The sequence below is a fragment of the Pseudomonas sp. 10-1B genome (assembly GCF_000935045.1).
In the GTDB taxonomy this organism is placed as follows: Bacteria; Pseudomonadota; Gammaproteobacteria; order Pseudomonadales; family Pseudomonadaceae; genus Aquipseudomonas.
In genome coordinates this window covers 1-56375 of record NZ_JYKS01000048.1, presented here as the reverse complement: position 1 = coordinate 56375, position 56375 = coordinate 1, and the positions used below count along the sequence as shown (strand labels likewise).

Sequence of the window (56375 nt, the reverse complement as noted above, 5' to 3'; positions counted from 1 at the left end):
TGACTTCGCGTGGGGAATTGACGAAAACCGCCTGATCATCAGCTACACCATCCCTTTGCTGTGACTGCGAGCCTCCGGACAGTCGCATACCACTACCAGTAATCCGCACAGGGCTCACCACACAAAGTGGTGAGGCCCTGCCCCATCATCTCCCCTCGCAGCGCCAGCAACAAGATGCTGGATACAGCTCGCCTCCTGATGCCAACTTCGTTGCTCCGGTCGAGCAGCAGCACGTTGGCGACCTGCCTGGATGATCTCATCACCAACCGAGTTGGCTGACATCGAATCCAGAGACCCAGTTATCCTCCTCATGGAACGTGGCCTCTATGTACAAGCGTATGAGTGGCTTGGATGTAAGGAATGAGGGACAATTGACGCCCTACTCAGGGAGAAAGCGCGTGCATTCACAGCCACTCACACCGAGAGAGGTGTACCAGGTTCTGCGTGATATTGCGCTGGGGCAGCAAGCGATGCGACGCCTGGGTGATCTTGGCTGGACTCAAACGCAGACCGGGCTCATGACGGTCGAGGTCAATGGCTGGGTTCTGACCTTCTCCAACGACAGCAACAAGCTGGACTACTGCAATAGCTGCTACAGCCCCGATGGTCGCGAGTACATCTTCGACTCCTCTCAGCGTTTCGGTACCGATCCTCTGGAGTTGCTCAGTACCTGGGAGCATGGTCAGCTCCAGACGCTGCTGTCGTCACTTTAAGCCTGCAATGATCAACCCTGCTGAGGCTCTGACCCCGCCTGCCCATGAGCGCTGAAATTGTCACAGGGGCGGGTAACTCGATAGCCTGAAGACAACCGACCGCTAGAGCACCGTGTCCATGTCCAACCAGCAGCCTCAGAATATTCAGCTCAGTCTCAGCCAGTACCGTTATCTCTATTGCGTTGACCTGGAAGCGACCTGCGGTGACCTGATGCCGGGTGAGCCCTCGCGAGGGCTTGTTGTTACCCCTGGGGAGATGGAAACCATCGAGCTCGAATGGCGAGTTACCGATAATGACGAATATCAGCCCGGTGAAGTCGTCGCCGCCGGCAGCGGCCTGCTCCGCTGCCATGGCAAGGTCGGCATGCGAAGGGCTTGGACAAGCTCCAGGGTGGGAGTGCCAGAATCCCAGGCAGTGCAGCCCTTCTCGAAACAGGCGATCACGCTCTTTCTGGATGGCCTTGAGATCCAATCGTACGCCGGCATAGCGAGCCCATCGAGATACGGGGTTCGTGACCTTATCAACCCGCACCAAGGGGCCATTGATGTCCCGAGTAAACAGCTGACCTGCTGCCTTGGAGGTTTTAAAACCATGCTGTACATGCTGCTCCAGCGCGCGCAACGACTCCCCGCAGAACTCGATCTGCCACTGGGCATCCGGAATGCGGAACCTAAACCCCTATTCAGGCATGGTGGAGTGTCTCCGAGAAATCACGGGAGACCTGAATCGAATGGAATGGATCATCTGACTGAGGGACAAGATCACCCAGGCTAGCGACGGCGCCCGTACGCTCGAAATAGACAGTTCCTGACCGACAAGCTCGGCCACACCATCGCAGCGTAATCCCTGCGTAGGGCTCATAGGACTGGGTGCTTGCTGTCTGAGCCAGCATCCAGTCTTTGTCGCTCGATATGCTCAGGGGAATCTGTACAGCGATCGCCGCAGTATTCCCGATGCCCCACATTCAGGAGCGTGGGTTAGTGAGTCACTCGCGCACCGAGCTCATTGATCACCCATCCCTGCGCTTCGAGCGCTGCCCTTCGCTCAGCACTCGCCTCCCCTTCACCCAGTGCACTGGTTCGAATAGCCAGGCACAGCAAGTGCGTAGGCCTGGTCATCCCGACGTACATCAGCATCCTGTTTTTCCGGTAAGTCACCTGATGTTCCTTCTTTACAAGCGGCTTACCGTCCAGCCAGGGCAATATCATCTCCAAGACATGCTGTCCTATAAACGTTTCCACAATCAGTGTCGCCGAATGAGTCTTGCCCTTGACGGCGTGCATGGATGACAGTTGGACGTCGACGGGGTCATGTTCAGCTTCGTCGGATCGGTATGTGTTGATGGTTTCACGGGGTGTCTCGGACTCGTCCGTATCACGCGGCTCTGTCCACGCCAGGTAAGCCTCTACCTCGTGTTCGTTTGAGATCGCCTCGCCAGGATGCAGCTCTGCAATTAGGCGCTTAAGCAGCACGGCATGCCTCTGAACCCAACGCTCCTCTCGCAGCGGATGGGCATGGAACAAATAGAGATAGATGCCTCGCTGGTAGGCTTCCAGAAGCGTCGTGTTCAACGCTAAGCCGCGCTCTATGAAGCGGTGAAGCCTTGTCCTGATCTGGACAGGTCTCCTCAAGCCTGCACGCTCAGCCAGATGAAGCAAACACTTGGCAATCATTCAACGCTTTCGTATGTATGACCGCTAACGGCCAGATGCGCTCTCGCCCTGCGAATACCTTCAACGAATGTTTTGGGCGTGTACCTCGAGCTGTCGGCATCTGAGCGATAGGCGCTCCAATAGTGCTCCAGAGCCTTCGGGAATTGCTCCGCCCTGTAGTTCTTCTGCCGGTGAACGGCGCCAATCGCATGTACCCCATCCTTGCGATCCGAAACAGTCAGGCACCGGGAAACCAGCTGCGCAAACGCACCGAGAACACCGCTCGTATCGTCGTCCACGCAGAGCTATCTAATGCTTTTCAGCAAGTGCCGGAAGTTCATGATCGTGGTGTCTTCGGGGATTGGCGCGCTCAATGTCAGCCGTGCGAACTGGCGCATGGGCGTGATTTCGTAGTGCGCAGCATGGTTTCCAGAGGATAGGGTTTTCTACCGCCTCCGGCTTTGGGGTAGACCGGCTCGATCAGCCCCAGCAGGCCGTCCAGGGCACGACCTGATCCATTTCAGCAAGGAAGCGTTCGCGGCGGGTTTGCTTACGCTTGCGTACTCGAAGTCGGAAAAGCTCATCTGGCTCATAGGCGGCTCGGATCAGGTGGCGCGGCGATTTTCGCATAACCGGGAGCTTGTTCGGAGATTCCCTAAACAAAATGGAAGCGCAAGACACTAGCTTCGTGATGTACCTGTGGAAGCCAGTGCGCCAAATCACGACGCACACCAGATCACACCTTCACATATGGCTCTGCCCCGCATCCCGGCTTTTTTTATCCACGCAGAAAACCCCAAAGCATTGACATGCATCAGGGACAAGCTCAATATTATTGCATATGAATACCACGTATTCTAATAGAATACAACAAGGAAAATGAAGAATGGCTGTTCGAACCCTTTCCTCTGTCACCAAGACACTTGCAGTGCTCGACTACGTCGCCTCCTCTCCTCGCCCAGTACGTCTGACCGAAGTGGCCAAGGGGCTGGAGGAGGCCCGTGCGGCCACTCATCAACGACTAATTACCCTGGTCGATGGCGGCTGGATCGAACAAACCGAAGAAGGCAGCTACCGCCTGACCCTGCGCATCGTTCGTTACGCCAGCATGGCCATGGAGCAAGGCAACTTGGGTGAACGTGTTGCCGACGTACTGCAGGACATGGTCACCGAAAGCCTCGAGACCGCATCCCTGGCCATCCTGGAAGGCCACGAGGCAGTCATCCTGCGCCGCGTCGAGTCCAAGGGTATCCTGCGCGCCGATCTGCGCGTCGGTGCCCGCCTGAACCTCGAACGCACTGCCATGGGGCGCATCCTGGTTGCACATGCCCGCCCCGAAGTCATCGCTCAGTTGCGCGCCGAGGGTGTAGCCCTGCCGGACGAGGCACTGCTTGAAACCTATCGCCAGCAAGGTTATGCGGTGTCGGGCATGACCGGCCCACGCGCTGTCTCGGCGGTTGCCGTGCCGATTTTCGACAACCACGACCATTGCATCGCCGCCCTGGCGATTTCCGGCCCCGAAGCCGGCTTCGATCTTGATAAATGCGCCGCTATCGCCTCCGCAGCCGCGGATGTTGTGAACGCGCGCCTGCGTGGAGCCCAAGCATGACTGCCGTACCCAACTACCAAACCGAATCACCAGCCCATCGTCTGGGCAGGCTGATGCGCTCGCCCGCCGAGCTGATGAAGCCTGAGCGCCTGTCGGTGATCCAGCCGTCACGCATCAGCGCCTCCCACGCACTGATGGCGCAAGCCATTGAACAGCGCTGGAAGATCACTTGCACTCGCTTCGACATCGATGCCAAGGGCAAGGGCGTGGCCAACTACCTGATCGAGATCGGCAGCTGGAAGTTCTCCTTCCCGGTATTCGCTTTCGAGCCTTCGGCCCATGGCCGCACTGGACGCATCATCGGCCGTACCTGGGACATGCTCGGGGCACTGGTGGAAGGCGAGATCAGCGAAGCTGACCTGCGCAAGACCGGCGAAGAGCTGCCCAAGCTCTATGAAGGCCGCGCGACGCCGAACACTTTGATCTGGTGCCGCTCCAACCGCAGCGCTCGCTTCTTCGACCAAGCCGTGCAAGCCTTGGCCGCCGGTCGCCAGCCGGATGTGGGATTACTGGCCGAAACCTGCTACTTGATGCGCAACACCGGTCTGGACGGCAACGGCACTTTCGGCACCAAGAGCTTCCTGGCCTACGAGCCTGACCACCCGCTGCGCTGGTCGCTGGCATCGCAGATGCTTTGCGCCTACATGATGCGCGTGTACGCTCAGGATCTAGTGCAGCACCTGGCCCGCCTGGCCTCGCCGAACGCCTGCGCGATGGCACCTGAGCTGCGCCGCTTCCTCGGCGTGGGCAACGGCTCGGCACTGGGCCTGATGCTGTTCGTGAACAACCACCCGCGTCTGATCGAACGCTGGATATGGATCCGCGAAGAGGCCCTGGCCAACGCCAAGGGGCTGGAGCCTGCCGCCGCTCTCAGCCAATGCCCAACTCTGCTGCAACTGCTTGACCGGGCCATCCGTTTCCGCGAGGAAGATCGCGGGGTTTACGAATCGTTCGTCAGTAGCGCGGCGGTTGCGCAAGAGCTGCGCAGCGTCCGCGCCGAGACCGAACGCTTGCAACAGCGCCTGCAGGCCAACCTGGTCTGCAGCGAGCTGCCGTTCGCCGAGCTGTGCCGCTCGCTTGAAGGGCGTGTCCATGACGAAGTGCTGGAGACCCTGCACAGCCTGTTGATCGAGCTGATGCCGGAGATCGCCGACCGCCTCTGCCGAAACCTGATCCTCGACGAGGAGCTGGTGGGCACGCCGCAAATGCCGGTAGGCCGCTTGCGCGACTTGCTGCGCAGCGAGTATTCCTGGGCCTTCGACATCGACCTCGACGACAGCCAGCGCCGCTACGTCTGGTACAAGTCGGCCACCGCCGAAGAACCCCGCCGTGGCCCTAAGGATACCCTGGGCGATGTGGTCAAGCTCGGCTTGGACATGCCCAAGCTGATCATCGACCTGGATACCGACCTGGCAGCCCAACCAGCGAACCTCAGCACCGCGCGCTTCCTGCTGGCGCACCCGCAACACCGTGCCATCGTGACCCGCGTCCAGGCGCTCGCTGGCACCCCATACCACTCGCCGCATGCCGACATCATGAGCGAGGCGTTCATCCCAGCGCACATCACGCGCCTGCTGAATGTCGGCTTACACGGCATTGACAAGACGCGCGACTACCTAAACCGCAACCTGCGCGGCGTGCTGTTCCATGGCGCCCCGCTACCTGAAGACCTCGCCAGCGGCAACGCCAGCCAACACTGGTTCTACCCCTCGGAGCCCGCACTATGAGCTTGTCCCCTACCCCCAGCACCCTGCAGGTCAGCCTTCGCGAATGCCGCTTGGTGTTCGAGCGCCTGATGCAGGTCATCAGCATGGAGCCCGGCATGGTGCCGGCGTTGCGCGATTGCGCCCTGTACTCCGCCGCCCTGGGCCTGGGTGGCTTTGGCGAACTGCAGCGTCACCTGAAACTGCTCGAGTCGTCCGCAGCGCAAGCCCTCGCGCTGACCTATGACGGCGCGGTGAAGCGCCTCGATTGCGCCGGGCAGCATGCCTGGCGGGTCGCCGACACGGCACTCGATGTCCTGGCGGACGACTTCAAGCGCAATGGCCAGGCGCAGCTGGTGGTCGTCAATGTCTTGGAGCCGCGGGAACTGCAGGTGATCGTTGCACTTGCCGAACGCTATGGTCTGAGTATCAACCTGGTGTCCCATGCCGAAGGCTTGTCGCTGACCGCTAGCAACCGGGTATCGCCGGCTCCTGTCTGGCTCGATCGCCTGCGCCTGGAAGGCCTGAGCGTCGACGCAGCGTTGTGGTGGCAACTGTTCCACCACGCCAACGAAGCGCTGGCCCCCGATTCCTTCGAATCGCGTCGGCATGCCGGCTCGATCATGGTCGACGCCGAGGGCCGCCTGGTCGGCCGACCCGACGAAGACGAGACCGATCTGTCCCTGCTGATGGCCGGCATCGAATCCGGCACCACCGCCCCCACCCCATAATTAAAGAGGAAAACCTCATGCTTATCGATGCCTTGCAGTGCGGCCATTTTGATCGTCAAGTTTTCGAAGAGCTCAAAGCCGGCGGCTACACCTGCGTCACCCCGACGCTGGGCTTTTGGGAAGGTGCCATCGAGTCACTGGACGCCATCGGTCATTGGCGCCATATGGCGCGCGAGTGCGCCGATCTGATGTTGATCGCTCATAGCGCCGAGGACATCCGCGAAGCCGAACGTAGCGCCCGGATCGCCGTGGTGCTCGGCTACCAGAACAGCAACCTGTTCGACAACCGCATTGCCTTCGTTGAGCTGTTCGCGGATCTCGGCGTGCGCGTGGTGCAGCTCACGTACAACAACCAGAACGAATTGGGGAGCAGTTGCTACGAGGAAGTCGACAGTGGACTGGCCCGCTTCGGTCGCGAAGTGATTCGCGAGATGAACCGGGTAGGGATGGTCGTCGACCTGTCCCACGTGGGGGATCGCACCACCCTCGAAGCCATCGAGTGGTCACAGAAACCGGTAGCCATCACCCACGCTAACGCCGCCTCGCTATTCGCCCACAAGCGCAACAAGAGTGACCAGGTATTGCATGCCCTGCGCGCCAATGGCGGCGTGATCGGCTGTGTCGCCTATCGAAATATTACGCCCGAAAGCGCCTGCGCCACGGTGGACGGCTGGTGCGAGATGGTCGCCCGCACGGTAGACCTGATTGGTATCGACCATGTCGGCATCGGTACCGACTACAGCCACAACATGCAGCCACGCGACTACGACTGGATGCGCAAAGGCCGCTGGACTCGCACCGTGCAGTACGGCGCAGGATCCGCCGCCAGCCCTGGCCCAGCGCGCAAGCCGGAGTGGTTGCTCAAGGCCGGCCAGCTGAACGTGGTCGCCGATGGCCTACAGCGCGCAGGTTTCAATGCTCAAGAGGCCGAAAAGATCCTCGGTGGCAACTGGCTTCGCCTTTATGAGGAAGTGTTTGGCTGAAAGGGCCGCTTTCCAATCTGCCACGACGCTTCCTCAATAAGGAAAACAACCATGAGTGATCGTGATTCGAGTAAAAGCCCGTTCGAGCTCTCGCGCCGTAGTTTTATCGGCGCGACGCTGGCGGGTACTGCATTGGCAAGCATGCCAGCGCTCATGCGCTCGGCCAAAGCCGCCGACGATGTACTTTACGTGAACACCTGGGGCGGCAACTGGGAAAAGGCGGCGAAAGAATTTCTCTTCGACCCGTTTACCCAGGAAACCGGCATCCAGATCCGCACAGTTTCGCCGATTTCCTTTGCCAAGTTGGCCACCCAGGCCCGCACCGGTGTCTACGAGTTTGACGTAACTACCCTGGGACTGGCGGAAATCGCCAGAGCCAATGCTTCCAACCTGATCGAACCCGCCGCAGGCAACATCGACGAAAGCACGCTGTGGCCCGGCGCTCTGTATGCCAATGGCGTGGCCACGCACGCCTTCGCCAACGTCATCGCCTATCATCAGAACAGCTTCCCTGGCGGCCAGCCAAATAGCTGGAAGGATTTCTGGGATCTGGAACGCTTTCCCGGAAGCCGAAGCCTGCAGCGCTATCCCGTGCGCGTGCTGGCGTTTGCCCTGCTCGCCGACGGCGTACCACCCGAGCAGTTGTTCCCTTACGACCTGGACCGTGCATTCGCCGCGCTGGACCGTATCAAGCCTGCTATCCGCGTGTGGTGGACCCAAGGCCCGCAGTCACAGCAGCTGCTACGTGATGCCGAGGTCGACATGATCGGTATCTGGAATGACTACGCCACCAACGTACAACAGACCTCACCGGACCCGGTGCAAGTAGTCTGGAATCAGGCCTTGATCGACAAGAGCTGTTGGGTGGTGGCCAAGGGCACGCCGCGTGCACGCAATGCCTGGCGCCTGATCGAGTCGATCGCCAACAACGCCGAGGGCATGGCGCGCTTCTGCGCGGTCGACGCCTCCGGCCCGCTGAACCCGAAAGCTTTCGCGCACATCGACGCCAAGACGGCGGCCATCACACCGACCAGCCCCGAGCGCATGGAAAAGGCCGTGGTTCTGGACGGCGTCAAGCTGTTGCCGCAACTCGACGAAATCGCGACGCGCTTCGATCGCTGGATCAGCAGCTGAGTGAACGACCTGGGCAGCGCGGCCGGGTTAGGCCTGGCCGCGCGCTCACCCATTTGCTGTACGGGATACAAACATGAACGACGCTACGAGCTTGCAGCGAGACGCCACGCTCGCGAAACCTGCAGCACCCGGTGGCAATCTTTGCTACCGCGTGGGCAAGGCCTGGGCCAAAAGCCCCGCCCTTCTCTATCTACCCGCCGGCCTGTTTCTGTTGGCGTTCTTCATCGTGCCATTGTGCTATGTGCTGGTGATGAGCGTGACCGAACCCAAGGCTGGCCTGGGCAACTTTACCTACCTGCTGAGTTCCCGACATTTCTTCGGGGTATTGCTGGAAACCTTCAAGACTGCCGCCATCGTCACCGTCTGCAGCGTATTGCTAGGCTACCCGCTTGCCTACCTCGCTGCGGGCCCGGCACGTCGCCTGGGCGGCATGTTACTGGCGGTCATTGCCCTGAGCTTCTGGACCAGCTTCCTGGTCCGCACTTACGCCTGGATGGTGATCTTCGGCCGCCAGGGCCCGCTCAGCCAACTGCTGGCAACACTGGGCTGGACGCCACCACCGAAGATGCTGTTCACCTCGTTCAGCGCCACCGTGGCCATGACCCACGCCATGGTGCCGTTCATGGTGATGGCCATGTATGCCGTGATGAAACGCATCGACTCGCGCTACGTACGTGCCGCACAGAGTCTCGGTGCCCATCCGCTGCGTGCGTTCACCACGATCTACCTGCCACTGAGCCTACCCGGCGTGGTCAACGGCTGCACCTTGGTGTTCATCACCTGCTTGGGCTTTTACGTGATGCCGGTCTTGCTCGGCAGTCCCAACCAGCAAATGATCTCGGGCGTGATCGGCGACCAGATCGAACAGGTGCTCGACTTCGGCGCCGCCTCGGCCATGTCGGTCATCCTACTGGTGGTCACGGTCTCGCTGTTCTGGCTCTACCACCGCTTTATCGGCCTTGATCGCCTGTGGAGGAAATGAAGATGAGAAGCCTAACCTTCCTCGCCGTACTGATCGCCCTGTTCATCGCCGTGCCGCTGCTGATCGTGGTGCCGATGTCGTTCAGCGCCAACGCCTCGCTGCAGTTTCCGCCTAGCGCCTACTGGCTCGGCAACTACCAGCATTTCTTCAGCGACATCAACTGGATGCAACCACTGTTCAACAGCCTCCTCATCGGCGTGGCCACAGTCGTGCTGACGTTGCTGCTGGCGATCCCGGCCTCGTTCGCGCTGGTGCGCCATCACTTCATCGGCCGTAATGCATTCAACCTGCTACTGATGCTGCCGATGATCGTGCCGCAGATCGTCATGGCGCTGGGTTACTACATGTACTTCGGTAGCTTGGGCCTTACCCAGAGCTTCACCGGCATCATCATCGCCCATACCTGCCTGGGTATTCCGGTGGCGACGCTGATAATCACTGCGGCACTGAAGAGCTTCGACAACAACCTCGAACGCGCCGCATCCAGCCTCGGTGCCCGCTCCCTGACCACCTTCAGGCTAGTGACATTCCCAGTGTTGCGTCCAGCGATTCTGGTGGCCGCGCTGTTCTCGTTCATCCAGTCGTTCGATGAGACGGTGATCGCCGTGTTCATCTCTGGCCGCGACACCGCCACCTTGCCGCGGCAGATGTTCAATAGCTTCCGCATGGAGGCGGACCCGGTGATTTCCGCCGCGTCGTCGTTCCTGTTCATCATGGTTCTGGCCTGCATGCTCGTACCACTGGCCACCCGCCTGACCAAGCGCGCTAGCCGCGGCAGCCTGCCTGCCCAGGTTGCCCACTGACCGCCTACGGAGACATTGCCATGCCAGCTCATCCCCTTACGCTGCACAACGTCGTCAAACGCTACGACAACTTGCAACCGGCCGTCGATAACGTGTCGCTGCAGATCGAGCCCGGTGAATTTGTATCGTTCCTAGGCCCTTCGGGCTCAGGCAAGACAACCACGCTGATGATGATCGCCGGCTTCCAGCAACCCACCAGTGGCGACATTCGCCTGAATGGCCGTGCCATCGACCAAGTGCCGCCCCATGCACGCAACATCGGGGTGGTATTCCAGAACTACGCGCTATTCCCGCACATGAGCGTGGCCGACAACGTCGGCTTCGCCCTGCGCATGCGCGGCGTCGGCAAAACGGAAAAAGCCCGCAAGGTCGGTGCAGCCCTGGAGATGGTCGGCCTGGGCCAACTGGCCAGCCGACGCCCCGCCGAGCTGTCCGGTGGCCAGCAGCAGCGGGTCGCGCTGGCCCGTGCGCTGGTGTTCGAGCCCGACCTGATCCTGCTGGACGAGCCCCTGGGCGCATTGGACAAAAACATGCGCGAGCACATGCAGGTGGAGCTCAAGCGCATTCACCTGGAACTGGGCGTGACCATGATCTACGTGACCCACGACCAGACCGAAGCGATGACCATGTCCGACCGCATCGCCGTGTTCAACCATGGCCGCATCGAACAGATCGCCGCACCGCAAGAGATGTACCTAAGGCCCGCGACACGCTTCGTCGCCTCGTTCGTCGGCGACAACAACCTGCTCGCCGCCACCAGTCTGGGCAATGGTCAGTACCGGGTCGAAGGTTGGGGTGACCTCCACGCCGGCGACCTGGCCCTACCGGCTGGCAAGAACGTCGATCTGCTGCTGCGTCCGGAAATGATCCGGGTCGCCGAGCCTGGCGCCGCCCACGGCACGCTTCAGGTAGAGGCCGCGGTCAACTACGGAGACAGCGTCCTCGCCATCGGCAAGCTCGGCGGCAAACCCCTGCGGGTGCGCATTCCGGGCCCGCAAGCACGCGGCCTAGAAGCTGGTCAGCAATTGCCGCTGCATTGGCAAGCTAACGACATCCACGTGATCCCGGCACTGCACGCCTGACGACTTTTCGGCGGCAGCACAGCGGTGCGCCGCCCATCTAGAATGGAGAACAGCATGAGCCTCAACGACCTGCAGCAACGCGACATCGACAACCTGCTGCACCCCTACACCAACCACCATCTGCACCAGAGCCAAGGCCCGCACGTGATCACCGGTGGCGACGGCATCTATGTCACCGATGACCAGGGCAACCGCTACATCGAAGGCCTGGCCGGACTGTTCTGCGCCTCGTTGGGCTTCAGCGAGCCGCGCCTGGCCCAGGCAGCCTTCGAACAGTTACAGCGTATGCCCTTCTACCATGCGTTCGCACACAAATCGACGCAGCCTGGCATAGAGCTGGCCGAACGCCTGTTGGCCATGGCCCCGCCGTCGATGAGCAAGGTATTCTTCGCCAACTCTGGCTCCGAGGCCAACGACACCGCAGTCAAACTGATCTGGTACTACCACAACGCGATCGGCCAGCCGCAAAAGAAAAAGATCATCGCCCGCCAGCGCGGCTATCACGGCGTCACCGTCGCTTCGGCCAGCCTGACCGGCCTACCCAACAATCACCGCGACTTCGACCTGCCGATTGCCAACATCCTGCACACTGATTGCCCGCACTACTACCGCTACGGCCTCCCCGGCGAAAGCGAAGCGGCGTTCGTCGACCGCTGTGTGGCCAACTTGGAGGCGCTGATCCTGCATGAAGGTGCCGACACCATCGCGGCGTTCTTTGCCGAGCCGGTGATGGTCTCGGGTGGCGTAATTCTGCCGCCGCAAGGCTACTTCGCCAAAGTCCAAGCCCTGCTGCGCAAGTACGACATCCTGTTCGTGGTCGACGAAGTAATCTGTGGCTTCGCCCGCACCGGCAACATGTTCGGTTGGCAGACCTACGACCTGCAACCGGACATGATCAGCCTGGCCAAGCAACTGTCGGCGGCCTACATGCCAATCTCGGCGCTGCTGGTCAACGACAAGATCGACCAGGCGCTCAAGGCCCAGAGCGAGAAGATTGGCAGCTTCTCCCATGGCTTCACTTACGGCGGCCATCCGGTGGCCGCCGCCGTCGCCTTAGAGGCACAGAAGATCTATCAGGAGCGCGACATCGTCGGTCACGTCCGCCGTGTGGCCCCACGCTTCCAGGCCGGCATCCGCCGCCTGGGCGAACACCCGCTGATCGGCGAGGCGCGTGGCGTGGGTCTGGTAGCCGGGCTGGAATTCGTGCGCAACAAGCAGACTCGCGAAACATTCGCCCCCGAACAGTCCGCCGCCGCCTACGCCGGCCGCCGCGCCCAGGCCCACGGCGTGATCACCCGTGGACTGGGCGACACACTGAGCCTGTGCCCAGCACTGATCATCGACGAAGAACAGATCGACGACCTGATCGTGCGCATCGAGCGCGCCCTCGACGACACCTTGGCTTGGGCCCGCGAGCAAGGTTTGGTGGACGCCTGATGAACAGCCAAGCCTATACCTCCCTGGCGCTGTTCATCGATGGCCAATGGCGCAGTGAACCGCGCATCACCGAGGCGGTGTTTAACCCTGCCACCGGTGCCGAGCTGGGCCGCTTGCCACATGCCACCGAGCAGGACCTGGAAGATGCCATCGCCAGTGCCGAGCGGGCCTTCCGGCACTGGCGCAACAGTTCGCCGATGGTCCGCTCGGAAGTGCTGCGCGCATTCGCTGCGTTGATTCGCCAGCACGCGCCGGCCATCGCCCTGGACCTCACCCGGGACCAGGGCAAACCGCTGGCCGAGGCCCTGGGCGAAGTGCGCTTCGCCGCCGAGCACGCCGAATGGCACGCCGAGGAATGCCGGCGCCTCTACGGGCGCATCATTCCTGCCCGCGACAACCGCGTGCAGCAAAGCGTGCTGCTCGAACCGGTGGGCGTGTGCGCGGCTTTCACCCCTTGGAACTTCCCGTTCAGCCAAGCCCTGCGTAAGGTCTGCGCGGCGCTGGGCGCCGGTTGTACAGTGATTCTCAAGGGCCCTGAAGACACCCCCTCTGCGGTCATGGCCATTGGTCGCCTGCTGCAGCAGGCCGGCTTGCCGGACGGTTGCCTGAACCTGGTGTGGGGCGAGCCTGCACGGATCTCCCAGACCCTGATCAGCGATTCTCGGGTGAGCAAGGTATCGTTCACCGGTTCCGTCCCGGTCGGTAAGCAAATCGCCGCCCTCGCCGGCCAGCACATGAAGCGCTGCACCATGGAACTGGGTGGCCATGCCCCGGTACTGGTGTTCGCCGATGCCGATGTCGAGGCCGCCGCCGATGCCTTGGCCATGAACAAGCTGCGCAATGCCGGCCAGGTTTGCGTATCGCCCAGCCGCTTCTATGTGCAGCGCGAAGCCCACGATCGCTTCCTGCAACACTTCGTCTCGCGCATCGAAGCCGCCCGCCTCGGTAACGGCGAGCACGACAACGTCGACATGGGGCCGCTCTGCCATGGCCGCCGGGTGCAAGCGATGCAGGCATTGGTCGCCGATGCCCGCGAACAAGGCGCGCAGATAGCCTGCGGCGGCGAGCGGATCGGGGAAACGGGCAACTTCTACGCGCCCACCGTAGTCTTCGATGCCCCCGCGCACATCCGCCTGCTGCACGAAGAGCCGTTCGGTCCGCTGGCCGTAGTCGCTCCTTTCGACGATTTCAGCCAGGCCATTGAGCTCGCCAACGCCCTTCCCTACGGCTTGGCGTCCTACGTCTTCACCGGGTCCTCGGCGCATGCCCAGCATGCTTCCCAGGCCCTGGCAGCCGGGATGGTGAGCATCAACCACTTTGGCCTGGCCCTGCCGGAAACGCCATTTGGGGGCGTCAAGGACAGCGGCTACGGCAGCGAAGGTGGCAGCGAGACCTTCGCCGGCTACGTCAATACCAAGTTCGTCACCCATTACGAAAACACACCACGCTGACCCCAGCGTCCAGTCATTCAGGAGTGATCCATGCTGCAAGTCATCGACACCGGCATCGCCCGTTCCAAGGCGCCGCTCAATGGCACCGTGCGTGCCGGTCGAATCGTGTATTCGGCGCATATTTCCAAGGACCCGCAGAGCGGCGCGATCATCGACGGCGACATTGAGCGCCAAACCCACCAAGCCCTGAGCAACCTGCGCCAGGCGATGCAGGCCGCAGGCGGCAGCCTGGCCAATGTCGCCCACATGCAGATTTTTCTCACCGAGCGAAGCGACTCGCCTGGCATGAACAAGGTCTACGCCGAGTTCTTCTGCGAACCCTACCCCTGCCGGGCCACCGTCGTGGTGAAGGAACTGCTGTCCCCTGGCGTGCGTATAGAACTGGTTGCCCAAGCAGTCTTCCCCGACTGATCCACCGCACCACCTGATTTCCCTTATCCCACTCGGCCCGCTGTTCGCAGCGGCCGTCGAGCGGGTTCGCTCACCCGCAAATCGCCCCTGAGACAAGAGCGATCACCGAAGGAAGGAGGCTCCACCCGGGTTGCCAACGGCAACCGAAGCCATGACTGCCGACCTGTGTCGGTGCTGATTTTAGCGCCAACAACAAAAACAACAGCCGCAGCACATGCCGCGGCAACACCGCTGAAATTCCAGGAGCAGCAACATGCCACATGCCCCGAAACTGCTGATCGCCATGATCGGCCTGCATTGTGTGAACCACGCTATTGCCAGCGAACAACCTGCAGGCTTCCTGCAGGACAGCCACGCCAGCGTGCTCGCCCGTACCCTGTACTTCAACCAGGATTACCGTAACCACGGTGCTCCCGCCAGCTATACCGAAGACACCAGCCAGGGGTTCATCTTCAAGTACGCCTCGGGCTTTACCGAGGGTCCGGTCGGCCTGGGCGTCGATGCCTTTGCGCTGCTCGGGGTCAGGCTCGATGGCGGCGACGGCCGTGCCCGCTGGCCCACCGTGCCGGCCAGCGGCAGCACCTCCGAAGCCGGTGCGGCGGTGAAGGTTAAGCTGGGCCAGACCACACTCAAATATGGCGACCAGTTCGTCACCCTGCCAGTGCTGGCGACCATGATGGGCCGGCTGCTGCCGGAAACCGCCCAAGGCACACTGATCCACAGCGAGGATATCCCTGGTCTGAGCCTGGACGTCGGTCGCTTCACGGCCATGGGCTCGCAGTTCAACGCGCGCCACGACGGCCGCGACCTGACCCGCGCCAACCTAGTTGGTGGCCGCTACCATTTCAATGACGACCTCGATGCCGGCCTGTACTACTCGCACGTCACCGACAATTTCGAGAAGCGTTACGCCGACCTGAATTGGACGGCCCCCTTGAGCGAAGCCGACAGCCTGAAATTTGCCTTCAACCTGTACCGCACCACGGGCCTGGGTGGCGAACTCAGTGGCCCGGTCGACAACACCATCTGGAGCGCTTCGGCCGCCTGGAAACACGGCCCGCACACCCTGACCACCGCCTACCAGAAAAGCAGCGGGGAAACTGGTTATGTCTACGGCGTCGACGGCGGCAGCGCAGTCTGGCTGGCCAACTCGGTGCAGTACTCTGACTTCATGGATAAGGACGAAACGTCGTGGCAGGCGCGCTATGACTACAACTTCGCCGCACTCGGCCTACCTGGGCTGAACGCCATGGTGCTGTACATCCGCGGCCAACACATCGACACCGGCAGCGTCGACGATGGCAAGGAATGGGAGCGCAATGTGAACCTGCGTTATGTGGTGCAATCGGGCCCGGCCAAGGACCTTGCCGTACAGGTCCGTCACGCTTCGCACCGCTCAAGCGCGCTGGGCAACAGCGTGGATGAAATGCGCTTGATCCTCGACTATCCGCTCAATCTATTCTGAGACGCTTGACGGTACGGCGATGGGTGCCTAGGGTCGAGAGCTAGTGTCTTGTCTCGGAAATAAGCTGTTCACTTTTGGCGGCATCTTGGGCGCCCGGCCGGCGTTGCCACTCCTCGCCATAGCCCTGCCATGACTCGTCGCGGCGCCTTGGCCGAATGCCCAAGCCACTCGCCAAAAGAGAACGTATTTCCGAGACAGGACACTAGGAAATACGGGGTTTTGGGGGCTTTCCACTTAAATCGCGATTGGTGCACTAAAACCGGAATCTGCTTGACCGTTCGACACTGGCACCGCCATCTGAACTATCTTTACGACGTCTTGCATGCGCTCATCAAATGACGAGTCTCCATCAGTATCAACGACTGCAACAACCACCTCTAATGTGCCTTGCTCGCACGTTGGCTGCTTAACTTTTTTCGGCAGAGCCCCCCACATCCTGGCCCCCAACAACCCGTGCCTAGGCGTCCTTGCTCGCTACACCATCAATCAGACGAATGATGCCCAGCGGGTTAGCATCCTTCAGCGCCTCCGGCAGCAACGCATCGGGATAATTCTGGTAGCACACCGGCCGCAGAAAGCGATCGATGGCCAGCGTGCCCACAGAGGTCCCCCGCGCATCGGACGTGGCGGGATACGGCCCGCCATGCACCATCGCATCACTCACCTCGACCCCGGTCGGATAACCGTTGACCAACAATCGGCCAGCCTTGCGTTCGAGCAGCGGTACCAGCGTGGCAAAGCGTTCCAGATCCACAGGTTCAGCAATCAGCGTCGCTGTCAGCTGACCATGCAAGCCTCCCAACGCACGGCGTAGTTCAGCTTCATCAGCCACCTCGACAACCACCGTGGTCGGGCCGAAGACTTCTTCCTGCAACAGCTCATCCCCCTCCAGCAGCAAGCTGACATCGGCCTGGAATAGCTGTGCATGGGCCTGGTCACCACCCTGCTCTGCCCCCGCCAGGTGACGTACGTCCGGATGCTGATGCAGGCGCTCCACACCACTCACGTAGCTGCGCAAGGTGCCGGCGTTGAGCATGGTCTGGCCCGGCTGGTCTGCCATGCGTGCGCCGAGCGCGTTAACGAACGCCGTGAAGGCTGGCCCGGCAATCCCGATGACCAGGCCCGGGTTGGTACAAAACTGCCCACACCCCAGTACCACCGAAGCCGCCAGCTCCGCGGCCACCTGCTCGCCCCTTGCCTGCAGCGCAGCCGGCAGCACCAGTACCGGGTTGATGCTGCTCATCTCGGCGAACACCGGGATCGGCTGCGCACGCGCGGCAGCCAGGTCGCATAGGGCACGACCACCTTTGAGCGAGCCGGTGAAGCCGACCGCCTGGATCGCTGGGTGGCGAATCAGCGCTTCACCCACGCCAGCGCCGTAGATCATGTTGAACACGCCGGCCGGCATGCCGCTGGCCTCGGCGGCGCGCTGGATCGCCTCGCCCACGTACTCGGCAGTGGCCATGTGGCCACTGTGGGCCTTGACCACCACCGGGCAACCGGCGGCCAGTGCGGCGGCGGTGTCGCCACCGGCCGTGGAGAAGGCCAGCGGGAAGTTGCTGGCGCCAAACACCGCCACCGGACCGACGCCCGTGCGGTACTGGCGCAGGTCCGGGCGCGGCAGTGGCTGGCGCTGTGGCTGCGCACGGTCGATGCGCGCACCCAGGTAGTCGCCGCGGCGCAGCACCTGGGCGAACAGGCGCAGCTGGTTGCTGGTGCGGCTGCGTTCGCCTTGGATGCGTACGGCCGGCAGTGCGGTCTCCCGACAAACCGTCTCGATGAACGCCTCGCCCAGCGCATCCAGTTCCTCGGCAATGGCCTCCAGAAACTGCGCCCGGCGCTCCGGCACCAGGCCGTTGTACCTGGCAAAGGCCTGCTCGGCGGCGCGAGCGGCGGCATCCACCTCGTCAGGCGTGGCCTGGCTGAAGACCACCGGCAGGGCCTCGCCGCTGCGCGCGTCGAAGCTCTGCAGGCGCACGCTGCCAGCGGCGCTGCGGGCGCCGCCGATGAAGTTGCTTCCCGACATGATTGACTCCTGTGACAACGATTGAAGGCTCAGAGGCTTTTCACCAGGCCCGGGCGCAGCGCCTGTTCGGCAGCGGCGATGCCGTTACGCAGCGGCCGGCCGAAGGCGTCGAGGCTTACCTCGAAGGTGTCGCCAGGGCGCGCCTGAATGCCGTCGGCGAACGACAGCGTAGCGGTGCCGAAGTAATGCACGTGGACATCACCCGGGCGCAGGAACTGGGCGTACTTGAAGTGGTGGAACTCGAGGTTCTCGAAGCTGTGGCACATGTTCTGCTCACCGGACAGGAACGGCTTGCTCCACAGTTCCTGGCCATCACGCAAGATGCGGCTGCGGCCTTCCAGGTGTGCTGGCAGCGCGCCCAGGCGCAGTTCCGGGCCAAAGCTGCAGGCGCGCAGCTTGGAGTGCGCCAGGTACAGGTAGTTGCGGCGCTCCATCACATGGTCGGAGAACTCGTTGCCCAGGGCATAGCCGAGACGGAACGGCGTGCCGCATTCACCGATCACATACAGCCCGACCAGCTCTGGCTCCTCGCCAGCATCTTCGGCAAAGGCTGGCAGCGGCAGGTCGGCCCCAGGGCGTACGACGATGGCGCCATCGCCCTTGTAGAACCACTCCGGTTGCGCGCCCTCCTCGCCCGCTGGCGGTCGCCCGCCCTCTAGGCCCCACTGGAACATGCGCATGCTGTCGGTGACTGCACCCTCGGCCTGCTGCTGGTGCATCTTGTCACGGGTGGCGGCGCTGCCCAGGTGGGTCAGCCCGGTACCGGTGACCAGGCAATGCGCCGGGTCTTCATGGTCAAGCGGCGGTAGCACCCGGCCCTCGGCCAACAGTGCCAGATAGTCATGCCCTTCCCCCAAGCCCGCCACCTGTACCTGGCTTGCCAGGTCGCGGCCAGCGGCGATGGCCTGCAGGGCCAGTTCGCGGGTGCTGCTGCCGCCGCGGATTTCCAGGGCCTGCTCGCCCTCCACCACGCCGACCCGACGTTGGCCAGCCTGATCTTCGAATTGAATCAGACGCATCGTTACTTCTCCTTGCAAGGCCGGGCGCCCGCCCAGGGCGGCGCCCTGCTCGGTCATTCGATGATGTTGAAGTCCTTGAGGTATTCCTCGGAGATTTCCAGGCCCAGCCCCGGCTTGTCGTCATCCAGCTGGATGTAGCCATTGACCGGTTGCGGCTCGCCCTTGAACACGTAGTAGAACAGCTCGTTGCCGACCTCGACGTCGAACACCGGGAAGAACTCGGCCATCGGCGAGGCGGTACTGGCCATGGTCAGGTGATAGTTGTGCATCTGCCCGGCGTGCGGAATGACCGGCACCGACCAGGCCTCGGCCATGGCATTGATCTTGCGCGCCGCGGTGATGCCGCCGACCCGGTTGGTGTCATACTGGATCACGTCCACTGCGCGGCGCTCGAGCAGGTCCTTGAAACCATGCCCGGTGAACTCGTGCTCACCGCCGGAGATCGGCATGATGCCCATCTTCTTCAGCTCGATATAACCTTCGATGTCATCGGCGATCACCGGCTCTTCCAGCCAGCGCGGCTCGAACTCGGCCAGCTTCGGCAGCATCCGCCGGGCGTATTCCAGCGTCCAGCCCATGTAGCACTCGAGCATGATGTCGACATCGGGGCCGGCCAGCTCGCGCAGCGCACGCACCTGCTCGATGTTGCGCCGCATGCCGGCTGGGCCATCCTTGGGGCCGTAGCCGAAGCGCATCTTCAAAGCGGTGAAGCCTTGGTTGAGGTAACCCTGGGCCTCCTCGAGGAACAGGTCGAGGTTATCGTTGGCGTACAGCTTGGAGGCGTAGGTCCAGATCTTCTCCTTGGTACGCCCACCCAGTAACTTGAACACCGGCTTGTTCACCGCCTTGCCCATGATGTCCCAGATCGCCAGGTCGATTGCCGAGATCGCCGCCATACCGATACCTTTGCGCCCCCAGGCATGGGTGCGGCGGTACATCTTCTGCCAGATGTACTCGCTGTCGAACGGGTCTTCGCCAATGCAGATCGGTGCCAGGTACAGGTCGATGATTTCCTTGGCCACACGCGGTGCCAGGGCGCAGTTGCCGATACCGACGATGCCGGTGTCGGTTTCGATTTCCACTACCAGCCAGCCGTGGAAACGGAACGAGCCCATGGCGTCGCCACGCTCGAAGAGGATGTCGCTGGCGTTGGTGCAGAAGTGCGCCTGGGGCGGTACCACCTTGCCTTTCCACTCGAACACGCGGGTACGTACAGCTTTGATTTTCATGCTTGAAGTTCCTTTCACTAGAGTGTGTTGATCAGCCGGCCTGCGCAGGTTCCAGCGGGGCTGGCGTGGGTCGGGAAGCTTTCAGTCGGGACAGCAGCCAGGCACCTAGCACGCCGACCACTGCCAGGGCGAACATGCCGGCACGTGGGGCGGCGAACAGCCGCGCGCGGCTGGTGGAAATGGCCGAAACCAGGGAGCTGGTGTGATCGCTCATGGAGGGATTCCCCGTTTTTGCCTTGATCGCCCCGCGTAGCGCCTGGGCGGGCTTCTTGTTGTTGGTGTTGGGCTGACTGTAGAGGGGCCCAGGCCAGGCGGATAATCACTTATGCGTATCCATCGATAGCCTGGGGTAATACCTTTTCCCTGGTTGGTAGCGACGGGGTTATAGGGGGCCGTCATCCAGCCCCCTGCTCGCTCAGAGCAGCTTCAGCGTGTAGCTAAGGATCAGTCGGTTCTCGTCCACATCCGCCACATGATTGGAACGCACCGCGGCGTTGCGCCAGCGCACGCCAAGGTTCTTCAATGGCCCGTCCTGAATCACATAGGTGATATCCAGGTCGCGCTCCCAGGCCTGGCCGTCACCGCCGCCCGCCACCTGGGCATGATCACCGCTGACATAACGGGCCATCAGCGCCAATCCGGGGATGCCAAGAGCGACGAAATCGTAGTCGTAGCGCGCCTGCCACGAGCGTTCCCCCGCTGTGGTGAAGTTGCGCACCTGTATGTCGTTGACCAGCGGGGTGCTGGTACCGGCGATGTAGATCATCCCGTTATCGCCATACATGCGCTGGTAGCCAGCGCCGACGGTGTGCCCGCCGCGTCTGGCGCTGAGGAAGCTGGTCAACGCCTGGTTGTCGAGGTCACCGAGCTTGGCGCTGCCGTCCTCTCGAGTGGTGAACAACCCGGCATTGGCGCTCAGGGTCCACTCTCCTACCTTCTGCTTGTGGCTGACGCTGTAGTAACGCTGCTGGTAGACATCCTCCAGCCGTGCCTGCCACAGCCCGACCTGGGTGCGCTCGGCATTGAAGCGATATTCGCCACCGAGGTAGTCGAAGCGATCGGCGAACACCCCGCCCCGGCCATCCACCGAAAGGTCTTCATGGTTGGTGGAGTTGCGCTGGCTCAGCGAGCGCATCTGCCCGGCCTGCAGGTTCAGGCCGTCGACTTCCCTGGAACTGAGCATGCCGCCCTGGAAGGTCTGCGGCAGTAGGCGCCCATCATTGCGCAGCAGGATCGGCAGCTCAGGCATCAGCTCGCCGACCTTGAGCTCGGTTTTCGACCACTTCAGCTTGGGCGCGAGACCAAGGCGCGAGAACTCATCTGCCGCGCGGCCATCGCTGTGCCGAGGCAACAGCCCGGAGCCGCTGCGCGCCGGGCTGCTGTCGAGCTTCACCCCCAGCTGGCCGATCAGGTCGATGCCCACGCCCAGCACCCCAGCGGTGTAGCCCGAGTTGGCCTGCAGCACAAAGCCCTGGGCCCATTCTTCCTGCCTGGACTGCGCCGCACCTGGTTGGCGAAAGTCGCGGTTGAAGTACAGGTTGCGCAGGCCCAGGGTGACGCTGGCGTCATCGACGAAACCCTCGGCATGGGCGTTCTGGGCCAGGCTTGCCAACAAACACGGGGCGAGTGCACCGGCACTACGCAGGTGAGGAAAGGCTTTTGTCATTGTTGTTTTTCCTTTTTCCAAGGTGAAGCCAGCCGTGGAGCCAACAGGCTCCAGGCACGGGATGAGGTCAGAACGAGGCAACCCCGAACGGGGCTGCCGAGCACTCAGCGGGCGTTGCGCCCCATGCGGCAGGCAATCTCGAACGCCTGTCGGGTGGCACCGACATTGGCCTTGCCGAGGCCTGCGATGTCGAAGGCAGTACCGTGGGCCGGGGTGGTGATGGGGATAGGCAGGCCACCCTGTACGGTCACGCCACGGGAGAAGCCCATCAGCTTGATGGCGATCTGGCCTTGGTCGTGATACATGGTCACCACCGCGTCGAAGGCCTGGGCATCGCCCTGTACCTTGAGGAAGATGGTGTCGCCCGGATACGGGCCATCGGCATCGATGCCTTGCTCCCGTGCCCGCTGTACGGCCGGGCCGATGATGTCCAGCTCTTCGCGGCCGAAGCTGCCGTTGTCGCCGTTGTGGGGGTTCAGGCCGCAGACACCGATGCGTGGTCGCTCAAGGCCGCTGCGTTTGAGCGCGGTATCGATCAGGCCGATGGCCTCGAGCACTCGCTGCTGGCTGAGCAGGCCCGGCACCTCGGCCAGGGCCACGTGCGAGGTCACCCGTGAGGTCCACAATGCATCGAGCACGTTGAACTCACAGAACGGCCCGGCGAAATTCAGGCGCTCGGCAAACCAGTGCAGTTCATCGCTGTGACCCATCCCGGCCATGTGCAGCGAGGTTTTGTTCAAGGGGCCGAACAGGATGGCGTCGGTCTTGCCCGCCTGGGTCAGCTCCAGCGCCACCGCCAGCGTGTCCAGACTGTAGCGCCCGCCGACCACGCTGGCCTCGCTGCGTGGGAAGGAACCCTGGGCGTCACCATGATAGCCGAACAGCACCGGCGTATCGTCGCTGAAGTCCAATGACGCCAGCGCGTCGATACGCCGATAGGGAAATTCGCACCCGGCAATCTGCATGCCACGGCGCAGCTCCTGCTCGTCGGCGATCAGTACCACATGCGCCTTGCTGCGTACCTCGGGCTCGGCCAGCAGGCGGGCGATCAGCTCAGGACCGATACCGGCCGGGTCACCCAGCACCATGGCCAGGCGCGGGAGGGGTTGTTTGCTCATGCGGGTGTCCTCATGTCAGCCGACGCCTGGGCGTGGCGCAAGGTGTCGGGCACGGTGCGGTAGATGCGCCGTGCATTGCGGTAGAAAAGCTGTTCCTGGGCCGCGCGCGGCAGGTCGGCGACGATGCGCTTGAAACCGCCATAAATGTCATCGAAGCTGCCGCACAGGCCATCGACCGGAAAGTTGCTGGCGAACATCGCCCGTTCGCTGCCGAACAGTTCGATCACCTGGCGTACGATCCAGGCGTTGTCCTCCGCGCGCCATGGCGTGCCAGCTACGCCGATGCCAGATATCTTCACCACGACGTTGGCGCACTCGGCGAAGCGCGCCATGGCCTCCTGCCAGTTGGCCAGGCCCTGCCAGCTGCGGTCCGAAGGCAGCCCGGCGTGGTTGAGAATCAGCAGGGTGTCGGGAAAGTCGCGGGCCAGCTGTGCGGCTTCAGCGAGGTTCCACCACGGCGTCTGCAAGTCGAAGTGCAGGTCGTGGCGCCCCAGTTCGGCATAGCCCCGGCGCCATTGCTCATCGCTCATCAAGGTACGCGAGCGCCCCACTTCGCCGGGGTGCGCCGGCCCACCAGGCTTGTGGCGAACACTACGCACCCGCTCGAAGCTTGCCTGGGCAGCGATAACGTCGGCGGCATCGGTGGCGTGCAGCCAGGCCTGGGCGACCACCGCGTTGGGCGCGCCATAGCGCGCGGCCAGGGTGTGGATGAAGCGGGTTTCGCCAATCGGGTCGCGTGGGTCCCATTCGGTTTCCACATACACCGTCTCGACCACCTTATGCGTGCCGGCATCGGCAAAATAGTCCTGGGGGAAATAACGGCGCTTGATGGCGCTGTAGTCACCGTAACGGAACGGGATGTTCTCATTGCCCGACAGCCACGGATGGGGGTTGTTGGCAGGGTCCCAGAAATGATGATGGGCATCGACGATCGGCCCGTCGTACAGCTCAGCCATGGTTCACCTCGGTCTTGTCCAGCGAAATCAACAGGGTGCCGACGATGAACAGCGCCGAGCACAGGGCAAAGAAGCCGAGCACTGCCGGGTAACCCCCCAGGTGCTGCAGCAGCACGCCCACCAGGATCGGCACGACAATGCCGCCCAGGCTGCCGGCCAAGTTCATCACGCCGCCGATCAGACCGACCCGCGACGGTGCGGCGAGCAGCGCCGGGAAGCTCCAGTACAGGCTGCCCCACATCAGGAAGAAGGCGGTCAGCGACAGGAGCGCGACGGCAGCGTAGGCGTCGCTCAGGCCTGGCAGCAACAGGAAGGCGCACAGTGCCACCAGGCCGGACAAGGTCAGCAGGCCCTTGGCAGCAAGGCCACGGCGCACGCCCTTGCGAATCAGCAGGTCGCACAGGAAACCACCGACCAGCGAACCCAGCGCACCACACAGGAAGATGATGAACGTGGCAGCGCCGATGCCCTTGATATCGAAGCCGCGAGCGTGGGCCAGGTAGCTCGGCCCCCAGGTCAGCAGGCCGAAGAACACCATGGCCCAACTGGCGCGGCCGAGCAGGATGCCCGCCAGCGACCGCGCGGCAATGCCCAGCCCCTTGGTGCCTTGCCGTGCGATGTCGGCCAGCGGCACGGCACACCCCTGGTTGATCTTGTCCAGCTCGGCCTGGTTGACCGCGGGGTGTTCGGCGGGGTTGTCGCGCAGGTAGTGCCAGGCCAGCCAGGCCATGGCCAAGGTCGCGATGCCTGCGACGAAGAAGGCGATGCGCCAGGAGCCGAGCACGGCGATCAGGTAAGCGATGATCAGCCCGCCCAAGGCAGCGCCCAACGGGCCACCGCAGTCCATCAGCACCGCCCCGCGGCTGCGCTCGTTGGCACCGAGCCACAGCGAATTGAGCTTGCCGCCCGACGGGAACAGTGGCGCCTCGGCAGCGCCTAGCGCGACCCGGGCGAACATCAATGACAGGCCACCAGTGGCGAAGGCCGCCAGGGTCTGGAAGGTGCCCCATAGTCCAGTCGACCAGCCGATCACCCTACGCGGTCCGTAGCGGTCAATTAGCCAGCCGCCGGGGATCTGCAGCAAGGCATAGGCCCAGAAGAAGCTACTCAGGATCAGCCCCTGCATGCTTGGCGTCAGCTCGAACTCGGCTGCGATGGTGGGCATGGCGATGGAAAGGGAGACACGGTCGATCAGGTTGATCACCGTGAGCGCAAAGATGATGGCGAAGATGCGCCAGCGAACGTTGCTGGCTTTCAGGGCGGTGGCCTTTTCGGCCGAATGCCCGGCGTTAAGCACGGCAGATTGTGCCTGAGCCATGGGAGGTACCTCTGTTTGTTATTGTTGTGATTCGGTGATTCCAGCTCGGCAACTATGGATACGGCAACGATAACCGTCTAATCAAAACTACTCATAGAGCCATTTCCTGTGGTTATCGCTCAGGTATAACCCTGGGCTATCGATGTATAGGGAATTTTGAGTAGACGCTTATCGCCACCCTTCGCACACTCCGTTGACCCATAACAAAGACAACAAAGAGGTCACCCCCATGCGATATGCCTACGCGCGTCACCTGTCGTCGTTCCTGGCCGGCTGCAGTCTGTTCTGCGCCAGTGCCCTGCCCGCCCTCGCCGAGGCCTGGAAACCCGAGAAGAACGTGGAGATCGTTGTCGCCGGTGGCCCCGGCGGTGGTACCGACCAGTTGGCCAGGCTGATTCAATCGGCGATCAGCCAGCACCACCTGCTAGACGTCAACACTGTGGTCCTGAACAAGGGTGGCGGCAACGGTGCCGAAGCCTTCCTTGACATGAAGCTGGCCCAGGGCGACGCGCACAAGCTGGTGATCGGCACCAACAACGTCTACCTGTTGCCACTGGTGGCCAAGCTCGGTTACCAGTGGACCGACCTGACCCCGGTGGCAGCGGTCGCCGAAGACGACTTCATCCTCTGGACTTACCAGGACGCCCCTTGGGCCGACGCGACCGCGTTCAAGGGCACACTGGCCGACGGCAGCAACAAGCTGCGTTTCGGCGGCAGCCAGTCCAAGGATGTCGACCAGACCCTGGCCTTGATGATCGGCCAACAGGTCGGCAGCAAGCTCACCTACATCCCGTTCAAGAGCGGTAGCGAAGCCTCGATCCAGCTGGCCGGCAAGCACATCGCCGCCAACCTCAACAACCCCGCCGAAAGCCTCAGCCAATGGCGCGCAGGCCAGGTCCGGCCGCTGTGTGTGTTCAGCCGTGAGCGCATGATCTACCAAGAGAAAGTCACCGCCGAACAGGCCTGGGCCGATATCCCCACCTGCCATGAGCAGGGCCTGGGCATAGACCAGTACCGCTTCCCGCGCACGGTGTTCCTGCCTGGCGGCGTCAACGACGAGCAACGTGGCTTCTACGTCGAACTGCTGCGCAAGGTCAGCCAGACCCCCGAGTTCAAGGCCTATGTCGAGCGTTCGGCGCTGGCCCCGACCTTCCTCGAAGGCCCGGCGCTGGTGAGCTACATCGAGCAGGACCGTGCGCGGGTCATCCCGCTGTTCAAGGATGCCGGCTGGCTGCGCCAGTGAACGGCGCGAGGGAGAGCATCATGAACACGACTGCGGATAAGCCGCTGGTCACCACCCGATGGGTGGAGATTGGTCTGGCGCTGTTCACCGCCGCGCTAGGTGGCATCGTCATGCACGGCAGCCTGGCCATCGGCATCGGCTGGGGCGATACCGGCCCTGAAGCTGGCTACTTCCCCTTCTACATCGGCCTGCTGCTGAGCTGCGCCAGCCTGGGCAACCTGTTGCTGGCGCTGCTGCGCCGGCAAGCCATGGCTGAGATATTCGTCGGCCGTCAGGCGTTCCGCCAGGTACTGGCGGTGTTCCTGCCGATCGCCGCCTATGTCGCCGCCATGCCGTTCGCCGGCATCTACCTGGCCTCAGTGCTGTTCATCGCCTGGTTCATGTGGCGCGCGCGCAAGGCTGGCCAGGGCCATGGCCGCCTGACCATCGCCCTGGTCGCCTGCGGCGCGGCATTGGCCAGCTACCTCATCTTTGCCGTGTGGTTCAAGGTGCCGCTGGAGACCGGTGTGCTGGGTGAGCTGGCAACCTACCTGGGAGGGCTGCGGCCATGAGCGAAATTGATTCGTTGATGCAGGGCATGAGCCTGATTCTCACCGCCCATCACCTCGGGCTGATGGTGGTCGGCGTGCTGCTGGGCATCTTGGTCGGCGTGCTGCCGGGGTTGGGTGCACCGAACGGCGTGGCCCTGCTGCTGCCGCTGACCTTCACCATGGAGCCGGTGTCGGCGATCATCCTGCTGTCGTGCATGTACTGGGGGGCGTTGTTCGGCGGTTCGATCACTTCGATCCTGTTCAACATCCCGGGTGAGCCATCCTCGGTGGCGACCACCTTCGACGGCTACCCGATGGCGCGCAACGGCCAGGCCGGCGAAGCGCTAACGGCCGCGTTCACCTCGGCGCTGCTCGGTGCTCTGGTCGGCGTACTATTGCTGACCTTCCTGTCCACGCATATCGCCAGCTTCGCCATGGCGTTCAGCTCGCCGGAGTTCTTCGCAGTCTACCTGCTGGCGTTCTGCACCTTCATCGGCCTGAGCAAGAACCCTCCATTGAAGACCGTGGTAGCGATGATGATCGGCTTTGGCATGGCCGCGGTCGGCATGGACACGGTGTCCGGTGAGCTGCGCCTGACCTTCGACCAGCCCTGGCTGCTGTCCGGCTTGAGCTTCGAGGTTGCTGTCATCGGCCTGTTCGGCATCGGCGAAATTCTCTGCACGGTGGAGGAAGGCCTGGTGTTCCGTGGAGAGCGGGCGCGCATCACGCCGATGGTGATCCTACGCACCTGGGCCAAGCTGCCGCGCTACTGGCTGACCTGGCTGCGCAGTGCCCTGGTCGGCTGCTGGATGGGCGTCACCCCCGGCGGCCCGACCGCGGCGTCGTTCATGAGCTACAGCCTGGCGCGGCGGTTCTCGAAGAACCGCGAGCGCTTCGGCAATGGCGAAGTGGAAGGTGTGATCGCTCCGGAAACCGCCGACCACAGCGCCGGCACCAGTGCCTTGCTGCCGATGCTGACGCTGGGCATCCCGGGTTCGGCGACCGCGGCGGTGATGCTCGGCGGCTTGATGATCTGGGGCCTGCACCCAGGGCCGACGCTGTTCGTCGAGCAGCACGATTTCGTCTGGGGGCTGATCGCTAGCATGTACCTGGGCAACGTCGTCAGCCTGATCGTGGTGCTGGCGACAGTGCCGCTGTTCGCCTCGATCCTGCGTATCCCGTTCTCGATCATCGCGCCGATCATCATCATGGTCTGCGCCATCGGCGCCTACTCGGTGCACAACTCGATGACCGACGTGGGCCTGATGCTGGTGTTCGGCGCCTTGGGCTACCTGTTCAAGAAGCTCGGTTACCCGATCGCACCGCTGGTACTGGCCGCCGTATTGGGTGACAAGGCCGAAGACGCCTTCCGCCAGTCGATGCTGTTTTCCGACGGGCAACTGTCGATCTTCTGGTCCAACCCGCTGGTCGGCAGCCTGACCGGCGCGGCACTGGTGATGCTGTGCTGGCCGTTGCTGGCCAGGGCCATCGCCGGGCTGCGTGCCAGCGTCGGCCGCCACCTGGCACGCCGTACCGCCTGAAATGGGCCAGCAGCGGGGGCGCTACCTGCCCCGCTGCTGGCGTCCTCGTCCATTTCTTGTCAATCTTGGCCACCTCTATGACCACGAGCCAGACCATGTCCCGCATCCCCGACGCCAACATCATCCACAGCCGCCTGCGCTTGCGGCAACTGCGCCTGATGCTGGCTCTGGACGAACTGGGCTCGCTGCGCCGGGCAGCCGAGGAGATCGGCATGACCCAGCCTGCCGCGACCAAGATGCTGCACGAGGCCGAGGACCTGCTCGGCGTCGAGCTGTTCGAGCGCCTGGCCCGCGGCATGCGTGCCACGCCGTTCGGCGAGACGCTGATCTACTACGCACGAATGATCTTCGCCGAGTTGTCCGGCATGCGCGAAGAGATGGTCGCCCTCGAGTCCGGCAACCTCGGCCGGGTTACCATCGGCGCCATTCCGGCCCTGGCCTCAGGGCTGCTAACGCGCACCATCGCCACCCTCAAGCAAAGCCATCCGCGCCTGTCGATGAGTCTGCAGGTCGATACCAGCGACGTGCTGGTGCAGGCGCTGCAGCAGGACCAGCTTGACGTGGTGCTCGGCCGCATCCCCAGCAATGCGCGCACCGACGACCTGCAGTTCGACAGCCTGGGAGAAGAGGAGCTATGCGTGATCACCGGCGCCCAGCACCCTCTGGCCCAAGCGAAAAAAATTGCCTGGACTGAGCTGCAGGAGATGACCTGGATATTGCAACAGCAGCCCAGCCCTATGCGTAACATCATCAATCAAGCGTTTCACAATGCCCGCATTGACCTGCCTAACAGCATTGTAGAGACCACTTCAATCATGACCCTGTTGTCACTGCTGCAGCAGACCGACATGATCGGTATCACGCCGCGTTCAGTGATCGAAGACTATCCCGGACGCCACCTACTCGCGGTCCTGCCAATCCTGTTGGAACCTCGACTACCGCCCTATGGGCTGATCACCCGACGCAACAGGGTCCACTCCTCAGCGATGCAAACCTTTATGGCAGCAGTGCGCGAACAACAAAAGCATGCCCATTGATCAGCAGGTCGAACAGCCTGTCGCGTCAGATGGAGATTCAGTCCGAAGCGCGGAGGCCTCAGGGCCCAGGCGAAAAAAGGCCGGCAATAATACTTTGCCGGCCATACCGCCAATCACTGGCAGTCATTCCTCGTACGTGACCTCGGTAAACTCAGAACAATGGCAGGGTGTAACTCACGATCAGCCGGTTCTCATCGATATCGCGTTGGTAGTTGGAACGCAGGGCCGCATTGCGCCACAACACGTTGAGGTTCTTCAGTGGCCCGGACTGGAAGGTGTAGCCAAGGTCCGTGTCGCGCTCCCACTCGCGCCCCTCCCCGCCGAACGTCGCCGGGTTGGCATGATCGGCATGGTTATAGCGGTTCGAGAACGTCAGCCCAGGAATACCCAAGGCGACAAAGTCGTAGGCATAGCGCAGCTGCCAGGTGCGCTCTCCGGTTTCCATGAAGTCGGCGGCCATCATGTAGTTGGTCAGATAGGCATCGGTGCCGATCAGGCTTGGAGATGCCGGCGTCTTCGCGGAAGTCGCGGTTGAGGTAGAAGTTCTGAGCCTTCAGGGAGGCCTGGCCGTCCTCCAGGAAACCTTCGGCGTGGGCCGGGAGGGTGAAGCACAGCAGTGAGGCGACAGGCAGGATATTGTTGTTTTTGTGCATGACTGGTCCATTCGGCCGGACTGTAGGCTGGCCGTTATCGTTGTGTTGTCTGGAAGGGCCTCTTCGCGGGCACGCCCGCTCCCACAGGGGGAGTTGTGCAGCCCCTGAGAATCAGGTGGACGCTGTGGGAGCGGCTTTAGCCGCGAAGGGGCCGGGTCAGGAGAGCACGCCTATCTGCCACGGGCAGAATTCATCCTCGCCCAGGCCGTTGAGCTCGCTCTTGGTCGCCTCCCCCGAGGCATGGGCGAGCAGGCGCTCGAAGATTTCCTGGCCCATCTGGCCAATTGTCTTGTCGCCGTCGATGATCTGCCCGCAGTTGATGTCCATGTCGTCGCTCATGCGCTGGTACATGGGCGAGTTGCTGGCCAGCTTGAAGGTCGGTGCCGGCACCGAGCCGAAGCACGAGCCGCGGCCGGTGGTGAAGGCAATCAGGTTGGCGCCACCAGCAATCTGGCCGGTGGCCGAGACCGGGTCGTAGCCGGGAGTATCCATGAACACCAGACCGTGGGTCTTTACAGGGTGGGCATATTCGTACACATCCATCAGCAGCGCATTGCCGCCCTTCTTCGCGCCGCCCAAGGACTTTTCCAACACGTTGGCCAAGCCACCGGCGTTGTTGCCAGGGCTGACCCGTCCGTTGATCTGGGTGTCGCGCCCGCGGTTGTATTCCAGCCACCACTCGATGCGCTCGATCAGCTTTCGACCCACCGCCGGAGTGGCCGCACGGGCAGTCAGGGTGTGCTCGACGCCGAAAATTTCCGACGTTTCAGAAAGAATCGCAGTGCCGCCATGGCGCACCAGGATATCCACCGCCGCGCCCAACGCCGGGTTGGCTGAGAGTCCGGAGAAACCATCAGAACCGCCGCACTGCATTCCGATCATCAAGTGCTCGGCGGACACCGGCTGACGACGCGCCTGATCGGCCTGGGGCAGCATGCCTTCGATCAGCGCGATGCCTTGGTCGGTGGCGCTCTTCACCCCGCCAACGTCCTGATGGTCCGCAACGCCTACCTGAAGCCGGACCTAGTAGCCGCCGCCAGTGCCGAGCTGCGTGCCCTTCGCGACCTCACCGGAGAAACCTCGTACCTCGCGGTACTCGACGGTAACCTGGTGCTGTCGCTGGAACGCTGCGAAGGCGCCCACACGCAACGCTCGGCCGCCAGCCTTGGGCAGGGCAAGCCGGTGTACTGCACCGGCCAGGGCAAGGCGGTTCTCTCGGCGCTCACCCCTTCGGCCCGCGACGAGATTCTCAAGGGCCTGGTACTGACACCACTCACGCCGCTGACCATCACCGACCGCCGACGCCTGCTGGCTGAACTGCAGATCACCCAAGCGCGTGGCTACGCCTTGGACGACGAGGAAATCCGCCTGGGCATCCGCTGCGTCGCGGCACCGATCGTCGATAAGCAGGGCCAGGTTCGCGGCGCCCTCAGCGTGGCCGGGCCAGCCTACCGCCTGACTCTGGAGCGCTTGACCCTGCTGGGCCCGGAGCTGGCAGACGCAGCACGCCGGGTGGGTGAGCAACTGCGCTCGGACAACGCCCCGCGCACCGCCGCCGAGCTCAGCGTGGTGCCCGGCCCTTGGGCGTTTCACGGCGCGTTCCCGCGCTGGCACGCGGGCCAGCGCGTGTTGTACTGGGCCGACACCCTGGCACCGGCCATCCATTGCTGGGACGGCCACAGCAGCCGCCTGCTGATCCGCCTCGATCTGCCGGTGCGTGGCATGGAGCTGCACCCCGATGGCCTGCTGGTAGCCCAGACCGGGGGCTGGTCGCTGATCGACTGGGAAGGCAACGAACACCCGCGCCAAGACTTGCTCGGCAGTCGCCTGCTGGCTCTGGCCCCGCACCCGTCCGGCGCCCTGTGGGCCTGCGCGAAAAGTGGCAACGGCTGCCTGATCGGCGAACTCAGCGCCGAGGGCGAGCTGCGCCATGGCTGGTCATTGCCGGAGCCGGTCAGCGCGTTTCGCTGGGATGCCAAGGGCCGCGCGGTCTATGCCCTGGCGCCGGAAGCGGGAGATATCCTGCTGCTGCAGCCGGGCAGCAGCAGCGTGCGCCGGCTGGCTTCGCTGCCACGGGGCGGCGGCAGGCTGGGCGGGTTGGCGCTGGATGCTGCAGGCGGCGTGTGGACCACGCAACTGGATGGCTGGAGCCTGGCGCGCTTCGATGCCGAAGGCAATCTGGACCGGATGATCGGGTTACCGGTGCCGAGCCCGACCGACCTGTGCTTTGGAGGGGAGGATGGCACCACCCTGTTCATTACCAGCGCCCGCCATACACTACAGCTGGAAACGTTGGCCAGCGCACCGAACTCGGGATGCCTGATGCAACTGCAGACTTGAGTTTCAAAGCAAGAGGGCGCCGCGAAGACTTGCGCGATGATGTGAATGTTGCGCTGGCACTCGGCTTCCAAGCGCCGCAATGCCACCCGGTCCAGCCAAATGAACGGGGTGGCACGGCAGGCGACAGCCGCCTGTAGGTCAGACTAGCGCTTCAGTGACGAAGGGCTTGAGCTTGCCAATGAACGTTTTGCCATGTTCGAACCAGGCTTTGCGTACGGAGGATTCCATATAGAGCTGGTAGTCCTCGGGGCTTTGGAACCAGCATTCGCCAATAGCGTGCACCGCCCCTACTTCCAGGTAGGGCACATGAGTATCGGCAGGGTTTTCAGCCACCAGCCTGACCTCATATTTGTGCAATCCAGGGATACCCTCACTCATTTGAAAGTGACGCACGCATTCTTGACGGAACGTTTCGTCAGTCATTGTTTCAGGTTTTACCAGTAGGTAGACAATTCGAATCATCGCGGACATTCCTTACGCATGGGTCTGAGAAGAAGAAGGTTGATGTGCGGACGCAGCGTCGGCTTCGCTAGCATCCAGATCGTCAAGGTGGATGCCTTTGTTATCAGGCAACAACATCAACGCGATCACGGCAATGGCATAGGCGACCAGGCAAAAGCCCCCCACGGTCTGCGCCAACCCCAGCTTTGTCGCCAGCAGCCCTACACCAGTGACGGCCATCGCCCCAATGGATTTGCCAACGTTATAGGAAAAGCCCATGCACGTTGCCCGAACCTGTGTGGGGAACTGTTCGCTAAGGAAAGGACCAAGCGCTGCGAACATGCCAATGGCCATTGCTCCGACCAGAAAACCTAAGACATGGGCAATAAACGGATTGAACGGAACGAACATATACGACACGGTCACGATCCATGAGCCCATCGACATGAAAATCAAGGTCGGCCGTCGACCGATGCGGTCCGACAGGTAGGCGGTGACGCAAAACCCGCAGAAGCTACCGACAGCCATGATCAGAATGGTCACGATCAACGACCCTGCTACCACGCCACGTTCTGCCATCAAGGCCGGTGTCCAGACCAGGATCACATAGCAACCAGCCTGTAGCCCAAGCACCAGCATGCTCGAAAGCATGCTCACGCGTAGATACTTCGCGGTAAATACTGTCAGGATCGATGCTTTATCCGAGGTTTGATGCTGAGCTCGCTGGAAAGCATCCGAATCCTTGACGTTACGGCGGATGAAAATGACCACGAACGCGGGAATTACACCGACCCAGAAAGCCGTGCGCCACGCATATTCAGCCGGCAGCCAGGCCAGTATGGCCGTGACCACCAACACAGCCATGGCCCAACCAAGGGAGAACCCAGACTGTACAAAGCCCAATGCCCTACCACGGTTCTTGGGGTTGATAACCTCTGCCATCAGCGAAACGCCTACTGCCCACTCGCCGCCAAAGCCCAGGCCCTGCAAAGTGCGAGCAATCAGCAACTGCTCGAAGTTCTGTGCGAACCCTGCGATGACGCCGAAAAAGGTGAACCAGCAAACCGTGAAAACCAGAATACGCACGCGACCATAACGGTCGCTGAGGATGCCAGCCAGCCAGCCGCCAAGCGCAGCCGATAGCAGCGCTGAAGTGCCGATAATACCGGCTTCGCCCTTGGTCAGCCCCCAAATGCCGATCAACGTCGGTAGCAGGAAGCTGAACATCTGCATGTCGTAGGAGTCCAGTGCCCAGCCAGCGTAGCAGGCCCAGAACGTCTTTTTTTCACGAGGGGAACCGTTTTTGTACCAAGCGAGCATGGGATGCTCCTCTATCGTTGTGCGTTATTGTTATGGGTACTGTGGCGGCATGAGCATGTCGCAGTTCGCGGGGCTGGCCCATTCAAGTTTACGAAAGGCCCCCTTTCATTCTGCCTAAGCCCTCGCACGGGTACTGCTTGCTCTGGCCTCAACGCTGTCCAGCCGACATCGTGGCATTGCCCAACATCAAGCGGATCGTGCCATGGAGGATTTCAACGCGCTCATCGAACGTACGCGTGCAGCCCGCCAACCAGTTGTGCGCCTGGTTGAGCAACGTCACGATACTTTTTGCACACCCATGATCTGTGGCAGCCAGGCCCAGCGTGCGAGCGATCAACTGTTCGTAGCGCAGGCGTTGAGCGTCCGCTTGCCCAAGCCAGGGATCACTAAGCTGGTAGCGCTCGCGCTCTACCAGCAGGAAGTGTTCGGGCATACGCGCTTGCAGGCGCACATGCATTTCGATCAAAGCGCGTAACCGCTCATACACTGGCACCCGCCGCTGGATCCGGGCCGCATGCTGGTGCAGTACTTCGAAAAGTTCCTCGAAAAACTCGCACAGCAAGGCTTCCTTGCTTTCTATGTGGTTGTAGATAGAACTGCAATTGATACCCAGGGCGCTGGCCAGTTGGCGGATACCGACATTGCTGTAGCCCTTGCTGGCAAACAGCGCCAGCGCTTGGTGGCGCGTTTCGATCGACCGTTTTATAGCTGCATCCTCCTTCACGTCCGGCGACGCAGCATGCTGTGCGGTCCCATCGAGGGCAATTTTGCAATTTGGAAGGCCGTGTTTTATGCCCGCGGGGCTGGCACGGCCTTAGGCAAATCTTTAGGCCGCCTTGCGAAATGGAAAATTCCCCACCACCTGCCCTCCCCTCATCATGCTGGACACTACCGTGAAGAGAAGGCACACCATGGAAGCATTCAACCCCGACGATTGGGTGGGGCGCACGCAGTCGCGCTCTGATCAGTTCCATAGCGCGCATGTACGTAAAATAGCTGCGACCTTTGACCTCTCCGCCCCCGAGGAAGGCCAGGAACTACCCTGGCTGTGGCACTGGTGCTTCTTCGATGATTGTGCCCCTCAGCAGTCGTTGGGGCCCGATGGGCACCCACGGCTGGGCGATTTCATGCCGCCGGCGCACGGTCGCAACCGTATGTGGGCCGGTAGCCGTGTGAGCTTCATCCAGCCACTGCTGGTGGGAGCCCAGGCACAACGACGTACCACCCTCAAGCACATCGAGGAAAAACACGGCCGCACGGGCTCACTGCTGTTCGTCACCCTAAGCCACGAAGTCTGGCAAGGCCAACATCTGTGCGTGCACGAAGAGCAAGACATCGTCTACCGCGAACCCACTCCACCCAAGGCAAGTGCAGGGCAAGTAGCACCCGAGGGCGACTGGCACGAAACCGTAACGCCAGACCCGTTGTTGCTGTTTCGCTACTCAGCCCTGACCTTCAATGCCCACCGCATTCACTATGACTGGCCCTACGTAACCGAGGCCGAGGGCTACCCCGGACTGGTGGTGCATGGCCCACTAACAGCAACGTTGAACTTGGCCGCTTTTACCCGGGCCAACCCTTTGGTGCGTGTGCGCACCTTCTCATTCCGCGCCGCACGGCCATTGATTGCCCCAGCAGTCTTCCATCTGAGTGGACGTCATGAGCGCCATGGCTACGCCGAGCTATGGGCCAGCGACCACAACGGTATCAACCAATACGCCAACGTCGAATTCGACTAAACCAAATCCGCCGAAGAGCAGAATCATGCACATGACCCCTAGCAAACATGAAGAATTCAATGCTATCCGTGAAGGCGTGCGCGCCTTGTGCAGCGAATTTCCCGCCGAATACTGGCGAAAAATCGATGAGGAGAAAGGCTTCCCCGAAGCCTTCGTCAAAGCCATGACCGATGCTGGCTGGCTGTCGGCGATGATCCCCGAAGAATATGGCGGTTCGGGCCTGGGCCTGGCCGAAGCGTCACTGATACTCGAAGAGGTGAACGCCTGTGGCGGTAATTCCGGCACCGTACACGGGCAGATGTACAACATGTTCACCCTGCTGCGTAATGGTAGCGAGGAACAGAAGCGCTATTACCTGCCCAAGCTGGCCAGCGGCGAGCTGCGCCTGCAGTCGATGGGGGTGACCGAGCCCACCACCGGCACCGACACCACCAAGATCAAGACCACCGCCGTGCGCCAGGGCGACAAGTACGTGATCAATGGCCAGAAAGTGTGGATCTCGCGCGTCCAGCACTCTGACCTGATGATCTTGCTGGCGCGCACTACACCGCTGGCCGAGGTGAAGAAAAAGTCCGAGGGTATGTCGATCTTCCTGGTCGACCTGCGCGAGGCCATCGGCAACGGTCTGACCGTGCAGCCAATCGCCAACCTGGTCAACCACGAGACCAACGAGCTGTTCTTCGACAACCTGGAAATCCCCGCCAATAGCCTGATCGGTGAAGAAGGCAAGGGCTTCCGCTACATCCTCGATGGCCTCAACGCCGAGCGCACGCTGATCGCCGCCGAGTGCATCGGCGATGGCCGTTGGTTCGTCGAAAAGGCCAGCCAGTATGCCCGCGACCGTGTGGTGTTCGGCCGCCCGATCGGGCAGAACCAAGGCGTGCAGTTCCCCATCGCCGAAGCGCACATCGAGATCGAGGCCGCTGACCTGATGCGCTGGCGCGCTTGCGAAGAATACGACAGTGGCCGCAACGCCGGCGCCGCCGCCAACATGGCCAAGTACTTGGCGGCCAAGGCCAGCTGGGAGGCGGCCAACGCCTGCCTACAGACTCACGGTGGTTTCGGTTTCGCCAACGAGTACGACGTGGAGCGCAAATTCCGCGAGACCCGCCTGTACCAAGTAGCGCCAATCTCCACCAACCTGATCCTCTCCTACGTGGCCGAGCATCTGCTCGAGCTGCCGCGCAGCTTCTGAGGGGCTGACCATGGAGGATTCACTACTGCGTTCTGCCTTGTTCGTACCCGGTAACCGCCCCGAACGCTTCGCCAAAGCGCTGGGGGCTGGGGCCGATGTGGTGATCGTCGATTTCGAAGACGCCGTTCAGGAGGCCGATAAGGCCACTGCCAGGGAGAACCTGGCGTATTTCCTGGCTGCGCACCCGCACGCGCGCGTGTGGGTGCGGGTCAATATCGCAGACCATCCATTGCATGCCTGTGAACTGGCGTTGTGCGCCGCATTGCCGGGTATCGTCGGCATTCTGCTGCCCAAGGCAGAATCCGCCGAGCAGGTCAGCCGTGCAGCCGAAACAGGCAAGGCGGTGATGCCGATCATCGAAAGCGCCCACGGCCTGGCAGCACTGCCTGCCATTGCCAAAGCACCAGGGGTAGCGCGCCTGACCTATGGCGGGCTGGACCTGAGCTTGGATTTGGGCCTGCTCAGCGGCAGCGCAGCTGCCGAGCGCATGCTCGACCAGGCACGCTTCGCATTACTGCTGCACAGCCGCCTGGCCGGCCTGCCCGCCCCGCTGGAAACGGTGTTCACCAAACTCGATGCCGATGAAGCGCTCACCACCTTCATCAGCGATGCCAAGGCCATGGGTTTTGCCGGTATGTTGTGCATCCACCCAGCGCAGCTCGCGGTGGTACACCGCGCCTTGCAGCCCACCGCACAGCAACTCGACTGGGCTAGGCGCGTGCTGCACGAGGTCGAAGGTGCAGGTGCGTTCCAGATGGATGGACAGATGATCGATGCCCCGGTGCTACAACGCGCGCGCAACCTGCTGGCAGCCAGCGCACGCTGAAATAAGCTTGGGGCCGCACTGCGGCCCCAAAGCTATCACTTGAGCGCAATGCTGTAGGACAAAATCAGGCGGTTTTCATCGATCTCCCCCAGCGCGTCGGAACGTACCATTGCATTTCGCCAGCGGATGGCAAAGTTCTTCAACGCGCCGCTCTGGATGACATAGCTGACGTCCAGGTCTCGCTCCCATTCCTTGCTTTCACGTCCTGCCATTTTGAACTCATCACCACGCAAGTAGCGGGTGAAGAAGCTCAGCCCAGGAATCCCCAGCGCGGCAAAGTTGTAGTCGTATCGTGCCTGCCAGGAGCGCTCACCCGCTCGTGTGAAATCGAGAATCTGTACCACGTTGGCGACATTGGGATCAGCGTCCTGCAGGAACGGCAGCGCTGATTTGCCATGGTTGTCCTGGTAGCCCAGACGCCAGGTGTGCCCGCCTCGATTGGCCGAAACCAGCAGCGACGTCAGCCGGCTGTCGATGGTGCCCGCACGACGCTCACCCGCGTCGTTACTGTCGAAATAGCCAAGGTTGCCCTCCAAGGTCCACTTGCCCAGCGGCTGCGAGAGCTGTATTCCGTAGAAGTTTTGCTGGTAGACATCCTCTAGCTCGCCGCGCCAGAAGGACGCCGTCAACCGCGGGGTGAAACTGTAGGACGCGCCTGCATAGTTGAAGCGATCACTGCTCGCTGCAAAGTTCGCCGTGCGCAAGTCGGCATCGTTGCTGCTGGCATTGCGGAAGTTGACGCTCCTGAACTGGCCGATATCCAACATCAGCTTGTCGATATCCTGGGACACCAGCGCTGCGCCATTGAACAAAGGGGGCATCAGGCGCGCATCACTCGACAGTAGTACCGGTGACTTGGGCATCAGCCCCCCGAGCTTGAGCACGGTTTTCGACACCTTGGCCTTGAACACGCCTGAAACATCCGTGTACTCGCCGGGCCCGGCATCACCGAATGCGTTGGGCAACAACCCGGTGCCAGCACGTGCGCCGGATGAATCCAGCTTTACCCCCAACGCGCCGTAGACATCCAGCCCCAGGCCAACCAAGCCCTCGGTATAACCTGACTTCACATCGAGCATGAACGCCTGCGCCCACTCTTCGCGCTGGGACTGCGAGGCATTAGCTTGGCGGAAGTCGCGGTTGAAATAAAAGTTGCGCAGGTTCAGGGACGCGGTGCTGTCAGCCAGAAAGTCCGCTTTGGCCAAGCCAGGCAGGGCCAGAGCCGGTGTGATGCAGTACAGCGCGCAAGACCGCGCCAGACAACGCTTGTGCATGTCGAGGTTCCCAAGTGTTTATTGTTGTTGGTAGCACCAGGGCCAGCAGCCCCGCTGCGCCACCAGCATGGGCAGCGCACCACCGCTTGGGTATTGCGATTTGCTTAAGCTGCCCTTGCGTTAGGTAAAACAGGCGTCACCAGACGCTGTTAACCCCATCGAAAGGCTGCCTTTCGGGAAATCGAATTGTTCACTGGGCGACCCACGGCCATTCTGACCAGCATGCATTTCCGTCCATGACAACAAGAGGCCCAGACATGAAGGACGCTTTGATCGTTTCCCCCATTCGCACCCCAATCGGTAAATTCGGCGGCGCTCTGGCCTCGCTGACGGCTGACCACCTGGCGGCAACGATCATGCGTTCAGTGCTGGAGCGAACCGACATCGACCCGGCTTCGCTGGACGAAGTTGTCGTCGCCCAGTCCTACGCCTCCAGCGAAGCGCCGTGCATGGGGCGGTATGCCGCGCTGTTGGCCGACTTACCACTACAGGTGCCCGGCTACAGCCTCGATCGCCGCTGCGGTTCGGGCCTGCAGGCAGTGATCAACGCCGCCATGCAGGTGCAGACCGGCCATGCCGATGCAGTGATGGTGGTGGGTGTCGAAAGCATGAGCAACATCGAGTACTACAGCACCGACATGCGCTGGGGCTCACGCGCTGGCAGTGTCAAACTCCACGATCGACTGGAGCGCGGCCGCGAGCGTTCTCAGCCCGAGTCGCGCTGCGGGCGAATTTCCGGTATGCCTGAAACCGCGGAGAACCTGGCCCGCGACTATGCCATTACCCGAGAGGACGCCGACCAGTTCGCCGTTCGCAGCCACCTCAATGCTGCTCGTGCCTGGCAAGAGGGCCGCTTTGCCAATGAGGTCGTGCCGCTGGATGTGCCACGCAAGCACGGCGCCATTGCACAGGTTGCCATGGACGAAGGCATCCGGGCCGATGCCAGTGTCGAAACCCTGGCCGGCCTGCGCCCCCTGCTGCCCAACGGCGTATGCACTGCGGGCAATTCCAGTCAGCAGAATGACGCCGCTGCAGGCTGCCTGGTCGTTTCTGCCGACTACGCCGCCCGGCATGGACTACAGCCCTTGGCCAGGCTGGCCAACTGGGCCGCCGCCGGTTGCGACCCCTCTCGCATGGGTATCGGCCCGGTGCCGGCCGTAGCCCGCCTGCTGCAACGGACCGGTTTGAGTCTGGCTGACATGGACCTGATCGAGGTCAATGAAGCCTTCGCAGCCCAGGCACTGGCTGTGTTGCGCGCTTGGCAGCTGGAGGATTTCGAACGGGTGAACGTCAATGGTTCGGGCATTTCACTGGGACATCCAATCGGCGCGACCGGCATCCGGATCATGACTACCCTGCTCCACGAAATGCAGCGCCGCAATGCCCGCTACGGGCTGGAAACCATGTGCATCGGCGGTGGCCAAGGCCTGGCCGCCATCTTCGAACGCCTGTGAAACGGAGCTGCCGCATGCATTGGATCGAAGTCAACCAAGTGGCATTGCGCTTCCAACACCTACCGGCACAAGCACCGACCTTGATTTTGTTGCACGAAATGGGAGGCTCGCTGGAAAGCTGGGACCTGGTGGTAGCGCGCCTGGCTGGGCAGTTCAACATCCTGCGCTACGACACGCGCGGTGCCGGGCTTTCAGAAAAAGTCAGCGACAGCATCACCCTCGATGAGCACGTGGCCGATCTTGAGCAGTTGTTGACTGCTCTTGAGCTGGATGGCCCCGTGGCCATCGCCGGGGTAGCCGTTGGCGCAGCGATTGCCATACGCTTCGCCGCCCGCCACCAGCAACGGGTCAGCCACCTGATCGCGCTGTCACCCGCCTGTGGGGTGGCCGAGCAGGCGCGCGAGGCCACCCTAAATTGCGCAGCTAACGTACGCCAATTGGGCGTGCGCGCCGTCATTCCCGGTTTTCTGGAACGAACATGGCCACCGGCCCTGCGTACCGACAGCCTGTTGTTCGATGCCTTCAGCCGACGCTGGCTAAGCGCTGACCCGGCCTGCTTCGCCGCTACCCTGACGATGCTTGCGCACATGGATTTGCACACAGAACTCAAGCAGCTACCACCTCGCTCCCTACTAGTAGCGGGCGAGCACGATGCCCTGCGCCCACCGGCCGAAATCGACCGGCTGGCCAGATTTGCTGGCCACCTTGAGGCGCTGCACGTAGCCTCTGGACATTTCATGCCGATGCAAAGCCCCTTATGGGTAAGCACGCTGCTGCGACATTACATTCTCGGGTGCCACTCTGGCGCTCAAATTTACCGTGAGTTCATGGACTGCCCTGAGCACCAGATCTCTTCCAGCCGCCACGCGGCCTGATAACAACTAGAAGGACAATCACCATGATGCAGTCACGTATGATCGGAGACGTCAAGGTCACGCGGATTCTCGAATATGCAGGCCCCACCCATGACCCGGCTTTCCTGTTCCCCGAAGTGGACCGCCAAGTGCTTGAGGCGCACCAAGCGTTGATGGCGCCGCATCACTGGGTACCGCACATGAACAAGCTGATTGTCACCATCCAGTTCTGGGTCGTGCACGCGGGTGACAACATCATCGTGGTCGACACAGGTGTTGGCAATTTCAAACCACGCGCAGGAATCCCGCGCATGAATATGCTCAATACCCTGGTGCGTGAATGGATGATCGCCGCCGGCGCGCCGCCAGAGAAAGTCACTCATGTGGTGCTGACACACTTGCATGCCGATCATGTGGGCTGGAATACCACTTGGCAGGACGGACGCTGGGTACCTACCTTTCCAAATGCCAAGTACCACATTCCCAAGGAAGACTTCGTGTTCTGCCGCGAGGGCAAGAACAAGGAGCCTGGCGTGATCGATGTGTTCGGCGATGCGTTCTTCGACAGTGTTATGCCAATCGTCGACGAAGGCCTCGGGGTGATGATCGAGCCATCCCGAGAAATTGCCGATTGTCTAATCGTCGAGCCCGCACCGGGGCACAGCCCTGGGCAAGTGGCGTTTCGCATTCGCTCCCAAGGTGAGGAAGGACTGTTCTGCGGCGATATTTTCCACAGTCCGTTGCAAATCGTGCGCCCCGATATCAACTCCGGCTACTGCATCTGGGCCGACACCGCCCGGCACACCCGGCTGGACTTCCTTAACCGCGCCGCTGATCGGGAAGCCCTGCTGATGCCGGTGCATTTTGGCGAGCCGCATTGCGGATACATCCGCCGGCAAGGCGATGGTTTCTGCTTCGAGCCGGCCACCTGGTAAAGGCAGACAACGCGCTGCGGGGCGTGCGCGTGTGTGGACACCCCGCAGGTTTGAGCGGTACCGTGAAATACCCTGAGCTAGAAGCATTTGATCATGGCGATGCACTTCGATATCACTGACTTTCGGCTATTCATCAACATAGCCGAAACCAGCAGTCTTACCCGAGGGGCGGAGCGCTCGTTCCTTTCAGTACCAGCAACGAGCAACCGCATCAAGAACCTCGAAGATAACTTGGGCATGAAACTGCTGGAACGCTCCGCCCAGGGTGTAACCCTGACCAACGCCGGCAAGACCTACCTGCAGCATGCGCGAATCATTCTGGCGCAGTTGGAAATGCTCACCGGCGACCTGCAGGAGTTTGCCGTTGGCCTGAAGGGCCAGTTCCGCCTGCTAGCCAATACCACGGCGATCACCGAGTACCTGCCTCCCGTGGTTGGTGAATACCTCAAGACCCACCCGGATGTGCACATCGATCTACGCGAACGGCTCAGCGACGACATCGTGCGCAGCGTGCGCGATGGTAGCGCGGAACTGGGAGTGGTCTCGGGCAGCGTGGTCACCGACGGCCTGCAGAGCGTGCTGCTGGTATCCAGCCGGCTGATGGTGATCGCACCGCTTGGGCACCCGGTACTCGAGCGCCGCGAGGTGTTCTTCAAGGAGGCGCTGCAGTATGCGTTCGTGTCCCTGCTCGAAGGCAGCGCGATCAACGTATTCCTCAGCCGGGCCGCCTCGGCGCTGCACATCCCGATGACGATCCGCGTGCAGGTGGCGAGCCAGGATGCGATCTTTCGTATGGTCGAAGCTGGCGCCGGTATCGCCGTGGTACCGCATGCCTGCTATACCCGCCTGAAGGGCCAGCAGCAAATCGGCGCCTGCACCCTGCTCGACCCATGGGCGCTACGTACCTTCCAGTTGTGCGCGCAGGACTTCGATGGCCTGCCTACCTTCGCCCGCGAGTTCGCCAACAGCCTGGTCGAGTACCACCGCCCAGCCTTGACCGACGCCCCGCCGGCCTGAACCCCGCAGCACTGCCACCCGCCCTGCGAACATGCAGGGCGGGCTGCCTTGCGCCGCTCGGGCGGCGGCCATTAAGCAAAGGTTAACCTCGTATTCCGAAGACCGAAATTGTGACTGCCAGCCACCTTGGGCAAGCTGAGTCCATCAGGAGGGCTTGAGGTACGAGGCCACGCACCCGCCCTCGCCTTCCTGGTACCCCGTTGCCGGCCTTTGCCAAGGTCACAGCGCAAGATGCCAACAAGGAAAACAGTCATGATCGATAAGCTCTGCGCCAGCGCCCAGATTGCCGTGGCATCCATCCCCGATGGTGCAACGGTCGCCGTCGGCGGGTTCGGTGGGGCCGGTATGCCCAACGACCTGATCGATGCGCTGATCGAGCACGGTGCACGTGATCTCACCCTGGTCAGCAACAACGCCGGTCAAGGCGACAGTGGTCTGGCCGCATTGCTCAAGGCCGGGCAGGTCCGCCGGATTCTCTGCTCCTACCCGCGCATGACCGGTTCGTATGTGTTTGAAGCCCTCTACCGAGCCGGCAAGATCGAGCTGGAAATCGTCCCGCAGGGCAACCTGGCCGAACGCCTGCGGGCAGCCGGGTGTGGCATCGAGGGATTCTATACCCCCACCGGCTACGGCACCCTGCTGGCCAAGGACAAGGAAACACGCTTGATCGGCGGCCGCCAGTGCGTGCTCGAAACCCCTATCCACGTCGACTATGCCCTGATCAAGGCCGATGTTGGTGATCGCTGGGGCAACCTGACTTTCCGTAAAACCGCACGCAACTTCGGGCCGGTGATGGCCATGGCTTCCAAGCACACCATCGCCTCCATCGGCACCTATTGCCAGCTAGGAGAAATAGACCCAGAGCACGTGATCACCCCTGGCATCTTCGTCAAACAACTGGTGTTGCGCGACGCTGCCCCCCTTCTGAACATAGCAGGATGAGCCACATGGACATCAACACGCGTAACGCCATGGCCCTGCGGGTGGCCCGGGATATTCCCGAAGGTTCCTACGTCAATCTCGGTATCGGCCTACCTACCCTGGTCGCTAACCATTTGCCCTTGGACAAGGACTACTTCCTGCACAGCGAAAACGGCGTGCTGGGCCGCTGGCAGGCGTCGGACCCAGGTAGCGAGGACTGGGACATGATCAACGCTGGCAAGGAGCCCATCACGCTGAGCCCTGGCGCTGCGTTCTTTCACCACGCCGACTCATTCGGCATGATGCGCGGTGGTCACCTGGACATCTGCGTGCTCGGCGCCTTCCAGGTATCTGCCGAAGGCGACCTGGCCAACTGGCACACTGGTGCCGCAGATGCGATCCCGGCCGTTGGCGGCGCCATGGACCTGGCCATTGGTGCCAAACGGGTGTTCGTGATGATGGAACACCTGGCCAAGGATGGACGGAGCAAGCTGCTGCCCGCTTGCACCTACCCGGTGACCGGCCTGCGCTGCGTCAGCCGCATCTACACCGAGCTGGCCACCATGGACGTCACCGAAGCGGGTGTGAAGGTGATCGAACTGGTTGGCGACACTACAGCTGAGCAATTGCAGGCGGTGACCGGCGTAGCGCTGGATTTTTCCGCCATTGCCCCTACAGGCCAGGGCAGCCTACCTGCGCTGCGCGAGGTCGGTGAGGTGGTGCTGGAAATGCAGCGATGAACGGCTACCCGCAGTGGGACCAGCGTGACCTGACCGAACTGCTGTCACTGGAGCCGGTTACCGAGAACAGCTGGCGCAGCTATGTGTGCGATGCCAACATTCATGGCCAGGTCTTCGTTGGCCAACTGCTGGGGCAGGCCCTCTGGGCTCCCGCCCAGACCTGCCATGGGCGCTGCCCTGCCAGTCTACAGGTGACCTTCCTGAACCGTGCCGCGCCGCAGCAGTCCGTGGAGTTCAGCGTCGATACGCTACGCGACGGTCATCGCCTGTCCCGCCGGCTGATACATGGCGTACAGGGCGACGGCCTGATACTCAGCGCCAACGCCAGCTTCCAGGTGGCCCAGGCTGAGGCGCCGCCTAGGCCGGCGCGGCCCCGGCAGATACCGCCACCAGAGAGCCTGCCAACACTACCGCAGGCTTGCGCGCAAGACCTGCGGCAGTCCCGCCACTTGCAACTGCGTTGCAGCAAGGCTCCTTTGCTGGATATCCGCCCCGTTCCCTGTAGTGAGGGCCAAGCAAGCGTCGACTACTGGATGCGTCTGGTGCCACCGCTGGCTGGCGAGGGGGTTTTGCATCACGCCGCGCTGGCCTACATGTCATGTAGCTGGTTGCCTGCCGAGCTGTTGTCACAACCGGGCACCGACGTCCCAGAACTGCATTGGCAGATCAGCACCCTGAACCATAGCCTGTGGTTCCACAGTCAGACGCTGAACACCAACGACTGGCTGTTGTTCGCCAGCGAAGCCGTGGTTAGCCACGGTGGTCGTAGCCTGATCAGGACGCACATCTATCAAAGCAATGGTCGCCTGCTCGCCAGCATGGCGCAGGACCTGCTGGCCGTGGCGCGCACGTCTTGAGGTAGCGCTGCACAGATACTGCCAACCCAGTATTAATAACAATAAGGAACGCCACATGTTCGAATGGTACAAGACTGGCTCCCCGCGAGAGCGCAAGACATTCTGGGCCTGCTTTTCCGGTTGGGCTCTGGATACCTACGACGCACAGATGTTCAGTTTCCTGCTGCCGACCCTGATGGTGGTGTGGCAGATATCTAAGGGCGAGGCCGGGATGCTGGGCACCGCCGCACTACTGTCGGCCTCGCTGGGTGGCTGGATAGCCGGCATTCTCAGTGACCGTTATGGCCGGGTGCGTATCCTGGTGTTTACCATCTGCTGGTTCACCGCCTTCGGCGCGTTAGCCGGTTTTGCCCAAAGCTACGAGCAAATGCTGGTGCTGCGCACCCTCCAAGGCCTGGGCTTTGGCGGCGAGTGGGCGGTGGGCGCGGCCCTGATGGCCGAAGTGATCCGTCCCGAGCACCGGGGCAAGGCGTTGGGCTTCGTGCAAAGTGGTTTTGCCATCGGTTGGGCCCTGGCGGCTGTGGTGATGACCGCATTACTGGCTAACCTGCCGGCAGAAACCGCCTGGCGCGTCGCGTTCTGGGTCGGGGTGATACCGGCAATGTTCGTGCTGTTTATCCGCCGCCATGTCAAAGACCCAGAGATCTACCGGCAGGCTGCCAGCCAGGTGACGAAAAAAGCCTCCCTGGCTTCGGCCTTCGGCCCCGACGTGGTTCGCCTTACGCTGCTCGGGGCGATGCTGGTGACCGGCCTCCAGGCTGCTGCCTACACGATCATGGTCTGGCTGCCGACATTGATGGTGCAGGTACGCGGCCTGAAGCCAGGCCCAGTGGTGCTGACCATGCTGATCATGTGCGCCGGGGCTTTCGCCGGCTTCATCCTGACCGCCTACCTGGCTGACCGTTTCGGCCGCAGGCCCGCTTTGCTGGCGTTTTGCCTTGGCGCCTGGCTGTTCACCATGCTGTACATGCTAGTACCCATGAGCCCGACCGCACTTATGCTGATGAGCTTTCCGGTCGGGCTGTTCGCCACGGGCATCTTCGCAGTGATCGGGCCGTTCTTGAGCGAGCTGTTCCCAACCCACATTCGCACTACCTGCATGGGGTTTTCATACAACCTGGGTAAGTCGCTCGGCGCCCTCTCCGTGGCTGCCGTTGGCGTACTCTCGGAAAGCTTCGGACTGGCCCAGACCATCGGCGGTTTCTGCCTGGTCGCTTACGCCCTGGCCGTCACAGCCGTGCTGCTGCTCCCCGAGACGCGGGGCCTGCGCCTTGACGCCATCGACCATACGTTGCAGCCGACCGCGGCCGATGCGCCCTGCACCGTGCAACAGCCAGCCCGCCCCGAATAAACACCAAACCACGTTGAAACCTGGAGTAAGACAATGCTTTATCATGTAAAAATGGACGTGAACATTCCGCGCGACATCCCGCTCGAAACCGTCGAAGCCATTAAGGCCGCCGAAAAAAAACGCGCCACCGAGTTGCAGGAGGCAGGTAAATGGCCGCACCTGTGGCGCATCGTGGGGCAGTACTCGAACATCAGCATCATCAACGTCGAAAGCAACGATGAACTGCATGCACTGCTGTCGAGTCTGCCGCTGTTCCCCTTCATGACCATCCAGGTCACGCCGCTGGCCAAACATCCCTCTTCCATCGTGTGACCGCAGTGGCGGCCCCGCGCCGCCGCTTTCTCCCGTTCAATCACCCTCTTTGCAATGCTGAGACGTGGAGCCCTGCATGGCTGAAACCCTATCGCTGGAAAACCTCGAGTTCGCACACCTAATCCGCCCGGGTGAAACGGTCTTGTGGGGGCAGGCCACTGCCGAGCCGCTGCCGCTCACTCAGGTCCTGATGCAACAGCGGCATCGCGTCGGGCACTTTAGGGTGGTGCTGGGCATCGACCGCAGCGCCACCTGCCAAGCTGAACATGCAGACTGCGTAGAGTTCATCGCCTATTGCGGCGCCGGTGCCAACCGTGCGCTGGCCGACGCCGGGGCCCTGCGGATACTGCCCAGCCATTATTCGGACTTCGCCCGGATGCTGGCCAGCGGCGCGCTGGGCATCGATGTACTGATCGTGCAAGTGGCGCCCGCCGATAGCCAAGGCCGTTACAGCCTGAGCCTGGCCTGCGAATACCTGCTGGGCTGCGTGGACAGTGCGCGAATGGTGATTGCCGAAGTGAATCACCAAGCACCCTGGACCTGCTGCGAGCGCATGCTGACGGATCAGGACCTGGACATCATCGTTCACACAAATCGCCCGGTGCTGGAGAGCCCGCCCAGCCGTATTCGCGAAGCGGACCGGTTGATCGCCAGCCATATCGCCCACCTAGTGGACGACGGTGCGACATTGCAGACCGGTATCGGCGCCCTGCCCGACGCCGTACTCGGCGCGCTGGCCGAACACAGGGACTTGGGGGTACATTCGGGGAGCCTGGGCGATGGCGTTGCCGCGCTGATGCAATGCGGCGTAGTCACCAACCGGCGCAAGACAATTGACCGCGGAGTGACAGTGGGTGGCGTGCTGATGGGGTCCAAAGCGCTGTACGGGTTCGCCCACAACAACCCCGCACTGCAATTGCGCAGTACCCAGTACACCCATGATGCGCAGGTCATGGCCAACATCGAGCAGTTCGTGGCAATCAACTCTGCCATCGAAGTGGACTTGACCGGCCAGATCAACTCGGAAATGGCTGCGGGCAGCTATGTAGGAGCGGTAGGTGGCGCGCTGGATTTCACTCGTGCGGCACAGCGCTCGCGCGGCGGTTTACCAATCATTGCCCTGCCTTCGACGGCGGGCAGTCACAGTCGCATCGTTTGCCGGCTCAATGGACCAGTCACCATCGGCCGAAGCGATGCGGGCCTGATCGTGACCGAGTTTGGCGTTGCCGACTTGCGCGGCCTGACGCTGGACCAACGCATGCAGAAGATGCTGGCCATCGCCCACCCCGACCACCGAGCCGCACTCGAACAGGCCATCGAGTCGGGTAAGTGAACACCTGGCATGCATGCGAAATATTTGCTCGCAGTTCCACCACCAGCACTAGAACTCCACCTTACCCCGCCCCGCCTTGACAGTGCTCCGCCTGGCTTTTCCTTCCAGGCGGCGGGTCTTCGATCCAAGGGTCGGCTTGGTGGGGCGGCGTTTCTTCTCGGTCTTGCCGGCAGCGATGATCAACTCGGCAAGGCGAGCCAGTGCGTCAGCACGGTTCTGTTCCTGGGTGCGGTACTGCTGGGCCTTGATGATCAACACGCCGTCGCCGGTGATGCGACTGTCACGCAGCGCCAGCAGCCGCTCCTTGTAAAACTCGGGCAGCGATGAACCCGGGATGTCGAAGCGCAGGTGCACGGCGCTGGACACCTTGTTGACATTCTGCCCACCCGCGCCTTGCGCTCGGATGTATGTCAGTTCGATGTCGGCATCCGGCAGATGCACGTTATTGGAGATGGTCAGCATGACATGGCCCTTGTAATTGCCCTCTATTATTACAGCCGCCGCCGTTCTCCCATAGAACAATACACATCCCAGCCTGCTTAATCTGGAAGCATCATCTCAATTTTCCCTGCCAGTTCACGAAGTCCTGCCAGTCGAGACATGATCCGCTCGACAATTTCCAAACGGGCTGCCGCAGCATCACGCAAACCTTGCATCGACAGCAGAGCATCATCGGACTGAGCCAAGCCACTGCGCGCAGAGACGCCAAGCTGATCTATCCCTCCGCGAGCCTCACCCGCTGTACGTTCCAGACTTTGCGCGATTTGACGAATTTGCGCGCTGGAGTCCGCTACACGCCTAGAGAGGTTCCGCACCTCATCTGCCACCACGGCAAAACCGCGCCCATGATCCCCAGCCCTTGCCGCCTCTATAGCCGCGTTTAGAGCCAGAAGATTGGTTTGCCGGGCGATGTCCTGAATGCTCCCTACTAGCGCCGTGATCTCTACCGACTGACCACCCAGTTCGTTGAAGGCTTGGGCCAAATGAACCATTGACTGGTCAAGCGCCTTGAAGATTCCCGCCGAACCCTGGATGCTGCTTGAGCTTGTACTTACCTTGCCGCCGGCATCGCGAGCCAGCTGGTTAGCGAAGTCCATATCCTGCTCGGTATCTTCAATAGCACGGTTCAACCGCTGCAAGTCATCTCTGAGTCGAGAGTCAATCGCTACTGTCTCGGTTTTCTTTGCAATGTTTTCTGGGGGTACGCTTGGCACTCTCACCTCGTAAGGTACTTCAATACGTACCTCTACCCTCTCGACTCTCTCGAAATGGTACAGCCACCCTGCAACGAGCAACGACAGCCCGGTGATTGACAGGCCTGTAACGAGATGCTCAGGATAAAACAGTGTTGCCAAGCAAGCGATTACCCCACAGCTCTGGACTATTGCGGCAAGGCAAAGACGCTTCGTGACTTTTGACATAGTGGTCCCCAACCCGCATGCCCAGTGGCCTGTCGAGTTCAATTCATTATTCTTATCCCGTGGTTAGGCTATCGACTGACTAACGTAAACACTATCCGCTTTGTGCAGAGTTGTATCCCCCGCCCTCGCCCCCTCCGCTTACGCAGAACCGGCTAACGCCGTGCTATAAAGACTTGATTACGTCATACCGCAACTGTCTGACATCCAACATTACAGAGGTGAGAATGGCTGAGAATAATTGGGATCGGGTACCTATTGACTCGCAAAGCATCGATGCGCCGCTATCGCGCGCAGCGGTGTTTCTCACATTGACGGTCGCGGAGGGCCGGGACGCCCTACAGTCGATCGCTGGCGTCCTGGAGGGGTTGGACGACCTGATCAAGACCGTCGGTTTCCGCGATCTGAACGGTCGGCTGTCATGCATCACTGCGCTGGGCTCAGCACTGTGGGACCGTTTCCAGACTGGCAAACGCCCAAAGGAATTGCGCCCCTTTGCGCCGATCAAGGGCCCGACACATTCGGCGCCAGCCACACCCGGCGACCTGTTCTTCCATATCCGGGCCGAGCGGGAAGATCTCTGCTTTGAATTCGAGCGCCTGCTGCTGGATCAATTGGGCAGCAGCGTGACACTAGCTGATGAAGTGTCGGGATTTCGCTACTTCGACTCCCGAGACTTGCTTGGCTTCGTTGATGGTACGGCCAATCCGACAGGCCATGACATAGGCGCGTCAACACTGGTCGGTAATGAGGATCAGGAGTTCGCGGGCGGTAGTTACGTGGTGGTGCAGAAGTATCTGCATCAAATGCAGCCGTGGGCTCGACTTTCCAAGGACGAACAGCAGCAGATCATCGGTCGGGAGATCGTCAGTAATGTCGAATTGCCTGACGCAACTAGCGGCCAGAAGTCGCACAAGACCCTCGCCACGATCGTAGACGACGACGGCACCGAGCACGATATCTTGCGCGACAACATGCCCTTTGGTCGCCCTGGCCATGGCGAATACGGCACATACTTCATCGGCTACTCCCGGCATCTGTGGGTGACTCAAAAGATGCTGGAGCGCATGTTCCTCGGCGATCCACCGGGCATGCATGACCGACTGCTCGATTTCTCGACCGCGCACACCGGCGCCATATTCTTCGCGCCCGCCCCCCGCACGCTGAGCGAACTTATTCAGGCGCTGCAGACTTAGTGTGGGCAGTTCAGTGGTCAATGGGTACTTTGCGGCTCATTGACTATTGAACACTGCTCATTGATAACTGTTTCAGCCTTCAATAGTGCAAAACACTTTATCGATCTCGGAAACCACCTGCTTCGTTGCCTCTTCGATGGTTCCTTCGTTACGGCACAGAACCCAACCATGATCTGTAACCGCTCGCTCGAACGCCTCGGTACATGCCACCTGCTCATCCAGGCGATGGATCACCGTGCTGCCCAGCCCACGCGCTCGTGCCGCGGCCCTTGCCCATGACGTATCAGCAGCCGTGACGACCCCCACATGCAAATCTGGCACTCGCACCTCTCGATCGATGTTCAACCGCAAGATCTCGGCGAACGGGACCGTGCGGCGAAATGCAGCATCGGACGGATACCAGCGATCGATCAAGATAATGCTGCCCGCTGGCTGCCTGGGTAGCACGTGCCGGGAAATCCAGGCACGGCTTTCAGCAAAGCGCTCACAAACCCTCAACTCCAGCTCCCGGGACGGGCTTCTGGCGAGTTCGTTGACGAGGGCCATGGTTTCCCCCCTGCAAGGGTCGCTTTTTTTCTCGCAAAGCCGGATCACCTTCTTGTTGTCGGCCCTCAGGGCTTTGGTCACGGCCTCCAGAAGTGTGGTTTTGCCGGTGCCCTTGGGCCCATCCAGAGAAACAAATAGCGGGCGCTTCATCATTCGATACCAATTGGACTATGGGCAGGATAGGACCATCGATCGCAGCCTCCTTCAAGGGCCACCCGGCAGGGGTACATTTGTACCCCGCAGGATTCTCCGATGAGCGCGGGGACAACCCGATAACCTAGGTCAACCCAGCTGCGCCTGCAGAAACAGCGAAAACAGCTCCGACTGCGACTTGATTCCCAACTTGCTGTACATATGCTTGCGGTGCACTTTCACTGTTTCAACCGAGATTTCAAGCTTGCGAGCGATCTCCTTGCTGGAACAGCCACTGAGCATCAGTCGACCGACTTCCAGCTCACGCCCGGTCAGTGGCGCCTCCATCTGCTCGACCCTTGCCTCCATGCGGCTCTGCCAATGCGGCGCCGGGTTGCTGGCAGCCTCCAGCAACTCACGCTCAAAGGTCATCCGCTGGCGCATAAGGGCGGTGACCCACGGGCGCAACAGTTCAAGAAGAGTCACCTGCTCGATACTGAATCGGCGCTTGCTGCCGAGCGACAGGCATAGCGTGCGCTGCGCATCCAGCTGAACGTTGAACTGCAGTTCATCCGCTACCACATTGAGGCGAAAATATCGCTGATAGTAGTCCGTCTGCTCGAAACACTCTGGGGCGACATCCGCCAGTCGAACCAGGCCAGATACCGCTGACTCACGGCTGGCCACGTAGAACGGGTCCAACAGATAAATGCCCTTCAGGTAATCCTGAAACAATGGATCAGGGCTACCGTCCTCACTGGGGCATTCGGCGAATACTTGCGGGCGCCCGGCAGAGAACAGCAATGCAACCCAGCTGTCGCAGGCAACATACTCATTCAACAGCCGCACCAGGGCTGTCCAGAAGTGGTCCTTGTCGAGCGTGTCGATCAGTTGGCCCACCGATCGGTGCCAGGCAATGTCGTGCAGCGTAAAATTCATCCTCTACCCCTGTTGGGTTACCACGTGGGCGTAATACCCCCGCCGTGACGACCACCCCCATAATCCGGGCTAGCTTACGCTGACCGAACCTGTACCGGGATCGTTTTTTACGCCCCTATGCCGCTAGAGCATGGCGGCCGAAGCTGTTAGTCGAGGATTAGAAATGAAGGTCGAGCTTGTCCAATTGGCCGGTCGCGATGGCGATACCGCGTACAACCTGCAGCGCACCGTCGACGCGATCGGCAACTGCGGCGCCGATACCGATCTGCTGGTGTTCCCTGAAACCCAGCTGATGGGTTTTCCTACCGAGGAAAACATCGATCGCATAGCCGAGCCACTGGATGGCCCAAGCATCATGGCGATCCATCAGGCCGCGCAAGCGCGGGATGTTGCCGTAGTGGTAGGTATGGCCGAGGCTGGCGACGACGGTCACTTCTACAACACTACCGTGCTTATCACGCCTGAAGGCGTGGCACTCACCTACAGAAAGACGCATCTGTGGGCATCGGATTGCGGTGTTTTCACCCCTGGCGACCGCTTTGCAACGGCCATGTTCAAAGGCTTTCGCGTTGGTCTGTTGATCTGCTTCGACATCGAGTTCCCTGAGACCGCCCGGGCCCTGGGGCAACTGGGTGCCGAACTGATCATCGTCACCAATGGCAACATGGACCCTTACGGGCCAACCCACAAAAGCGCCATCACGGCACGCGCCATGGAGAACCAGGCCTTCGCAGTCATGGTCAATCGCGTGGGTGACGGTGATGGCGGGCTGGTCTTCGCTGGCGGCAGTGCCGTTGTCGACCCCTATGGCCAGCTGCTGTGCGAAGCGGGCCGGGGCGAGTGTCGCATGACCGTCGCGCTGGACAAGGATCAACTGCAGCAATCCAGGCGCGATTACACCTACATCGCGCAGCGCCGCATGCAACTGCCAGGCGAACAGGTCGAGCGCGAAGACGGCGTTCGAGAACTGATCATCCCCTCCTGAGCATTGCGCCATTCCAGGCCCACCCGGAATGGCAACCAAGGCCGCCAAGAACGGCAGCGCGTCCGACTCTGAATAACAATCACAAGCTGGAGCAAGCAGTAATGGCCAAACTCAAGCGAACACTTTCGCTGGGATCGGTGGTGCTTTTCGGCATCGCCTACATGACCCCAATCATCGTCCTGGGCACCTTCGGTATTCTGGCTGAGACGACGGGAGGGATGGTACCCGCGGCCTACCTTGCGGCCGCCATCGCCATGCTGTTTACCGCCTTGAGCTACGGGAACATGGCCCGTGCCTTCCCGGTTGCCGGCTCCGCCTATAGCTACGTTCGTAAATCGATCAGCCCACAGCTGGGCTTCATCACGGGTTGGGCGGTGTTGCTCGACTACCTGTTCCTGCCCATGGCGATCTGGCTGATTGGCGCGGCTTATCTGCACTCTGCATTTCCAGGCGTCCCACAGGCCATCTGGATATTGGCGTTCATCGCTGTAACCACAACGATCAACGTGATTGGCTTGCGCCTGGCCAAAACTGTCAATGGCTTGCTGATGTTCATTCAGTTGCTGGTGCTGGCGGCGTTCGTTGCCCTCGCCGTGCATTACGTGTGGGGCGATCCGACAGTGCCACTGTGGACACTCGAACCGTTCTATCAGGAGGGTGCCCAGTTGCCGCTGATCATGAGCGGTGCCGCGATCGCCTGTTATTCCTTCCTGGGCTTCGACGCGGTCAGCACCCTTACCGAGGAAACCAAGGAGCCACGCAAGAACATCCCGAGAGCCATCCTGTTGATCACCTTGCTGGGTGGAGGGTTGTTCATCGCCTGTAGCTACTTCGTTCAGCTCGCCCACCCATCGACAACCTTCACCAACGCGGATGCAGCCGCTTACGAGATTGCCCAGAACATCGGTGGCGATATCTTCGTCAGCATTTTCCTGCTGGGGCTGATCGTCGGCCAGTTCACCTCAGGCCTTTCGGCTCAAGCCAGCGCCTCCAGGTTGTTGTATGCGATGGGGCGTGACGGTGTGCTGCCAAAATCGTTTTTCGGGAAGCTGAGCGAGCGTTTCAGCACGCCTGTGCCCAGTATCATCCTGTGCGGGGTAGTCGCCCTGCTCGCCTTGCGCATGGACGTGACGACTTCCACCTCGTTCATCAATTTTGGCGCCTTCCTTGCCTTTAGCCTGGTGAACCTGGCGGTGATCTTTCACTACTGGCTTGCCATGAGCAATCGTGGCGCCAAGGCGGTGTTGATGTATCTGGCGTTTCCCCTGGTGGGGCTGGTATCCAACGTGTGGCTGATGGCAAGCCTGGACCACCTGGCAATTTACCTCGGGGTTGGCTGGCTTTGCCTTGGAATGCTCTATCTGACCGTGATTACCCGTGGTTTCAGGCGGCCTCCCCCGGAGATGCACTTCGAGGAAGCCTGAAACCTGATACCAGTCAGTCAAGCGATTTTGGGGCCGCTTTGCGTCCATCGCAGGCAAGCCAGCCCCACAGGTACCGCATCAGGGCTGACAAGTGTTTGCCACAAGATATGCAGCGCGTGTGAGATCGAGCGCCGCCCGCGCGGCGCATCGCGAGCTGGCGCTCGCTCCTACGTTTGTTTCGGGCCAATTATTCCTGGGGGATTTGCGCGCGAACGCCTTGGCGCATGGCTCAATATCGCGTCGTACGAACAAGGCGGTCGCGCGCGCCTGTCACAGGCCTCACTGGCCCGAAACAAACGTAGGAGCGAGCGCCAGCTCGCGATGCGCCGCGCG

General features: G+C 61.7%; 53 protein-coding genes and 4 pseudogenes (1 of these 57 running past the window's edge). 36 read left to right on the top strand and 21 right to left on the bottom strand.

Features of this window, described 5'->3' with window-relative positions; translation table 11 throughout:
- Window positions 1-64, top strand: partial view of an OprD family porin gene (locus TZ03_RS22855; RefSeq protein ID WP_051100611.1) — the 3' portion only. Its footprint begins 1184 nt before the window's first position; only the last 64 of its 1248 coding nucleotides appear in the window; its start codon lies beyond the left edge, outside the window; its stop codon occupies window positions 62-64.
- A gap of 334 nt (window positions 65-398) precedes the next feature.
- The gene (locus TZ03_RS22850) at window positions 399-713 is read left to right on the top strand and encodes a hypothetical protein (protein WP_051100640.1); all 315 of its coding nucleotides are present in this window, start codon (window positions 399-401) and stop codon (window positions 711-713) included.
- Here the strand turns inward: TZ03_RS22850 and TZ03_RS32065 are convergent.
- The 3 genes and pseudogenes from TZ03_RS32065 to TZ03_RS29160 form a co-directional block, all read right to left on the bottom strand.
- Window positions 664-1245 (bottom strand): Mov34/MPN/PAD-1 family protein, encoded by a 582-nt coding sequence (locus tag TZ03_RS32065; protein ID WP_414860319.1) that lies wholly within the window; start codon window positions 1243-1245, stop codon window positions 664-666. The genes TZ03_RS22850 and TZ03_RS32065 overlap by 50 nt on opposite strands.
- A 446-nt stretch (window positions 1246-1691) precedes the next feature.
- Window positions 1692-2387: a hypothetical protein gene (locus TZ03_RS22840; protein WP_053388455.1), complete on the bottom strand. Its 696-nt coding sequence runs from the start codon at window positions 2385-2387 to the stop codon at window positions 1692-1694.
- A gap of 296 nt (window positions 2388-2683) precedes the next feature.
- A pseudogene (locus TZ03_RS29160) lies at window positions 2684-2959 on the bottom strand (IS5/IS1182 family transposase); the annotation flags it as partial.
- 293 nt (window positions 2960-3252) lie between these two features.
- Between TZ03_RS29160 and TZ03_RS22835 the strand changes: the two are divergent.
- The 12 genes from TZ03_RS22835 to TZ03_RS22780 all read left to right on the top strand — a co-directional run bounded on the left by TZ03_RS22835 (window position 3253) and on the right by TZ03_RS22780 (window position 16157).
- Entirely contained in the window at window positions 3253-3975 is a 723-nt protein-coding gene (locus tag TZ03_RS22835; protein ID WP_051100607.1) for an IclR family transcriptional regulator, read from the top strand.
- The gene (locus TZ03_RS22830) at window positions 3972-5702 is read left to right on the top strand and encodes a hypothetical protein (protein ID WP_051100605.1); all 1731 of its coding nucleotides are present in this window, start codon (window positions 3972-3974) and stop codon (window positions 5700-5702) included. The genes TZ03_RS22835 and TZ03_RS22830 overlap by 4 nt, the downstream gene beginning before the upstream one ends.
- Window positions 5699-6409, top strand: a complete 711-nt coding sequence (locus TZ03_RS22825; RefSeq protein ID WP_051100603.1) for a hypothetical protein — start codon at window positions 5699-5701, stop codon at window positions 6407-6409. The genes TZ03_RS22830 and TZ03_RS22825 overlap by 4 nt, the downstream gene beginning before the upstream one ends.
- A 17-nt stretch (window positions 6410-6426) precedes the next feature.
- Window positions 6427-7392 carry a membrane dipeptidase gene (locus tag TZ03_RS22820; protein WP_051100600.1) on the top strand — a complete coding sequence of 322 codons (966 nt, stop codon included), beginning with the start codon at window positions 6427-6429 and terminating at the stop codon, window positions 7390-7392.
- Between the two features lie 51 nt (window positions 7393-7443).
- Window positions 7444-8526 carry an extracellular solute-binding protein gene (locus TZ03_RS22815; protein ID WP_051100598.1) on the top strand — a complete coding sequence of 361 codons (1083 nt, stop codon included), beginning with the start codon at window positions 7444-7446 and terminating at the stop codon, window positions 8524-8526.
- Window positions 8527-8599: 73 nt separating this feature from the next.
- The gene (locus TZ03_RS22810; RefSeq protein ID WP_082056691.1) at window positions 8600-9508 is read left to right on the top strand and encodes an ABC transporter permease; all 909 of its coding nucleotides are present in this window, start codon (window positions 8600-8602) and stop codon (window positions 9506-9508) included.
- A gap of 2 nt (window positions 9509-9510) precedes the next feature.
- Complete coding sequence (locus TZ03_RS22805) at window positions 9511-10311, top strand: ABC transporter permease (protein ID WP_082056690.1); 801 nt, start codon at window positions 9511-9513, stop codon at window positions 10309-10311.
- A gap of 20 nt (window positions 10312-10331) precedes the next feature.
- Window positions 10332-11393, top strand: a complete 1062-nt coding sequence (locus TZ03_RS22800; RefSeq protein WP_051100592.1) for an ABC transporter ATP-binding protein — start codon at window positions 10332-10334, stop codon at window positions 11391-11393.
- Window positions 11394-11447: 54 nt separating this feature from the next.
- The gene (locus tag TZ03_RS22795) at window positions 11448-12830 is read left to right on the top strand and encodes an aspartate aminotransferase family protein (RefSeq protein ID WP_152645520.1); all 1383 of its coding nucleotides are present in this window, start codon (window positions 11448-11450) and stop codon (window positions 12828-12830) included.
- Window positions 12830-14281, top strand: coding sequence for an NAD-dependent succinate-semialdehyde dehydrogenase (locus TZ03_RS22790; protein WP_051100588.1), 1452 nt, complete (start codon window positions 12830-12832; stop codon window positions 14279-14281). The genes TZ03_RS22795 and TZ03_RS22790 overlap by 1 nt, the downstream gene beginning before the upstream one ends.
- 30 nt (window positions 14282-14311) lie before the next feature.
- Entirely contained in the window at window positions 14312-14692 is a 381-nt protein-coding gene (locus TZ03_RS22785; RefSeq protein WP_051100586.1) for a RidA family protein, read from the top strand.
- Between the two features lie 253 nt (window positions 14693-14945).
- Complete coding sequence (locus tag TZ03_RS22780) at window positions 14946-16157, top strand: OprD family porin (protein WP_053388454.1); 1212 nt, start codon at window positions 14946-14948, stop codon at window positions 16155-16157.
- A 457-nt stretch (window positions 16158-16614) separates the two neighbouring features.
- Here the strand turns inward: TZ03_RS22780 and TZ03_RS22775 are convergent, their stop codons facing one another.
- From TZ03_RS22775 to TZ03_RS22740, 8 genes are all read right to left on the bottom strand, one after another.
- A complete protein-coding gene (locus TZ03_RS22775; RefSeq protein WP_051100584.1) occupies window positions 16615-18183 on the bottom strand; it encodes an aldehyde dehydrogenase (NADP(+)) in 1569 nt (522 codons plus the stop codon).
- 29 nt (window positions 18184-18212) lie between these two features.
- The gene (araD1, locus tag TZ03_RS22770) at window positions 18213-19202 is read right to left on the bottom strand and encodes an AraD1 family protein (protein WP_051100638.1); all 990 of its coding nucleotides are present in this window, start codon (window positions 19200-19202) and stop codon (window positions 18213-18215) included.
- A gap of 53 nt (window positions 19203-19255) precedes the next feature.
- Window positions 19256-20431 (bottom strand): L-lyxonate dehydratase, encoded by a 1176-nt coding sequence (locus tag TZ03_RS22765; protein ID WP_051100582.1) that lies wholly within the window; start codon window positions 20429-20431, stop codon window positions 19256-19258.
- Window positions 20432-20462: 31 nt separating this feature from the next.
- Entirely contained in the window at window positions 20463-20645 is a 183-nt protein-coding gene (locus tag TZ03_RS22760) for a hypothetical protein (RefSeq protein WP_051100580.1), read from the bottom strand.
- Between the two features lie 201 nt (window positions 20646-20846).
- On the bottom strand, window positions 20847-22097 hold the full coding sequence (locus tag TZ03_RS22755) for an OprD family porin (protein ID WP_051100578.1): 1251 nt from the start codon (window positions 22095-22097) through the stop codon (window positions 20847-20849).
- 104 nt (window positions 22098-22201) lie between these two features.
- The gene (locus TZ03_RS22750) at window positions 22202-23215 is read right to left on the bottom strand and encodes a 4-hydroxythreonine-4-phosphate dehydrogenase PdxA (protein ID WP_051100576.1); all 1014 of its coding nucleotides are present in this window, start codon (window positions 23213-23215) and stop codon (window positions 22202-22204) included.
- Window positions 23212-24171 carry an amidohydrolase family protein gene (locus TZ03_RS22745; protein ID WP_051100574.1) on the bottom strand — a complete coding sequence of 320 codons (960 nt, stop codon included), beginning with the start codon at window positions 24169-24171 and terminating at the stop codon, window positions 23212-23214. Before TZ03_RS22745 ends, TZ03_RS22750 begins: the two co-directional genes overlap by 4 nt.
- Entirely contained in the window at window positions 24164-25489 is a 1326-nt protein-coding gene (locus TZ03_RS22740) for an MFS transporter (RefSeq protein WP_051100572.1), read from the bottom strand. Before TZ03_RS22740 ends, TZ03_RS22745 begins: the two co-directional genes overlap by 8 nt.
- Before the next feature lie 229 nt (window positions 25490-25718).
- Here TZ03_RS22740 and TZ03_RS22735 point away from each other — a divergent pair, with 229 nt between their 5' ends.
- From TZ03_RS22735 to TZ03_RS22720, 4 genes are all read left to right on the top strand, one after another.
- Window positions 25719-26732: a tripartite tricarboxylate transporter substrate binding protein gene (locus TZ03_RS22735; protein ID WP_051100570.1), complete on the top strand. Its 1014-nt coding sequence runs from the start codon at window positions 25719-25721 to the stop codon at window positions 26730-26732.
- A gap of 20 nt (window positions 26733-26752) precedes the next feature.
- Window positions 26753-27283 (top strand): tripartite tricarboxylate transporter TctB family protein, encoded by a 531-nt coding sequence (locus tag TZ03_RS22730; protein WP_051100568.1) that lies wholly within the window; start codon window positions 26753-26755, stop codon window positions 27281-27283.
- Window positions 27280-28803, top strand: coding sequence for a tripartite tricarboxylate transporter permease (locus TZ03_RS22725; protein WP_051100565.1), 1524 nt, complete (start codon window positions 27280-27282; stop codon window positions 28801-28803). Before TZ03_RS22730 ends, TZ03_RS22725 begins: the two co-directional genes overlap by 4 nt.
- Before the next feature lie 95 nt (window positions 28804-28898).
- Entirely contained in the window at window positions 28899-29840 is a 942-nt protein-coding gene (locus TZ03_RS22720) for a LysR family transcriptional regulator (protein ID WP_051100563.1), read from the top strand.
- Between the two features lie 151 nt (window positions 29841-29991).
- Here the strand turns inward: TZ03_RS22720 and TZ03_RS22715 are convergent.
- Both TZ03_RS22715 and TZ03_RS22710 read right to left on the bottom strand, forming a co-directional pair.
- Window positions 29992-30348 (bottom strand): annotated as a pseudogene (locus TZ03_RS22715) (OprD family outer membrane porin); the annotation flags it as partial.
- A 301-nt stretch (window positions 30349-30649) separates the two neighbouring features.
- Window positions 30650-31486 (bottom strand): annotated as a pseudogene (locus tag TZ03_RS22710) (UxaA family hydrolase); the annotation flags it as partial.
- Between TZ03_RS22710 and TZ03_RS22705 the strand changes: the two are divergent.
- Window positions 31487-32833 carry an IclR family transcriptional regulator domain-containing protein gene (locus TZ03_RS22705; protein ID WP_051100559.1) on the top strand — a complete coding sequence of 449 codons (1347 nt, stop codon included), beginning with the start codon at window positions 31487-31489 and terminating at the stop codon, window positions 32831-32833.
- Between the two features lie 138 nt (window positions 32834-32971).
- Here the strand turns inward: TZ03_RS22705 and TZ03_RS22700 are convergent, their stop codons facing one another.
- The 3 genes from TZ03_RS22700 to TZ03_RS22690 form a co-directional block, all read right to left on the bottom strand.
- Window positions 32972-33295, bottom strand: a complete 324-nt coding sequence (locus tag TZ03_RS22700; RefSeq protein ID WP_051100557.1) for a 4-methylmuconolactone methylisomerase — start codon at window positions 33293-33295, stop codon at window positions 32972-32974.
- A gap of 12 nt (window positions 33296-33307) precedes the next feature.
- Entirely contained in the window at window positions 33308-34594 is a 1287-nt protein-coding gene (locus TZ03_RS22695; protein ID WP_051100552.1) for an MFS transporter, read from the bottom strand.
- 148 nt (window positions 34595-34742) lie between these two features.
- Window positions 34743-35219, bottom strand: a complete 477-nt coding sequence (locus TZ03_RS22690) for a TetR/AcrR family transcriptional regulator (protein WP_236692876.1) — start codon at window positions 35217-35219, stop codon at window positions 34743-34745.
- On the opposite strand from TZ03_RS22690, the gene TZ03_RS31600 reads away from it, so the two are divergent.
- Genes TZ03_RS31600 through TZ03_RS22675 form a run of 4 tightly spaced genes read left to right on the top strand, consistent with a single transcriptional unit; the run spans window position 35109 to window position 38354 of the window.
- The gene (locus TZ03_RS31600) at window positions 35109-35558 is read left to right on the top strand and encodes a hypothetical protein (RefSeq protein ID WP_236692881.1); all 450 of its coding nucleotides are present in this window, start codon (window positions 35109-35111) and stop codon (window positions 35556-35558) included. The two genes, TZ03_RS22690 and TZ03_RS31600, sit on opposite strands and share 111 nt — an antisense overlap.
- Entirely contained in the window at window positions 35506-36333 is an 828-nt protein-coding gene (locus TZ03_RS22685; RefSeq protein WP_051100548.1) for an FAS1-like dehydratase domain-containing protein, read from the top strand. Before TZ03_RS31600 ends, TZ03_RS22685 begins: the two co-directional genes overlap by 53 nt.
- A 31-nt stretch (window positions 36334-36364) precedes the next feature.
- A complete protein-coding gene (locus TZ03_RS22680) occupies window positions 36365-37528 on the top strand; it encodes an acyl-CoA dehydrogenase family protein (protein WP_051100634.1) in 1164 nt (387 codons plus the stop codon).
- A gap of 10 nt (window positions 37529-37538) precedes the next feature.
- Entirely contained in the window at window positions 37539-38354 is an 816-nt protein-coding gene (locus TZ03_RS22675; RefSeq protein WP_051100546.1) for an HpcH/HpaI aldolase/citrate lyase family protein, read from the top strand.
- A gap of 35 nt (window positions 38355-38389) precedes the next feature.
- Here TZ03_RS22675 and TZ03_RS22670 read toward each other — a convergent pair whose 3' ends face one another.
- Window positions 38390-39628: an OprD family porin gene (locus tag TZ03_RS22670; protein WP_051100542.1), complete on the bottom strand. Its 1239-nt coding sequence runs from the start codon at window positions 39626-39628 to the stop codon at window positions 38390-38392.
- Between the two features lie 257 nt (window positions 39629-39885).
- Here TZ03_RS22670 and TZ03_RS22665 point away from each other — a divergent pair, with 257 nt between their 5' ends.
- The 10 genes from TZ03_RS22665 to TZ03_RS22620 all read left to right on the top strand — a co-directional run bounded on the left by TZ03_RS22665 (window position 39886) and on the right by TZ03_RS22620 (window position 49402).
- A complete protein-coding gene (locus tag TZ03_RS22665) occupies window positions 39886-41082 on the top strand; it encodes an acetyl-CoA C-acetyltransferase (RefSeq protein WP_051100540.1) in 1197 nt (398 codons plus the stop codon).
- A 14-nt stretch (window positions 41083-41096) separates the two neighbouring features.
- Window positions 41097-41957 (top strand): alpha/beta fold hydrolase, encoded by an 861-nt coding sequence (locus TZ03_RS22660; protein ID WP_051100539.1) that lies wholly within the window; start codon window positions 41097-41099, stop codon window positions 41955-41957.
- A 23-nt stretch (window positions 41958-41980) separates the two neighbouring features.
- Window positions 41981-42871, top strand: a complete 891-nt coding sequence (locus tag TZ03_RS22655) for an MBL fold metallo-hydrolase (RefSeq protein ID WP_051100538.1) — start codon at window positions 41981-41983, stop codon at window positions 42869-42871.
- A 93-nt stretch (window positions 42872-42964) separates the two neighbouring features.
- Window positions 42965-43888, top strand: a complete 924-nt coding sequence (locus TZ03_RS22650) for a LysR substrate-binding domain-containing protein (protein WP_051100537.1) — start codon at window positions 42965-42967, stop codon at window positions 43886-43888.
- Window positions 43889-44140: 252 nt separating this feature from the next.
- The gene (locus TZ03_RS22645) at window positions 44141-44830 is read left to right on the top strand and encodes a 3-oxoacid CoA-transferase subunit A (RefSeq protein WP_051100536.1); all 690 of its coding nucleotides are present in this window, start codon (window positions 44141-44143) and stop codon (window positions 44828-44830) included.
- A 5-nt stretch (window positions 44831-44835) separates the two neighbouring features.
- The gene (locus TZ03_RS22640) at window positions 44836-45549 is read left to right on the top strand and encodes a 3-oxoacid CoA-transferase subunit B (protein ID WP_051100529.1); all 714 of its coding nucleotides are present in this window, start codon (window positions 44836-44838) and stop codon (window positions 45547-45549) included.
- Window positions 45546-46406: an acyl-CoA thioesterase gene (locus TZ03_RS22635; protein WP_051100527.1), complete on the top strand. Its 861-nt coding sequence runs from the start codon at window positions 45546-45548 to the stop codon at window positions 46404-46406. Before TZ03_RS22640 ends, TZ03_RS22635 begins: the two co-directional genes overlap by 4 nt.
- Before the next feature lie 55 nt (window positions 46407-46461).
- Window positions 46462-47757, top strand: a complete 1296-nt coding sequence (locus TZ03_RS22630; protein ID WP_051100525.1) for an MFS transporter — start codon at window positions 46462-46464, stop codon at window positions 47755-47757.
- Window positions 47758-47790: 33 nt separating this feature from the next.
- Window positions 47791-48069, top strand: coding sequence for a muconolactone Delta-isomerase (catC, locus tag TZ03_RS22625; RefSeq protein ID WP_051100523.1), 279 nt, complete (start codon window positions 47791-47793; stop codon window positions 48067-48069).
- Between the two features lie 76 nt (window positions 48070-48145).
- On the top strand, window positions 48146-49402 hold the full coding sequence (locus TZ03_RS22620) for an acetyl-CoA hydrolase/transferase family protein (protein ID WP_051100519.1): 1257 nt from the start codon (window positions 48146-48148) through the stop codon (window positions 49400-49402).
- 48 nt (window positions 49403-49450) lie between these two features.
- Here TZ03_RS22620 and arfB read toward each other — a convergent pair whose 3' ends face one another.
- The gene (arfB, locus tag TZ03_RS22615) at window positions 49451-49864 is read right to left on the bottom strand and encodes an alternative ribosome rescue aminoacyl-tRNA hydrolase ArfB (protein ID WP_051100517.1); all 414 of its coding nucleotides are present in this window, start codon (window positions 49862-49864) and stop codon (window positions 49451-49453) included.
- 77 nt (window positions 49865-49941) lie between these two features.
- Window positions 49942-50364: pseudogene (locus TZ03_RS32060) on the bottom strand (methyl-accepting chemotaxis protein); the annotation flags it as partial.
- Window positions 50365-51047: 683 nt separating this feature from the next.
- Here TZ03_RS32060 and TZ03_RS22605 point away from each other — a divergent pair.
- A complete protein-coding gene (locus TZ03_RS22605; RefSeq protein WP_051100516.1) occupies window positions 51048-52016 on the top strand; it encodes a Dyp-type peroxidase in 969 nt (322 codons plus the stop codon).
- 72 nt (window positions 52017-52088) lie between these two features.
- Here TZ03_RS22605 and TZ03_RS22600 read toward each other — a convergent pair whose 3' ends face one another.
- Window positions 52089-52712, bottom strand: a complete 624-nt coding sequence (locus TZ03_RS22600) for a dTMP kinase (RefSeq protein ID WP_051100629.1) — start codon at window positions 52710-52712, stop codon at window positions 52089-52091.
- Between the two features lie 132 nt (window positions 52713-52844).
- Entirely contained in the window at window positions 52845-53633 is a 789-nt protein-coding gene (locus TZ03_RS22595; RefSeq protein ID WP_051100515.1) for a helix-turn-helix transcriptional regulator, read from the bottom strand.
- Window positions 53634-53796: 163 nt separating this feature from the next.
- On the opposite strand from TZ03_RS22595, the gene TZ03_RS22590 reads away from it, so the two are divergent.
- Window positions 53797-54618 (top strand): carbon-nitrogen hydrolase family protein, encoded by an 822-nt coding sequence (locus tag TZ03_RS22590; protein ID WP_051100514.1) that lies wholly within the window; start codon window positions 53797-53799, stop codon window positions 54616-54618.
- Between the two features lie 101 nt (window positions 54619-54719).
- A complete protein-coding gene (locus TZ03_RS22585) occupies window positions 54720-56042 on the top strand; it encodes an APC family permease (protein WP_051100513.1) in 1323 nt (440 codons plus the stop codon).
- The last annotated feature ends 333 nt before the right edge of the window (window positions 56043-56375 follow it).

Bases quoted from the DNA above. Each gene is read 5' to 3' on its own strand.
- TZ03_RS22645 (WP_051100536.1), top strand. From the start codon at position 44,141: ATGATCGATAAGCTCTGCGCCAGCGCCCAGATTGCCGTGGCATCCATC.
- TZ03_RS22585 (WP_051100513.1), top strand. From the start codon at position 54,720: ATGGCCAAACTCAAGCGAACACTTTCGCTGGGATCGGTGGTGCTTTTC.
- TZ03_RS22595 (WP_051100515.1), bottom strand. From the start codon at position 53,633: ATGAATTTTACGCTGCACGACATTGCCTGGCACCGATCGGTGGGCCAA.
- TZ03_RS22650 (WP_051100537.1), top strand. From the start codon at position 42,965: ATGGCGATGCACTTCGATATCACTGACTTTCGGCTATTCATCAACATA.
- TZ03_RS22675 (WP_051100546.1), top strand. From the start codon at position 37,539: ATGGAGGATTCACTACTGCGTTCTGCCTTGTTCGTACCCGGTAACCGC.
- TZ03_RS22765 (WP_051100582.1), bottom strand. From the start codon at position 20,431: ATGAAAATCAAAGCTGTACGTACCCGCGTGTTCGAGTGGAAAGGCAAG.
- TZ03_RS22800 (WP_051100592.1), top strand. From the start codon at position 10,332: ATGCCAGCTCATCCCCTTACGCTGCACAACGTCGTCAAACGCTACGAC.
- TZ03_RS22730 (WP_051100568.1), top strand. From the start codon at position 26,753: ATGAACACGACTGCGGATAAGCCGCTGGTCACCACCCGATGGGTGGAG.
- TZ03_RS22745 (WP_051100574.1), bottom strand. From the start codon at position 24,171: ATGGCTGAGCTGTACGACGGGCCGATCGTCGATGCCCATCATCATTTC.
- TZ03_RS22820 (WP_051100600.1), top strand. From the start codon at position 6,427: ATGCTTATCGATGCCTTGCAGTGCGGCCATTTTGATCGTCAAGTTTTC.
- TZ03_RS22790 (WP_051100588.1), top strand. From the start codon at position 12,830: ATGAACAGCCAAGCCTATACCTCCCTGGCGCTGTTCATCGATGGCCAA.
- TZ03_RS22700 (WP_051100557.1), bottom strand. From the start codon at position 33,295: ATGATTCGAATTGTCTACCTACTGGTAAAACCTGAAACAATGACTGAC.
- TZ03_RS31600 (WP_236692881.1), top strand. From the start codon at position 35,109: ATGCTGGTGCAGTACTTCGAAAAGTTCCTCGAAAAACTCGCACAGCAA.
- TZ03_RS22825 (WP_051100603.1), top strand. From the start codon at position 5,699: ATGAGCTTGTCCCCTACCCCCAGCACCCTGCAGGTCAGCCTTCGCGAA.
- TZ03_RS22665 (WP_051100540.1), top strand. From the start codon at position 39,886: ATGAAGGACGCTTTGATCGTTTCCCCCATTCGCACCCCAATCGGTAAA.
- catC (WP_051100523.1), top strand. From the start codon at position 47,791: ATGCTTTATCATGTAAAAATGGACGTGAACATTCCGCGCGACATCCCG.
- TZ03_RS22685 (WP_051100548.1), top strand. From the start codon at position 35,506: ATGGAAGCATTCAACCCCGACGATTGGGTGGGGCGCACGCAGTCGCGC.
- araD1 (WP_051100638.1), bottom strand. From the start codon at position 19,202: ATGCGTCTGATTCAATTCGAAGATCAGGCTGGCCAACGTCGGGTCGGC.
- TZ03_RS22735 (WP_051100570.1), top strand. From the start codon at position 25,719: ATGCGATATGCCTACGCGCGTCACCTGTCGTCGTTCCTGGCCGGCTGC.
- TZ03_RS22805 (WP_082056690.1), top strand. From the start codon at position 9,511: ATGAGAAGCCTAACCTTCCTCGCCGTACTGATCGCCCTGTTCATCGCC.
- TZ03_RS22620 (WP_051100519.1), top strand. From the start codon at position 48,146: ATGGCTGAAACCCTATCGCTGGAAAACCTCGAGTTCGCACACCTAATC.
- TZ03_RS22705 (WP_051100559.1), top strand. From the start codon at position 31,487: ATGGTCCGCAACGCCTACCTGAAGCCGGACCTAGTAGCCGCCGCCAGT.
- TZ03_RS22780 (WP_053388454.1), top strand. From the start codon at position 14,946: ATGCCACATGCCCCGAAACTGCTGATCGCCATGATCGGCCTGCATTGT.
- TZ03_RS22760 (WP_051100580.1), bottom strand. From the start codon at position 20,645: ATGAGCGATCACACCAGCTCCCTGGTTTCGGCCATTTCCACCAGCCGC.
- TZ03_RS22835 (WP_051100607.1), top strand. From the start codon at position 3,253: ATGGCTGTTCGAACCCTTTCCTCTGTCACCAAGACACTTGCAGTGCTC.
- TZ03_RS22815 (WP_051100598.1), top strand. From the start codon at position 7,444: ATGAGTGATCGTGATTCGAGTAAAAGCCCGTTCGAGCTCTCGCGCCGT.
- TZ03_RS22740 (WP_051100572.1), bottom strand. From the start codon at position 25,489: ATGGCTCAGGCACAATCTGCCGTGCTTAACGCCGGGCATTCGGCCGAA.
- TZ03_RS22775 (WP_051100584.1), bottom strand. From the start codon at position 18,183: ATGTCGGGAAGCAACTTCATCGGCGGCGCCCGCAGCGCCGCTGGCAGC.
- TZ03_RS22590 (WP_051100514.1), top strand. From the start codon at position 53,797: ATGAAGGTCGAGCTTGTCCAATTGGCCGGTCGCGATGGCGATACCGCG.
- TZ03_RS22830 (WP_051100605.1), top strand. From the start codon at position 3,972: ATGACTGCCGTACCCAACTACCAAACCGAATCACCAGCCCATCGTCTG.
- TZ03_RS22810 (WP_082056691.1), top strand. From the start codon at position 8,600: ATGAACGACGCTACGAGCTTGCAGCGAGACGCCACGCTCGCGAAACCT.
- TZ03_RS22630 (WP_051100525.1), top strand. From the start codon at position 46,462: ATGTTCGAATGGTACAAGACTGGCTCCCCGCGAGAGCGCAAGACATTC.
- TZ03_RS22755 (WP_051100578.1), bottom strand. From the start codon at position 22,097: ATGACAAAAGCCTTTCCTCACCTGCGTAGTGCCGGTGCACTCGCCCCG.
- TZ03_RS22695 (WP_051100552.1), bottom strand. From the start codon at position 34,594: ATGCTCGCTTGGTACAAAAACGGTTCCCCTCGTGAAAAAAAGACGTTC.
- TZ03_RS22600 (WP_051100629.1), bottom strand. From the start codon at position 52,712: ATGAAGCGCCCGCTATTTGTTTCTCTGGATGGGCCCAAGGGCACCGGC.
- TZ03_RS22840 (WP_053388455.1), bottom strand. From the start codon at position 2,387: ATGATTGCCAAGTGTTTGCTTCATCTGGCTGAGCGTGCAGGCTTGAGG.
- TZ03_RS22655 (WP_051100538.1), top strand. From the start codon at position 41,981: ATGATGCAGTCACGTATGATCGGAGACGTCAAGGTCACGCGGATTCTC.
- TZ03_RS22725 (WP_051100565.1), top strand. From the start codon at position 27,280: ATGAGCGAAATTGATTCGTTGATGCAGGGCATGAGCCTGATTCTCACC.
- TZ03_RS22785 (WP_051100586.1), top strand. From the start codon at position 14,312: ATGCTGCAAGTCATCGACACCGGCATCGCCCGTTCCAAGGCGCCGCTC.
- TZ03_RS22750 (WP_051100576.1), bottom strand. From the start codon at position 23,215: ATGAGCAAACAACCCCTCCCGCGCCTGGCCATGGTGCTGGGTGACCCG.
- TZ03_RS22635 (WP_051100527.1), top strand. From the start codon at position 45,546: ATGAACGGCTACCCGCAGTGGGACCAGCGTGACCTGACCGAACTGCTG.
- TZ03_RS22605 (WP_051100516.1), top strand. From the start codon at position 51,048: ATGGCTGAGAATAATTGGGATCGGGTACCTATTGACTCGCAAAGCATC.
- TZ03_RS22795 (WP_152645520.1), top strand. From the start codon at position 11,448: ATGAGCCTCAACGACCTGCAGCAACGCGACATCGACAACCTGCTGCAC.
- TZ03_RS22640 (WP_051100529.1), top strand. From the start codon at position 44,836: ATGGACATCAACACGCGTAACGCCATGGCCCTGCGGGTGGCCCGGGAT.
- TZ03_RS22660 (WP_051100539.1), top strand. From the start codon at position 41,097: ATGCATTGGATCGAAGTCAACCAAGTGGCATTGCGCTTCCAACACCTA.
- TZ03_RS22720 (WP_051100563.1), top strand. From the start codon at position 28,899: ATGTCCCGCATCCCCGACGCCAACATCATCCACAGCCGCCTGCGCTTG.
- arfB (WP_051100517.1), bottom strand. From the start codon at position 49,864: ATGCTGACCATCTCCAATAACGTGCATCTGCCGGATGCCGACATCGAA.
- TZ03_RS22670 (WP_051100542.1), bottom strand. From the start codon at position 39,628: ATGCACAAGCGTTGTCTGGCGCGGTCTTGCGCGCTGTACTGCATCACA.
- TZ03_RS22680 (WP_051100634.1), top strand. From the start codon at position 36,365: ATGACCCCTAGCAAACATGAAGAATTCAATGCTATCCGTGAAGGCGTG.